Source organism: Solibacillus merdavium (assembly GCF_014836935.1).
Lineage (GTDB): Bacteria > Bacillota > Bacilli > Bacillales_A > Planococcaceae > Solibacillus > Solibacillus ferritrahens.
The window spans coordinates 115,344-173,014 of the sequence record NZ_JACSPW010000006.1; the positions used below are offsets into that span (position 1 = coordinate 115,344).

The following is a 57,671-nucleotide window of genomic DNA, read 5'->3' on the forward strand; positions in this document are numbered from 1 at the left end:
TCGTTATTCCCCTGATATTCTTCCAATAATTTTAAATCAGCACGGATAATTGGGAAGAAAACCTCAGTCACTTCTTCTAATTCGAGAAGATTTTTTGATACACCTCCCATTTGAAGCAACATTTCCTTTAGTTGAATTTCAGTAAGTTGACTTTGTTCTAATCGATATTCTGGTGAGGATTTGCTAGAAATAAACAAGTGATCAGTAACTATTTGATAACGTTCTTCCAAATGTTTTGATACTTCGTAGGCAACAGTGGCCCCCATACTGTGTCCAAAAAAAGAAAATGAGTGAGTAGATAATAGTTGATATTTATATATAAGCTCTTCTATAAGATAATCTATTAGTTGATCCATACTTTCACAAAAAGGCACACAGTACTTACTTCCATGTCCTGGATATTCTATTGGTACGATTTTAATCTTATCGTTTATAATCCAATTTTTAAAAAACGAAGCACTTCCCCCAGCATGAGGAAAACAGAATAAAACATGAGTCAATTATTTCACCGCTTTCTGAATTATCAAGATTTAATAGCTGATTTATTTAGGATTAATGATAAAAACAGCTCAATATATTGATAATCAATTTCAGGCATTTTTAGTGATATTTCTTCCATTTTTAACAAAGTAAGATCCTGTTTAATCTTTGTATCTTTTAATTGAGTTGATTCATCAATTAGTTGAGATAGTGCACTAAGTGAATGAATTTCATCTTTTTGAGTTTTAATTTTTAAAGTTTTTAACCATTCTTCAAATGACATATTAGTATAAGTTAAATTATTATTTTCCAAAAATTCAATAATAAAATTACTGGAAACTTTATTATCATTATAAATATGGTAAATTTCTCCTTGGCCTATTTTATTTTCTTTATGATGAATCGATAATTTGTAAATAAAATCACTCACAAAGTCTACAGGCATTAATTCAAAAAATATTTCCTCTTCAAAAGGTAAAATTCTTTGTTCTATAAATGTTTCAAAAACTTTATATAGCATATCATGATCATTCCAAATTCCATTAGATGCATTGGAAGAAATTCTACCTAAACGGAAAATATCGACTGTTAAACCAACATCTTTAGCTTGTAAAAGCATTTTTTCAGCTGCCCACTTTGATTGGCTATACCCAATAATTAAGTCATCTGTATATTCTAATTCTGTTTTCTCATCCCAAGTTTTTTCGCCAGTTAGGACAGACAGTGTTGAAGCATAATAAATATGCTTTTGTTTACTGGAAGACGCAAAACTAATAATTTCTTTTATTCCATGGAGATTAGCTTTTTTAGATTTAGAATAAGGTTCAAAGAAATTTGTCTCTGCTCCAATATGATAAATTGTTGAAATATCTTCACTTAACTTTTTATATGAATAAATATCTAACCCAAAATTCTCTTTACTTAAGTCGCCTTCAATTGTTATAATACGACTTTTAAATTCATCTTTCCAAAGTTGATATTTTTTCAATACGGTTTCTATACGACCTTTTGAAGGGAAGCGTACTAGACAATGAACTTTTTCATCTTGACTTTCAGATAGTAATTTATATAAAAGATGCGCGCCCAAAAAGCCTGTTGCCCCAGTTAATAAAATATTGCCATCATATATTCGTTGTTGCTTAATTTCTTTAATTTGCTTGATAAGCTGATTGGAGAGCTGAGCGTCATTTTCCAATACCGTTTGCATGACAAGGTCATTTTGACTTTCCATAGCATCTACAAAAGAGTTCACCGTACTATTCTCTAAGAATATTTGAAGCGATGCTTCTGGATAAAACCTTTCTTTTAATACATAAACTAATTTTGTTGCGAGTATAGAATGACCACCACATTCAAAAAAATTATCATCCATACTAAATTTTTCATTTCCTAAAATTTTTTGCCAAACAGATAGTATTTCTTTTTTCTGTTCATTTTCTTCAGATGCTTCGGATAAAGAATTATGTGATACATCGATTTTCAGTAACTCTTTTTTGTCTACTTTTCCATTCTGATTTAGTGGAAACTTTTCAATCTTTACAAAAAAGTGCGGAATCATAAAATGTGGAAGTTCATTTTTTAAATAAGTTCTTAGCTCTTCTTCAATATTTTCAGGATGAGTGTAATATACAACAATGTACTTTTCATTGTTGATTGTTTTAACTGTAACTACAGCCTGTTTAATTTGAGAATATTGATCTAATTTTTCTTGTATTTCATGTAATTCTATTCTAAAACCTCGAATTTTTACTTGGTTATCCTTTCTTCCTTTATAAAGAATAGCATTATTCTTTAAACGGATACCATAGTCGCCCGTTTTATAATACAGATTCCCATTTTCACTATTAACAACGAGCACTTCACTTGTTAAGGTAGGTTGATTTAGATATCCTCTCATTACACCTGAACCAGCAATATTAATTTCACCGACTTCACCAACGGATGCTTCATCTCCATTTTCCGTAATAATCTTCACTTCTACATTATCTAATGGAAATCCAATTGGAATGATTTCTTGATTTTTCTCAACGACTTCATAACAAAGTGAAAAGGTAGTACATTCAGTTGGACCGTAAGCGTGTATTAATGTAATGTCTTCATTATGTTCCTTGAAAATGTTCACATGATAATAAGAAATCGTTTCTCCTCCGATAATCATTTTCTGTAGTCCAGAGAAAATGGATGGGTCCTGATCAACGATGGCATTAAAGAGCCCTGTCGTAAAGAAAGCAATATCGACGCGCCCCTCCTTAATAGCTAATTTCCAATCATCAAACGATGTATATTCATTGGCCAGTATATATAAGCAAGCGCCATTTAATAATGATCCCCAAATTTCATAGGTTGCTGCATCAAAACATAGATTTGAGAATTGTGCAACGATATTATCATTGTTTATTTTAATCATTTTAGATGCAAGTGCTATATTTACAACACTTGAATGCTCAATCAAGACTCCTTTTGGGTTACCAGTTGAACCAGAAGTATATATAGCGTACGCTAAACTGCTCGGTGAAATATTTGCAAATCTTATTGGATTATCTTCCTTAACATCATCTATTGAAAATGCGATAGGAGAAATAGGCAAATAAGGAAAAACGCTTTTGTCTGATGAAAAATTTAAGTAATAATTCATTTCAGTATCGTTCACCATGAATTGAAGCCTTTTTTCTGGATAGTTTTGATCCATCGGTACATAGCTACATCCAGCTTTTAAAATAGCCAAAATTCCGACAACAAATTCGATAGATTTTTTATTTGGAATACCAATCATTTCTTCTTGTTTAACACCTAGTGCCAAGATTCTATTAGCCAATTGATTCGATAAAGAATCTAGTTCTTGATATGTCATTTTCCTTTCTTTTTCACAAAGGGCTACTTTTGTTGGATATTGCTCTGTTATTGTTTGAAAACCTTCTACTATTGTCATTAATTTCGTCATTATTACACCTCTACTTTAAAATTTTCTATTATAGTTTTTAAAGAATCGTTATCATCTTGTACAATACTTTGAGTAACTTGACATATTGCTTTTTGGTATTGTAAAATTTCAGTTTCTGACATGAAATGGTCTTTATATATAAATTTACAGTGTAACTTAGAATCAAATAGAGCAGCGGAGAATGTTAAGTCAAAGTTTGTTGATTCAATTCCTATTGAATTTTCAATGACGATTTCTTTGTCATTCGCCATTTCTCTTGAAGGATAATTTTCATATACATAAATTTGATTAAACAATTCCTGATTCCAAGGGACTTTTGCAAAGCGTTTAATATCTGCTAATGTAGAATACTCATATTCTCTTAACTCTAGTTGCTTTGTTTGGATCATTTGCAACAGTTCGGATAAATTCATTTCTTCATCTATTTCGATTAAAAACGGCAAAGTATTAATAAACAGCCCTACAACCGAATCGATATTTGGTATGCTTACATTCCTTCCAGAGCTTGTTACACCATAACAGATATACTTATTTCCCGTTAAAGCAGTCTGTGCTAAGCTCCAGATTGCTTGTACTACCGAATTCATTGTATTTCTATATTTTTTGGATAAGTCGATTAGTTGTTTAGTTAATTCTTCAGATAAAGAAAATTCCAATATATTATCCACTGCAGCGTGTCGTTCGACTTGTTGATTTTTAGAAGGAATAATTAATTGGTTAATATGTTGTAGTTGCTGAGACCAAAATTCAGATTCATTATTAGGTTTATTTGTTAATAAATGCTGCATAATTTCATGGTAGGCAACTCTTTCTTTTTCATCGTTGTCATTAGTCATAGGATTATGATAATTATTCATAAATTGATGCATCACAATTTGAAGGCTCCAGCCATCGAGAATAACATGATGATGCGTCCAAATAAATTGATATTGGCATTCAGATAGTTTGACAAGCATAATATTCATTATTGGACCATTTTCTAAATCTATTGAGTTTTCTCTAGCATTATTCGCCAAGTGCTTTAAATTAATCTCTTGTTCAAGTTTATTAGAAGCGCTTAAATCAATTTGATTAAATTGATAATAAACGTCATTTAGAACAATTTGAAATTGGTCTCCCCATATATTTCGTTTAAAAACAGATCTTAAAACGCCATATTTTTGGCAGACTTTATTCCAAGCAATTTCAAGCTTTTCAACATCTAAGTTACCTTTCAGATCAAAAACAAGTTGTGAAATATACTCTGTTCCTTTATTTTTCTCACTATGGAATAACATACCTTCTTGCAGTAGTGTAACAGGATATATTTCTTCGATATTATGATATTTATTTAAGAAATAGGTTACCGTTTCTTCATCTACTAATGCCGCTTCATTAAAATCCTCAACCCGAATAGATTTTTCTAATATACTATCATCTATAAATAAATTTTCTAAATTCGTATTGATTGCCTCGGCAACCTTTTGAATTTTGCTATTTTTAGCATCTGCAATAAGCATCATGTTCAACTCTCCGTTGATTATGCTTACTGTAAAATTCAATTTGTAAGGAAACACATATTGTGGGTCAATATTATTACTAGACGTCTGCATTGAATCGTTTTGTACATTAAATTGGCCTAAATTGTTATAACTAATATAACTTTTTATAATTGGCATAGATTGTTCAGATAAATATTTTAGAACCGAATAGTCGAACCCTTTATTTGGAACGGAACGAAGTCTTTGCTTAGTGTTTCGTAACACATTATCCATTGTTTCACTGCCATTTAAACGTACTGGATACATAGTTGTAAACCAACCTACAGTTCTCATAATATCCACATTATCCATTATGTCCTCACGCCCGTGTCCTTCAAGATCAATCCAAAGTTCTGAGACATCCCATTGTTTTGAGATAACATGTGCAATGATTGACAATAAAACTTCATCTACAGTTGTTTTATACTTTTTTGTAATATTCTTTATAAGATGTTCCGTACAAGTTTGATTGTATTTAAATTGATAGATGTCTGTTCCTTGAGTTATCTCGCTTAACTTTTGTGAGTATGTCGGGACAGGTTGTTTCAATTCTTTTTCCCAATAGTGCATGATTTCATTTGATATTTCCTTTTCAGCATATTGCTTTAATAATTCTCCCCATTTTTGATAGGAAGTTGTTTTTGTAGGGAAAGATAGTGGTTCATTTTGTAGTATTTGTTGTTTACCTTTTTCAAAATCCTCAAGAAGAATTCGCCATGAAACACCATCAACAAGTAAGTGGTGAATCACCCAGAAAATTCTAACTTGCTTTCCACTTCTAAATACAACAAATTTCATTAACGGACCTGTATAAATATTTAAACTTTGTTGTGCCTTTGCTTCTACTTTATCGATATGTTGCATAGTTTGTTCATTAGTAAAGTCCATGACCACGTGCTCTTCAAATGTACAAGCTGGATGCGTTGTTTGAACTTCACCAACAATATTATTTTTTATTTGTTTAAATACTGTTTTTAAACCATCATGATGGTCTACAAGTTGATTGATTAACATTTGGTATTGTGCTAAAGAAAATAAAGGTTCCTCTATTAATACAATTGACTGATTCCAATAATTAATATTGTGATGGTTTTCTTTGAAAAACCACTGTTGAATTGGTGTTAAAGAAACTTCCCCTTCCACTGTATTTTGTTCAGTAATGGTTGGGCTCAAATGTTTTACAATTTTAGCAAGCTCGCGAACAGTTTGATATTCGAATAAATCCTTTGGTGTAAAATAAATATTTTGTTCTTTCGCAGCTGAACATACTTGAATACTAATGATTGAATCTCCACCGAAATCGAAAAAGTTATCATCCGGTCCAATAGAAGAATCATTTAAACAATTACGCCAGATTGTTAATACAGCTAATTCAATTTGTGATAAAGGTTCTTCAGTGTGCTCTTTATTTTTGTTAGCTTCCATCTTTTCGAAATGCTCTAATAATATTTTTTTATCCACTTTTCCGTTTGTATTTAAAGGAAACTCATCTACTTCTACCAAATAAGATGGAACCATAAAATGAGGTAGTAATTCTTTTATTTTAGATCTTAGTTCTAGAGCTGATATTTTTTGATCCAATTTATAAAAAGCTATTATTTGTTTATGCCCTGATTGATTTTCGATAACACTTACAAAACAGCCTTGAACCTCATTTAACTTCCTAATAGCTCCTTCCACTTCAGAAAGCTCTACTCGATAACCTCTAATTTTAAATTGATCATCTTTACGACCAACATATATTAGTTCACCTCTATGATTAAATTTAACCATGTCACCGGTTTTATAAATTTTTTGAGCTACATTGTAAGGGTTTATAATAAATTTTTCTGCTGTTAAAGCAGGCATATTTAAGTATCCCCTAGCAATTCCTATGCCACCTACATGTAATTCTCCAGCCACTCCTATTGGTACTAACTTATTATTCTCATCCAAAATAAGTACTGAAGTATTGGTAATTGGTTTTCCTATAGGTACAGCAGATTCTTCTAGTAATTCTTCACCTTTTTCAAATGATTTATAGCTTGTACATACTGTATACTCAGAAGGACCATATCCATTAAAAAAGACAACGTCCCGATATTTAGATATAAGTTCTACTGGACACTCAGAACCCGCAGATCCAACTACCTCTAAACTTTTCAGTTCTTGGATAGGTAATTCTTTTAAAACAACTGGTGGTAGGATAATATGTGTTATATTTTCTTCTTTAATTTGAGCAATTAACTTTTCAAGGTCAAAATGGTTATCTTTATCCGTACTAATATGCAGTGCTGCTCCAAATAATAGGCTGCTAAAAATTTCAATTACAGATGAATCAAAATTAAATGTTGCAAATTGGAGTACTCTCGATAAAGAATTAAGTCGCATCATTTTTTTCTGATTAGCAACAAGATTAATTAACCCTCGATGTTCAAGTAATACGCCTTTTGGCATCCCAGTTGTTCCTGATGTATAAATCACATATGCTAAATTATTTGGTTCAGATCTATATAAATTTGAATCATCCATCGTTAAAGGCCAATCACTTGTACAAATTAAATTCAAATCTTGAATCCATTCATCTTCTTTAAGTTCAATTTGAGTTAAACAATAAGTAAGGGATGCATCTTGTGCAATGTAAACTAACCGATTGGTAGGGTAATTCGGATCAAGAGGAACATAGGCTCCTCCAGCCTTTATCACGGCTAGCATACTAATGACCATATCTATAGAGCGATTCATATAAATACCTACTTTTTCTTCACTCTGAAGCCCTTGGTTAATTAAATAGCGTGCAAGCTGATTACTTTTTTTGTTTAATTCTGAGAAGGTTATAAATTGTTCTTTATCTACAACAGCTTTGTTTCCTGGATACTGTTCGGCAATTTTATAGAATGCCTCAGCGATAGTGTCGTTCTCCCCTTCAAAATTTTCCGATTTCCCTTGCCATTCTTTTAGAAGTTTTTCTTGTTGTTGACTATTCAATATCGGAACCGAACATAGCTCTTGTTGTGGATTTGCAATATTTTTTCTTACCCAGTCGATAAAGTTTTCTGCTAAATGGCGTACGGTCTTTTCCTGAAATACACTCGTATTATATTCAAATGCTAAAAGCAATTCTTGTTCATGTTCTTCAGTTACTAAACTTAAATCAAACTTAGCGATATTTGATAGTAAAATTTCTGGCTTTACTTTCATAAACTGATTTGAAAACAAGGCTTGTTCATTATTTTGTAGCACAAATACCGTTTCAAATAGAGACGACCCCTTACTATTACGTTCAGGATTAATGGCATCCACAATTTTCTCAAGTGGCATTTGCTGTCGATCATAAATGTCAATGACATGTTTCGTATTTTTTTTCAAAATCTCTGTAAACGTTTCTTGTTTGTTAAGAGTTAAACGGAAAGGAAGTGTATTAATAAAATATCCAATCATTTGCTCTGTACCAGGAATCATTCGATTGGCTAATGAACTTCCTACAATAATGTCATGCTGCCCAGTATAATTCGCAAGAAAGCTTTGATACATTGTTAACAAAGAAATAAACAAGGTAGAATGATGATCCATAGCTACTGCTTTTAAACGTTCTAAGTTTTCTTTGTCAAGCTTGACAATAAAACTTCTTCCACCATTATTTTTAGTTTGCGGTGTCAATGTATCATATGGTAAGTTCAATTTCGGTAAATCCCCTGACAAATGATCTTTCCAAAATTGAATGTCTTTTTCATACGATTCTTCTAACCATTTTTGTTGCTTATATACAAAATCTTTATACTGTGGAACTTTCTCAGGTTTGAAAGACCTTTTCCCCATCATTTCATCTTCATAAAACGAAAGCCATTCATTAAAGAATATTTCTGTAGACCATCCATCAAAAATAAGGTGATGAATGTTTAAAAACAAAATATATTGAGTTTCACTGATGATTGCTAGTTTTACAGTAAGTAACGGGCCACTTTCCAAATCAAATGTTTCTGCCCTCATTTCATTTTCAATCTGTTGAAGCATACTTTTTTGTTCGTCATCTGAAAGATTGACAAGATCAACGGTCTTTATTGTATGGAGTAAGTTAGGCTGAATAGATTGATAGCCTACTCCTTTTTCTTCTTTAATTACACATTTCAAAATTTCATGCCGTTCACTTACTTTATTTAATGCACTTTCCAACTTTTCAATATTTAACTGACCATGTATATTATATTTTTGTGGAATATTATAGTCAGTAGATTTACCCGTAAGTTTTTCGTTAAACCATAATGATTCCTGATTACTAGATAATCGATATCGTTGTACTTCTTCCGATTCTATATATGGCATCTGTTGCTCTACCTTTAAGCTTTCAACATATCTACTTAATAATTCAATAGTTCGATGTTGATAAATCGCCTTTAATTCTATTTTGCCTGAAAATTCCTTATTCAATTTCCCTAATAATTTCATCGCTAATATTGAGTGACCACCTAACTCGAAAAAATCAGCGTCATACTTAATATATTCGAGCCCCAATACATCTTTATAAGCTTTTTCTATAATACTGTTTACGTGTGATAAAGAAATATCAGCCTTAGGAAATAAAAGTTCGTTCAACACTTGTAAATTTTTTGACTCAAATAAGTCCTTTAATGTTAATTCTTTCTCTAGTTTTTTATTAACTGTTGCGACAAATTTCATTGCAGTAATAGAGTGACCACCTAGTTCAAAAAAATTATCACTGCCCTGTGGCTCCCGCCCAGGGAAAAAATCTTTCCAAATCTCTTTTAAGGGCGAATGAAGTGAACGACTATTCCAGCTTATTTCTTTCAATTCGGCAATGTTTTTTTCGCTTTCTTGTGTAGGAAGAGTTAAATTATTTACGTTCACGTCAAGCTCATTAATGGAATGAATAGAAGGAATTTGAATAGCAATATTTGTAAACATGTTTTGAACAGATACAGCAAGAGACTTATGAATAAAATGTGGATCATAAACTAATTTACATCTTAATTCGCCCTCTATTTCCTGTACTTGTAGAGATATTGGGTAACTATGAGATTCAGTACCATTTGTCACATGCCATTCAATAGGTGAATGATTTTTTCCTTTTGCTTCCGGAAAATTCTCAAAAACGAATAATGTTTCAAACAACTTTTCATCACTTTGTAATTGCGTCTTTTTCTTTAACTCAACCAAAGGACAATGAGCGTAATCTAAAATCTCATTGAATGTGCTTTGGGTATTTTTTAAAGTATCGGATAGTGTATCGCCTTCTTTAAATTGAACTACCATAGGTATCGTATTGATAAGAAGTCCCACAATTTTTTCAGAATTAATTAGCTGGGGGGTTCTTCCCGAGCTGATTATGCCAAAAACGGATTGGTCTTTACCTGACCAAACTTTTAATAGCAATGCCCACGCTAATTGCAAAACATTATTTAACGTCGTTTGATGTTTTACTGCTAGCGATCTTAGTTCTTTGCTTTCATTATGGGAAAACTCCCAATAGAGAACACAATTGTCTTGACTCAGATTTGATTGTTTTTTATTAAATGAGAGTGTAGGCTGCTCTACATCTTTTAGTAATTTACTCCAAACTTTATTCATTTCTTCATCATTTGTTTTACGAATATAACGAATATAATCGCCAAACTGACATGTTGGTTTTTGCCACGAAAGCTCTACCCCCATTTTTATCGCATTATAACCTTCAAATATTTCATTAAGTACATTACTAGAGCTCCAACCATCTAATAAAATGTGATGATGTGTCCAAACAAAGTAATGTTCATCTTCCCTCATTTTAAATACTTGGACGTTCATAAGCTTTTCATTATGAATGCCGATATTCATGCTTTCTCTTTTCTTTTGATCTTTTACGTCATGCTGTTTTACTAAAGGTACACGAGTAAGATCAATGTAGGGTAATTCATAATCGATTTCTTTAAAGACAACCTGAACATTATTTTCTACACCTTTACAGAAAATCTTCGTCCGTAATGCATCATGTCGCTCAACGACTTTTTCCCAAACTTCCGATAGTACATCTATATCTAATAATCCATTTATTTTTACTTCAACTTGAGATATATACAAATTTTCTTGAGAAGAGTTCATTTGAATTTCATAAAGAACTCCTTCTTGTAGAGGGGTTAACGAGTAAATATTTTGCACTGATTTATTCAATTTATCTCTCTCCATTCTCATAACTTGCATTAATAATTAGCATTAAATCATCTTCTGTGATTTCTGCATCTGGAAAATCACTTTCAATATAGAGTGGACCTAAAGACTTGCTATTTATGACATACTCGATGATGTCATTTATAGAATGAAGTAATTGGAAACTTTTATCTTTTGGTAATTTAGAAACAATACGAACAGTCAATTGTTCATTATGAATAAATGTGAGGAAATGAATTTTTGGTTCTTGCTCTACTTCAACGAAATCTTGACTGTTAGAAGAAAGGGCAATATTGTCGATTTTACCTAAATAATTAAAGGTCATGAAGACATCTGGTGTAGTTATTTTTTCATCGCTCATATATCGCAATATGCCGTAGTCAAACCCTTTATTTGGCACTTCACGAATAGCTCTTTTACTATTTAACAACGTTTCGTTAAATTTAGTACTTGAACAAATAAATAGTGGATATATGCTCGTAAACCAACCAACTGTTCTTGTTACATCAATAAATTCATTTACGATTTCTCTACCGTGACCTTCGACATTAATCCATAAACGATCAATATTGAATACTTCATTTACACTTTGTTTAATAAGGGCCAATAGTATTTCTTCAACAGTAGATTTAGAATCATCCATTAATATCCTTAAAAATTGGTTCGTCAATTCTTTGGAGAACGATTTCTCTACTAACGTCTCACTATCTTCTGTTAAATGGGTTTTTAAAAGCGCTTCATTTCCCTTACTTTCAATTGCATTTTTCCAGTAATAAATAATGTCTTTTTCAATTTTTTTACTATAATTATTCAAGAAAATAGACCAGTCTTTATAACTTGAGGTTTGTGTTGGTAAAGCGATGGTGTGATTTTCAGTCATATGATCAAAAAGTGTGTGAAAATCTTCTAAAAGAATATGCCAGGATACCGTATCTATTAATAAATGATGAATCACCCAGAAAAAACGATATAGATTTGTTTTTTCTTTTATAATGACTAACTTCATAATTGGACCATCTAAAATATTTAAAGTCGTTTGAGCTTGTTCTTCAAGTCTATCAATTTCACGTTGTCGTACTGACTCTTCAAGATTATCGAGTTCTTTATACGTGACAGACCATGTTACATTTTGAGAGTCAATATTACCTACATATGTTAATGAATGTTTTTTAAAGAGCGTCATTAATCCGGAGTGATGCTGAACGAGCTTGGCTACTATATTTCTAATGGTCTCTATGTCGCCACATTTTTCTTTATAAAACACAATCGATTGGTTCCAATGATGAAGATGTGTATGATGATTTTCAAAAAACCAACTTTGAATTGGCGTAATAGCCACTTCGCCTCTCGTTTCAACAGGTCCTACCCTAACAACATTTTCAGTGTTTGCATGAGAGGCTAATTCTGCAATTGTTTGGTGTTCAAATATAGTTCTTGGCGTAATAAGTAACCCCATATTTCTTGCAAGAGAACATATTTGTATACTTTGAATAGAGTCACCACCCAATTCAAAAAAATTATCCGTGATGCCAATTTTAGTTGTCCCAATTACCTTTTGAAAAACAGTAAGAAGGATTTTTTCATTTTCTGTTCTGGGCTTCTCTATGTTCTTATCATCCCCTACAGTTGGTAAAGGCAGCTTTGAGGTATCAATTTTCCCATTTGCATTTAAAGGAAATTCATCAACCTGCATTAAATAAGAAGGTATCATATAACTTGGCAACTTTTCTCTTAATGTTTGATTGAGTAAACGTATATCCATTGGTTTTTCAGCTGTAAAATAAGCTACTAATTTCTTTACTAATGGTGTTACTTCATGAATTTTCAAATGTACACCTGTCATATACTGACAGCTTTCAATATGCTGCGCTACTTCACTTAACTCAATTCTAAAGCCTCTAATTTTAACTTGTTGATCTTGGCGCCCTAAAAACAACAAATCTCCATCGTCCGTAAATTTTACAAGGTCACCACTTTTGTATAGCATTTCACCTTCTAGAAATGGATTGGCCACAAATTTTTCAGCCGTCAGCTCTTCCATATTGCAATAACCAGTTGCAATACCCAATCCTCCTATGTAAAGCTCCCCTATTCCACCAATCGGTAATGGCTTTAAGTGATCATTTAATACATAGATATTCGTATTTAGTATTGGTCTTCCAATTGGCACTGGTTGCTGTTTTTCTTTTTCATACTGTAGAGTAGGAGGGAACATTTTAAATGTTGTCCATACTGAATACTCCGTAGGTCCATAAGCATTATAGAAATAAATATTACGATATTTTTCTACAAGTTCAGCCGAGCATTCCGAACCTGCTGAACCAACAAATTTGATGTTTGAGGATGACAAATCTAATTCCTGTAAAACAGCAGGTGGAAGCACAATATGTGTAATTTCTTGTTCACGTATTTGTCTTTCAAGGGTAAACATGTCGAACATTTCTTGTTTATTATTTCCAATGTGCAACTCTGCCCCATTTAAAAGGCTTCCGAATATTTCATATACTGATGCATCAAAGTTAAAAGTAGCAAATTGCAATACTTTCGATGTATCATTTATCTGTAAATATAATCGCTGACTCAAAACTAAATTTACAATTCCTTGGTGATTTAACATAACTCCTTTTGGTTTTCCAGTTGTCCCCGACGTATAAATAACGTACGCTGTTTGAGTTGGTTTAATTTTTTCAAGTGTTATAGCAGTATAATGGTTATCAAGTTGATCTAGATTGATTGTATGGGCAAAATCTGATTCCACTGCACTTAAATATTTTGACGTAGTAATACACATCGATAATGCTGATTTTTCTATAATATAAGATAGTCGTTCCCGTGGGAGTAATGGATCAAGTGGAACATACGCACAGCCGGCTTTCATAATACCCAACATACTAGCCACCATGTCGATGGATCGATCTATATGCAACCCAACTTTATCCACACTATCTGATTTAAGACCACGACCACGAATAGCATAGGCTATTAAATCACTTCTTTTCTCCAATTCCAAATATGTGATAGTTTTCTCCTCATCACGAACAGCAATATTATTTCCGTATTTTTTCACCATCTTTTGGAACAAAGAAATTATTGATTCATCTGATGGAATATGCATCTTTTCTCCGTGAAAACTATTTAAAACTTGATCTTTTTGATAGTTATCTAAATAGTCAAGCTCGTTGATAGCATTATTCGGATATAAACATATTTGGAATAACCACTCTGTAAAACTATGCATTAATCGTTCAATTGTCTTTTCTTTAAATAGCTCGTTCGAATATTCAAACTCTAAAATAAGATTGTCCTCAGTTTTCTTTACTTTTAAAGTTAGCTCATAATTAGAAAACGGTATATCTACCTTCTCGCTTTCCAGCGTAAAGAAAGAATTCATATACTTATCATTAAAATGATCTTCCATAGCCAATACAGTTTGGAATAACGGGGAAGAGCTTAGCTCCCGATTCGGGTTAATCATTTCAACAATTTTATCAAACGGATAATATTGGTTGTCTAATACATCTAATATAGTCTTACGATTCTTTATTAGAATATTTGCAAAAGAGTCCTCTTCACTAACTGATAATTTATAGGGAAGTGTATTTACAAAACAACCAATTGTATTTGCAAAAGCCTCCTCTGTTCTATTTGCTGCTGTACTTCCAATAACAACATCACTTTTTCCTGTGTAACGAGTTAAAAATACTTGATACGCTGTCATCATATAAATAAATAAAGTAGTTTTACTATTTTTTAATGCTTTGTTTATTAATTTTTGTAATGATTTAGGTAAAATTGTCTCTAACCTGCTGCCTGCAAATGTTGGGTAATTCGTTCTCCGAAAATCAAGAGGAAGAGCTAAAATCTCTTCTTCCTGATTTAAAAAACCTTTCCAAAAACTTTCTTGATAAGTATCGTTGGTTTCCATTAGCTCTTTTTGCCAATACGCAAAATCAACATATTGCATAGGGAAAGCAGAATCATCAGTTGGTATATCAAGTTGGTCACATTCATAACTTTTTAAGAGTTCTTTAAAGAACAAATCAAAAGATACGCCATCAAAGATAATATGATGAAAATTACAAATTAAAACAAATACACACTCTTCAATTTGGTATAATGCAACATTAAATAATGGACCATTGACTAATGAAAAATGCCTATCAACTTCATGCTGTAAACGATTTTCAATGTACTGCTCCGCTTCATACCTATTTAAATAACGTAAATCTTCATATATAAAAGGTACTTCAAAAACATCTTTAACCACTTGATGAACATATGGTTCTTCAACAAAGACGGTTCTCAAAATAGAATGCTTCTGTACCATTCCGGTCAAAGCATTTTTTAATACTTCCTGATCAACTTTACCTTTTACATTAAATTTAAATGGCATATTATATAGTTGCTGATTTCCTAGACGATGCGCTAAATACATTCGATCTTGATTATGCGATAGTACTTCTGTACTTTTGTTTGTCTTAATTGGTTTAACATTATTGTCATTATTCAAACTTTTCAATAAATCTAAGAAATCGGCTAAACCGACCAAATCTTTTTGCGCATAAATAGTTTCGATTGATAGTGGAACAGAAAATTCTTGGTGAATAAAACTAATTAACTTGTCTAATTCATCCTTTGTCATTAAGTCAAAACTCTTTAAGACTGGAAACTGTAATAGCTTCTCCTCTGTCATACTAATAGCACCTGTCATTTTCTAATCACTCCAATCAGCTACTTTGATTCATTAACTTTAATTGACTAATTAATATTGATAACTCGTGTATTGTTGGCTTTTCGAAAATTACTTTTACAGGTAGTTTAATCCCCATATTATTCTTTATCATTTGAATAAATTGCATTGCTAACAAAGAATTTCCACCTGATTCAAAAAAATTATGATTAATATTGATATCTTCTTTCCCTAAAATATTTCTTAAATATTCCAATAATTCACTGTCGATTACTGTCGTTGTTCTCATTTTTATCCCTCATTTATCGTTTTTTCATAAATCCCTGCTAAAACTGTTTCCATCGTGTTTTCATAAACTGAAATAATAGATTTCCTTAATTCTTCATCTACTAATGCATCGTTAAATTTAATCTCTATTGAACTTCCAGGTATTACAGTTACTACAATTGGATAATGGGAAATTTCTTTGCTTTCTTGTAGTGTTACTTGCAAATGATCCATACTAGGTAAAGACATTGGATAGTTTTCAAATGCATATAGAGAATCAAAAAGTGGATGGGCGATCCCCGTTACTTCTTGAATAACTGATAATGGTGAATTACTATACTCCATTAGTTCAAAAGTCGATTGTTGAATTTTTTTCATGCTTTCGTGAGGTGATTCATCCTCCAAAGAATAGACAAATGGGACTGTATTGATAAAAGGCCCTACCATCTTCTCGATTTTTGGTATTGACACTCCTCTACCAGATGTCACGATCCCGCAACTTACATAATCCGACTGTTTCACTTTTTTTAATGTCATTAACCAAATAGTTAAGAAGAATGTATTGAGCGTCAATTTATGTTCTATACAAATTTGGTTTATGTCTTGCTTTCGACTCTCTTCCAACGTCATAGTAAAGATTGTTTCACTATATGTTTCACTTGAATTGCTGAAAAATGGTGTCGAAATGAGTTGTGCATTTTTTAAATAATCATTCCAAAACGCTTTGATCTTAGGCTGTTTTATATAATGTTTCATATATTCGACATAAGATTTAAACGGAGTTGGTGCTTCAGTTAATGCATTTTGACCATCATAATATAAGGAAATATCTTGAATGACCGTTGAATAACTCCATCCATCCATCAGAATATGATGGAATGTCCAAATTAGTTTATAGGCTTCTTTACTTTTCACAATGAGGAAACGATTAAGCTCATTATTTTCTATATTGATTTGTTGATATTCATAGGCTTTCAAGCGTTTTAGTTGTTCTTGGGAATTAACTTCCTTTAGGTCTTCAACGTTAATTGGCGTAAGAATATATCGCATAATATTTTGATGAAATAAACCATTTTTATCAGAAATAAAGAAAGTTCTTAATATTTCATGTTTTTCAACGGTTTTTAAAATAGCTTGTTTCATCTTATCAACATCTAAATCTCCCTGAATATTAAAAGTAAGTTGCACTTTATATTGATCACTATCTTCATCAACTAAACTATGATATAACATTCCTTTTTGTACTTCTGTTAATTCATAGGTATCTACGATTGTGCCAAGACCTTCTGCTTCACCATTTGTTACGTATACAATCTCATCAAATAATTGATAGAGTCGCTTTGTAAAATATGATTCAAACTCCTTACCTGTAAATTGGGTATTAAAGTGAACAGTGATTTTTTGTTTATTGTTTACTGTTATCAATTCTATATTTATCTCATGATCTGTATAAATGTTTTGCGGTATATCATTTTGACTAAAGAAGGTAATCTCAGATTGCTCATCATTGGAAGAATAGTATTTCCCCAGATTATTAAAGCTAATGACTGGTATATTTCCCCTCAATGCCTCCATGCCTTCTAAATCCTTTAATAGCCCATATTCTAGTCCTTTGTTAGGAATGTCTTTAGTTTGTTTTTTAGTGAAACTAATAGTATTTTCTAAAGAAGATTCATTTCTTAAATATATTGGATACATAGATGTAAACCAACCAATTGTTCTGGACAAATCCACATCACTAAACAATTCTTCTCGGCCGTGACCTTCAAGATTAAAGTGAATATCCTTTTTCCCAAAAAACTCACCTATTATTTTTGTGAAGATGGAGATATATAATTCATCTGTTGTTATCTGTCTTCTAGTTAATTCTTTAGTTATGTTTTGAGTAATCTCACTAGTAAGAGTAATTTCAAATGCGGATTCATCATATTTATTACTGTTATTAGATTTCTTTAATTTGTCCTTATAAGATTTACTACAAACATCTAGCCAAAAGTTTTGAATATCTTTATCGATACAATTTTGGTAAGTTGCTAATTTTTCTGCCCATGTTTTAAAGGATGATGTTTTATTGCCCAAGCGCAATGGGCTATCTTTGATACTTTGACTATATAACTTTTCAAAGTCTTCAATTAAGATTCTCCAAGAGACACCATCTACGTTTAAATGATGTATAATCCAAATGATTTTATGAACATGTTCATTTATTTTGATACAAAGAATTTGAGAAAGAGGACCATTGTATATATTGAGTGATTGCTGCGCCTCTAGCTCAAGTCGATCAATCTCCACCTGTTGCTTATCTACATTCTCATGAGACAAATCGATATATTTAGCATCCCAAAGTTTTCTTACTTGTTTCGTTGGTTGAATAATTGCCCTTCTATGTTCCATATCATAGATTGTTCTTAAAGCATCATGATGTTCAACTAGTCGATTCACCAATTGCTCTAAACGCTGCTTATTCAACAATGGATATCCTGTCATCACAATAGATTGGTTCCAGTGATGATATTGTTCTATATCTTGTTGGAAGAACCATTTCTGAATAGGAGTTAAAGGCATTTCTCCAGTAACTTCTGCTTGTGTATGATGAGTTTCCTTCGTCACTTTTGCTACTTTCGAAATTCTTTGAATTGTTTGTTTTTCAAAGATGTCTCTAGATGTAATGAAAAGACCATATGTTTTTGCCTTGGAACAAATTTGTATACTTAAAATTGAATCCCCACCACATTCAAAATAATTATCAAGTATGGTGATATTCTCGTTCTTCAAAACACTCTTCCAAATCATAAGGAGCGTTTGCTCAATGTCATTTGTCTCAACTGTTTGAGTTTCCTTTTGGATATGGTTCATTGGATTAGGCATTTTTTTCAGCTCAATTTTTCCATTTTGAGTAAGTGGAAAATAATCCATGTGAATAAAGTAGGATGGAATCATATACGCTGGGAGACGACTCTCTAAAAATTCCTCTAAATCTGATTGTTTAATTGCTTGATCAGATAAATAATAAGCAGTGATAAATTTCCGCTCATTTGATTCATCATTTACTGCTATTACACAATCCTTAATACCGTCGTATTGTTTTAATACAGCATTGATTTCTCCTAACTCTACTCTATATCCTCTAATCTTCACTTGGTCATCTTGTCTACCAGAGAAGATAAGTTCATTGTTTTCGTTATATTTCACCAAATCTCCCGTTTTATATAATTTCCGCTCCGCATCAAATGGATGAGGAATAAAGTTTTCTGAGTTTTTGTGAGTTTGCCCTATATATCCACGTGCTAGGCCTTTTCCACCAATAAATAGTTCACCTATTTGCCCCTTCGGCACAAGCTTATAATTAGAATTAAGAACTAAAGCTTCTACATTCGTAATGGGCATTCCAATGGGAATAATTCGTTCTTCTATGTTTTCAATCTTATAAACTGTTGATACAACTGTTCCTTCTGTCGGACCATAATTATTAAATAAATCAAATGATAGTTTTTCTGGCAGTTTCTTTAACTGATCTCCACCTGTTAAGATAGCTCTAATCGATGATGGGAACATCATTTCATTAATAAATAATTGTTCCAAAAGCCCAGTTGAAAAGAATGCCATTGTCACCTGTTCTTCTTCCAACTTCTCTGCAAGTAAGTCAACGTCTAACAAAGTAAAGTAATCAACGACGACTATCTTATTACCATTTGTAATGTAAGGGAATAGCTCCCACACTGATGCATCAAATGAGATACTTGATACAAGCAATGCTGCATCACTATCTTTCACTTGATAGTAGTCAATATGCCAATCACATAAATTAGATAAACTTGCGTGTTCAATCATGACCCCTTTAGGATTTCCTGTAGTTCCAGAGGTATAAATAATATAAGCCAATTGATTTTCTGTAATCTTTTCACATTCAAATTGTACAGAAATAAAACTATTCTTTTGCACAATATCATTGACTATTATAAGGTTATCTTGCTTGGCAGGGTACTTCGACAATGAAGCCGTATCAATCAAACAAAATGAGAGCGATGCATCTTCGACCATATATTCTAAACGTGATGTTGGTTGAGTAGGGTCAATAGGTACATAAACAGCTCCGAGCTTCATAATACTTAGTACAGATGCAATCATTTCAATAGAACGATCCATAAACACACCTATTTTTTGCTGAGAACGGACACCTTTCTCCCTTAAAAATTGGGCAATCTGATTAGATTTACTATCCAATTCGCTATAAGTAATTTTGTTTTCATTATGCACAGCGGCAATTTTAGTTGGCATCTTTTTAACAGATTTTTTAAATTTCGTTATAACATCTTCAAAAACTTTATTAAATTCCTCATCCCCTTGATGAGTGCTAATCTTTAGTAATTCTTCTTGTTGACTAGGTTCAATATAATCTAGGTCAAGTAGTTTTTGCGTGCTTTCACTAAAGATTTGATTTAACCAGTATATAAAGTTATGTGCCATTCGTTGCATCTTTTCTTCTTTAAAGAGGGATTTATTATACTCAAATGCTATCGCCAATTTTCCATCCCACACTTCTGCCTGGACAACTAAATCAAATTTTGCCTTAGAGGTATTAACTCTTTTTGGTTTTAATTTAATCGAATTATAATTTGTATGAACCTGATCATTGTTTTGAAGTACAAAAACTGAATCAAAGAATATGGCAGAATCCATTATACGATCCAGTTTTACTTGTTTTAAGATTTGTTCTGTAGGGACATGTTGATGAGCTAATACGTCTGAAACTGCTTTAATATTTCTATTCACGAAGGATATAAAGGATTCGTTTTTTTCTACAGCCGCTTTAAAAGGCAGTGTATTCACAAAATAGCCTATTGTTTTTTCGATATTTGGATGATTCCTTTTTGCTACTGGACTACCAATTACAATTTTTTCTTCATCGTAATATACTGACAAAAACGTCTGAAAAGCGCTTAATAAACTAATAAATAATGTTGAATTTGTTTGTTTATTAAATTGTTTTATTTTTTCAAAAAGCTCATCTGTTAGCGTAATATGAATTACTTGAGAGTCCAATGGAAGGTCATTAACTTTTGGATAATCATATTGTAGAAGTGGTTTAAACTCGGTTTCTATTTCATTTTGCCAAAATAAAAGATCCTTTTTCTCAATAAAATACTCAGACTTTCTTTGCCAAATAGCATAATCACTATATTGCACAACCTGAATATCAGTTTCTTTATTTTTGTCGGAAATCAATGTTTCATATAAAGAGAACCAGGCATTTATTAATAGTGGCAGGGACCATCCATCAAAAATAATATGATGAATATTTCCAATTAAAAGATATTTATTTTCAGTCAATTTTTGTAAATGGATTTTGAGAAGTGCATCTTTTTCAAGATTAAATACACGATTACATTCTTTTTCAATTAAATGTTCCATTTCCTTTTGTTGTTCTAAAGCACCCAACTTTGTAAGATCAGTGTAATGGATAGAATGGTAAATGGCGTCATGATATGTTAAATAACCCTTCCCATCTTTTTCTTGAATAATAGAATTCAAAACTTTTTGTTGCTTAGCTAATTGATTGAAAGCAACTTCAAGTTTATCTAATTGAAGATTACCTATAATCTCGTATGAAAAAATTAAATTATATAGTGATTTATCACTACATGTTTGATCAATAAACCATAAGTTTTCTTGCTCAAATGATAAAGGTGAAATATTTTGCTGATGTAATTTAATCGGTTCTAAAGTAGAAACATTATTTTTTTTAGGAGCTTCTAAACCTTGGATTACTTTAGACAAACGGCAAATTGAATCGTTCATTAGAATAGTTGCTGGAGATAGTTCAACTTGAAATTGCTGGCTAATACGCAAAATCAATCTCATTATCGATAATGAGTTCATTCCATTCTCAAGAAGCGATTCCTCATCATTTATCAAGCCATTACCTAATACTTCTTCAATTATGTCTTGTAATGATGTCACAATTAATGGAACATTTACATTTTTTTGTGGCTTTAGGTTCTGTATACTTGGTAATCTACTTTTATCTAATTTCCCATTCTCTGTCATAGGTATTGCTTCAACAGATACAAAGTAACTTGGCATCATGTAACTAGGTAATTTATCAATTACTGCCTTTTTTAATCTATCTACTTCTGTTTTTTCTTTTTCAACATAGTACAGAATGATATGAATATCATCATTAAATATTTTATCTGCAACTGCCACAACATTTTTTATTGTATCTACTTCATTAAAAGCACTTTCAATCTCTCCTAATTCTATTCTAAATCCACGTACTTGAACTTGATGGTCATTACGAGAAATATATTGAAATTCTCTATTTGGAAGAACTTTTACAATGTCTCCTGTTTTATAATATCTCACCCCTGAAATATGAATAAACCTCTGATCGTTCATTACATTATTCTTGTAATAGCCTAGTGATAGGCCTTTCCCACTAATGTACAGTTCACCTTCCTCCCCTACTTTAGCAGAGGAACCATTCTCTTTGATCACCATACTGTCTAGATGAGGAAGCACTTGACCAATGTTCGTTATACCTGTTTCAACATCTTTATAACTGATTTCTTTAAAAGTTACGTGAATTGTTGTTTCAGTAATACCATACATATTTATTAGTTTTGGAAGATCTTCATCAACCTCTTCAAACCATGATTGTAATTTTCTAAAGTTTAGTGCTTCTCCGCCAAAAATAATATAGCGCAATTGAAGTTCATTTTGGCGTTTTATGAGTTCTTCTTTCACTTCAAAAAATGCACTTGGCGTACAATTAAAGACGGTCGTCTTAGTCTGTACCATTAATTCCACTAAGGCCAGAGGATTCCGACTTTCTTCAAATTTTACAACAGTGACTTGTCCTCCATATAACCAAGCTCCCCAGATTTCCCACACTGAAAAGTCAAATGCGTGAGAATGGAAAAATGTCCATTTATCTTGATGTGAGAACTCAAATAAGTCATGGCAGCCATCAAATAAACTAATTACATTGCCATGTGTCACACATACACCTTTTGGTTCCCCTGTAGAACCGGAAGTAAAAATAATATATGCTGGATCATCTGATTGAACATTTTCTAGAATCTCAGGTTTTGTTTCCTTTGAATTTTCCATCACATCGAATATGTTTAAATACATGCATGGTAATGATGTCACAACCTCATCATCACTACTTTTATCCCCCAACAATAGAACTATATTCGATTTAAGAATAATGTGAGTTGTTCTTTCTTTGGGACTATTGGGGTCGATAGGTACATAAGGAACCCCCATTTTAATCAAAGCTAAAATATAAAATAAAGTAAACTCGGATTTTTCAGTATAGATACCGACATGTTGCCCCTTTTTTACACCATATTGCGTTAAATATGAAGCGATATTGTTCGAAATATCATGCATATCTTGATATGTAAAAACTTTTAATCCACTTCGAACAGCTACTCTATCTTTATATTTTAAAAAAGATTGTTCAAATAAATTACCTAAAGAATTCATATCAATTTTATCCTCCCCCATTTATTTTAAATAAGTCCCCGAAGAAACAGTGATTATATGGAAAATAAGTGAAAATAACGCAATAATAACTGTGATTAAAATAGATTTTTTATGACCAATATTCGAATATTTTTTCAAAGATATTGAAAAAGTAAATAAACTAATAATATAAAATAGTTCTAGTTCAGCCAACAAGGTATGAACAAGAGATTGCTTGTTTTCTATAAAAATTGCTAAACTCGTAAAAGTTGTTTCAGGTGTATTAACTAAAATAGCAATAATTGCATTAACACCAGAACCAATTACTAACCAAGCACCCATGTTTAAAACAGCACGCCATATTCCATGAATTGGGACAGGTCGTTTTTTAAATAATACAAACAAAAGTCCTGTAAGAATAATTTGTATTAAAAATGTTACCAATAACCCTACCAAGCCCATTAAAGATGTTTGAATGATAAAGTTCGTTAAGCCTAGTTGTGAGAGTGATAAATTATTCATAACTTCCATATTTTTTAAATCAGCTGAGTATAATAATAAGGTTGTTTCAAAACCTGCGATTGTACATAGTAAAAAAGTAACAATTAATAGTTTCTTTGAATTTTTATATTCCTTCGATTTAACTTGCTGCATTGTATTTGTAGTCATTTAATACACTCCTTTAGCTTTTTTGAATTAATAGGAAACGTAATACTTCTAAACTCATATTCATTATTAGTTACTTCAGTATGATACTGAGTGAAGTTTTTAAAATACAAGAAAATGCTAGTATCTGTTACTTTGAAATTAGAAATCTCATAGATACAAAGTGGAGATGTGAGTCCTGTTTTTAGTATTTTCGATAAACTTTCTTTAGCACTAAAAAACATTTCTTTTGTCAAAATATCTTTGTTCATTTGAATTAGTTTCAATTCATCCTCCGTAAAGAAATCTCTTAAAAAAGGAGCATCCTCCACAGTCTTTAATTCAATATCCAACCCCATAGGATGTCGTAGGTCAAATAATAATATACCGATTGTATTATTTGTATAAGATAATGAAACCCCTAAGTTACTTATGAATGATCGATTACTAGATAAAAGAGGTTGTCCAAATACACCTTTCACCATGGTAATGTCTTGTAATTCATGTGTATCTAATAAACAAAAATCCTTAATCGTTAATTTTGTACATATTAGACTCTTTTTTGAACGAATTAAAGATTTTTCTGTTTTTTTCTTTTGTAATGTTTCTTTTTCTTCTTCACTCAACAAGCCTTCTTCTAAGCTAACTTCAATCGAATCCATATCGAAGAATCGAATACACGATCTAAATAATTGACCATCATTTATATAACTTTCAATCATAAAATCACCCCCTTTAATTCATTATCATTAATGATAACAATTTAACACAGGTAAAATTATACGTCAATTACATTTTTATTTATTATTTCTAAAAAAAGGAATTTTTCTCGTTAATTCATTATGTAATATTTACATATAATGTAAATTATTGTACTTAAATAATCATAAAAAAACATATAAAATAATATATTTACAGTTTATTTATTTAATATTCCTCATTTGTTATTCTAAAAATAATAAAAAAAGCCAGTTTATCATTAAAAAATGATAAACTGACTTTTTTATTATTTAATTTTTTATTAGCTTAACGATTGTCATTTTATGCTGAAATACAATTTAGTAAACCATGTGTATACACAAAAAGTTATGAGAACTGTTATGAGAAAGATTGTTATCGTTGACACACCTATCGAAAAACCTGCCCATAATAAGATAAAATGCGTTAATATCACGACAACTAATATGGGTAATCCAAAGAGCAAACTAACTAATACATTTGGATTCGATTTTACAGCTACTGATGGGTTTTCCCATTCTGTGCTTGGATTTAACATATCAAAAACTGGAGTAAGTAGATTATAACAGTAAACAAGCATTAGAATTATAATCATCATTAAGAATGCACCCATATTCATATAACCAAACAACATAAATATTATAAAGCTTACTATAACAGCAATGCCACTTGGAATAGATGCCAAGAAAACTTTAGAGAAATAGATTTTCTTTTTATTTAATGGCAGACTGTTGATTAGATAATAGTATTTACCTTCCCTTGAAAATGGCGTTCCACTTGTGTTATTAATACAGCTCATTATTAAAACAGCATAAGCAAAGTAAATTTCAAAATAGCCAGGTTTTGTAATATTAATAATCTCTGATATCCACCCCGCTTGAAAACTAAATAGCAAAATCAAGGTAAGGATTGGACTTAAAACAGTTCCAAGTACGAGTTGCATTTTGAAATACGCTTCAGTATTAATTACCCATAATTCTCTTTGAAAATAGTTAGCCCATACACTTTCCACATGGTAGACTTTAGTTTTTTTACTGCTTGATTGGTTTACTTCAATTGTGCCATTTTTAAAGTAATGAATGGAATTGATTTTCACAATGAGAATGAATAATAGCGCGCTTAACCCGATCATCCCAAGTAAATCGATTACAAAAAGGTACGAAAAGTCTCCTGAAGTAAAAGTAGTCAATACATTACCAATAAATGGTGTTTTCAGTACGAGTTCATATATTTGATTAATCACATTGCTTAATGAATTCTTTAAAGTAATTAATGTTGTAAAATCTAATTTTAAATTATTGAAAGTTAGATGTTTCCCTACATAGTGTAGAACAGAATAACAAACCATTGCTGTAATTAAAAAGGTTATGGTAATATTCACCACCAAGTACGCCGTCTTATTAACAAAATAATGTCTAAAACTATTTATCAGCGATAGGATAAATAATATAAGTAGTATTGTTAATATGTTTGATATTGGAACTAATAGGACTAACTTTATTAATTCCGTAAATTTAGTCTTAAAACCTAATAACAATATCGATGGAATTTGTATAACTGCAGATACTACTGTCAGTACAAAAATAATACTCAAAATTTTTGATATAATAATTTTTCTCGGCGCAATTGGTAAGTGAGTTAAAATACCGTATTCATAGTAATGAAAAACTAATGAAATGGAAAAATAAATTACAAGTAAATATACTAACAGATTTGAAATTAGGTAATTGTAAAAAATAAATTCTTTAGTATCTCCCAAATAAAAAATGGCAATATTTATAGTCATTAGTTGCAAAAATAAATAGAAGAAGGCTATTATTAATACCACTTTTAGCATTGGTTGTTTAGGCTTTGAATAAAAAGATGAAATAAAAAACTTTGTTAATTGAAATCCATTATTAAACATTTTGTTTCTCCATAAAAATGGTTTCTAATGTATTTTCTCCAACTACCTTATCAATTTCTTCATGGAGAATGATTTTACCATCTTTTAAAATCGCAACCGTGTTACAAATTTTTTCAGCTATATCTAGTAGGTGGGTAGAAAAAAATACTGTACCCCCTTCTTCAATATATAACTTAATCGCTTTTTTAAATGTTAGAACGGACTTAGGATCTAAACCATTTAGTGGCTCATCCATAATAATGATTGGCGGGTTTATTGTAAATCCAACAATGAGCATCATTTTATGTAACATACCATAAGAATAGGTACCCATTGGTTTATACATTGCCTCTTCCATATCAAACTGCGTAATAAAGTGCTTCATTCGCTCAGTTTGATCATTATCATATAGTTTCATCACAAACCGTATCCAATCAAAGCCAGAGATATTTTTAAAAACATGGATAGTATCTGGGATAAAAAAGAATTGCTTTTTATATTTAGTTGATCCTGATTTGATAATACCGTTAATAGTGATAGTTCCTTCGTCAGGTTCTAAAATGCCAGTAATACTATTTAAAGTTGTAGTTTTACCTGCACCATTTGAACCCACAAACCCTAATATCTCACCTTTTTTAACGTGTAATTCTACTCCGTTTAAAATTTGTTTACTACCATAACCTTTTTTTAAATTAGTTATTTTTAACATCTTTCCCCCTCCGTCCATACTTATTAATTTTTATGATATTTCTTTTCAGAAATCCAATAATGCGAAAAAGTTACAGTTAAAGTGATCCAGACAAGTGTAATAAACATATTTCCGTATAAATGCGAATCGATTGAACCAGTTATTAATACCATCATTGCATGCTGACTCATTCCTGCAGGATTTAATAAGTCAATTATAGGATGTAAACCACTAAAAATCTTAAAAATAAGCAAGCACACGATACTGATTAAAGCTATAACGCCCTGACCATTAAATATCGTACTAATCATAAAAGTAAAACAAAGAATAAATAATACCCATATTAAGTAGAATACAATTGCTAGAATCATTTCAAGAAATGGAATATTATTAAATAAGAAATTTACATATACGTAAGATACAAAATATCCCAACATTACACTAATAGCAATAAATGAAAAGTTAGATAGTAGTTTCCCACCAATGTAAGCCCCTACTTTTACGGGTCTTGTTAAAATAAAATCCAGCATACCATTCGCTTTATCTGACTGAATAATACCCATCATCGAAATTACAATAATCATAATACCTAACTGGTCGAATTGTGACCCAAGTGTTGCAGCTATTACTTGTGCTCCATCCTGTTGTGTCATACTTGGATCAATTGTAATCCCCTGATTTCCACCAAGTGCTGCTAAAATTGATGGTAAGTAATATGTGACAACAGGTTGTGTTGCTCCTAAAAACATAAAAACAAGAGGTAACCAAATAATTTTAAACTCACGGAACATCTGTACATATTCCTTTTTAGTTAAAATATATAAAGGAGTCATACACTCACCACCATTTTTAAAAATATTTCTTCTAACGTATCACTGCTTCCAACTTCAAATTTAACTATATCTATATTGCTTTCGAGGGCATCTCTGAGTAGCCTATTTTTATTTAACTGAACATTATCTAGTCTAACTTTTGCTCTTTTTCCAATTAATTCAACATTTTTTACATATGGAAGCTTTTCAATTAATTCAACCCATTTCAAATCACTCGATGCAATTTCAAGATGTACTACTGATTCTTGATTATTAGTTATTAATTTATTAATTGTTGTATCTTCAATTTTTTTTCCTTGTTTCATAATGACAAATCGTTCACATATTTCTTCTGCATCGCCTAAAATATGAGTAGATAATAGGATAGTTGTGTCATGTTTAATTTCTTGGATTAAATTTAACACTTCTCTCCTACCTATTGGGTCTAGCGCTGATACCGGTTCATCCATGACGATAAAAGATGGCTTGTGCAAAAGAGTTTGAGCAATACCTAATCTCTGCTTCATTCCTCCAGAAAAAGTCTGCACCTTTTCATTCTGTTCATTAATTAGTCCCACTTTTGTTAAAATGGCTGGTACTTCATCAATAAGCTTTTCTTTTGATATTCCTGATAGCTGGCCCATAAAAAAGAGTGTTTCTTTGGCAGTCATCCAATGAAAGAAATCAGGGTATTGTGGGAGATAACCAATCTCTCTTTTCATATTTGAAATTTTCTTCCCATCTAGAAGAACTTCCCCTTTATCCGCATATAAAATGTCTGAAATGATTTTTATTAATGTAGATTTTCCAGCACCATTTGGTCCAATAAGCCCAACACATTGCCCATGTTCAACTACCATAGAGAAATTATTGACAGCTGTCTTAGATTTAAATTTTTTTGTAACATTTTTAATTTCTAACTTCATTAGGCTTTTCTCCTTTTCTTCCAATTGTGAAATACAGAATTGGACCAATTGTATTAAAAAATAGAATTACTATTGTCCATAAAAGTACATTTGACCTCTCATTTCGATGTCTATACAAATCAAACAAAGCAATAAGAATAAGAATGAGACCAACAACGATAAACGGCGCGGCAATCTGTAATACAGCTAACCAATCAATATCCTTGAAATCATTTAACCCATAGTGAAGTTTCATTTATAACACTCCCATCATTTATTATCATTACCGATAACGATAATATAACATACGTTTTTTTGAATTGCACTTGTTTTTTTAATAAAGATAATAATCTTTTTATTTTTGTGATAATATTATCATTATAAATAATGTACTTTGCATCTAAATAAGGTACAATACTATTTAAAAAAGGAGATAATGCGGTGAATAAAGCAGAAATTTTAATGCATCCGGTAAGAATTAAAATTAGCCAAGCACTTATGCGCCACAATGAAAGTGGTCTAACGCCTCTAGAAATGGTAAAAATCATACAAGATGTTCCGCAGGCTACTCTTTATCGGCATATTCAAATCTTGCTAGATGCAGGGGTTATCAAAGTTATTAAAGAAAAAAAGGTAAGGTCTGTCACGGAAAAATACTATGCTCTTAATGAAGATGCTGCGCGTCTTGATTCAAACGATTGGAAAACAACAAAAATGGACGAGAAGCTTAGTTATATATCCTATTATCAATTATCCTTATTATCCCAATATCAAAGTTACCTTTCTTCAATAGAGAATAAGAGCGATTCAGAGGATCGTGCGACATTCTCACTTTTAGAATTGACCATTGATGAAGAAGAATTTGAAAGCTTTCAACATGATTTAAATGCTCTAATGCATAAGTACTACCAAAAAAATAATAATAGTAGTAGTGCTCGTACTCGTACAATAGCTGTGACGATTATCCCTGATAGCAATTCTCAGCACTGAATCTTCCCCTCTAAATTTACCCAATATCAAATCTTGGGTAAATGATGCTTGCGGTTACAGTTATAACGGAAAACAAAAAAGAGTAATACAGACCACCTGATTACTCTTTTGTCTGCAATTTATTTGTCCGCATAATTATAATTATTTTTTGTTCTGATTTTATTTAACAGGATTGATTTAGCATGTCCCAATAACCAACTTAATCGAATTTAATTAAACTCTGTTTATTTATCCGGATTGACAAGGTGTGGGTAGCCGATTTGAGAACAATCGGGACTATAATTCCGAAAGCCTTTATTTATAAGGGTTTCGGTTTTTTTATTTATTAAATTACAGTTAAAAACAATTTATTTTCACAGTTGCGTGAAGAAATAAATATATGATTGATTACATTGTAGATTAATTCACCAAATAGTTTTCAATTTGTTTATGAGGCTCTTTTACGTCATTTCCATGACAAATGCTTACAATATCTGGCTTCATTTCTTCAATAACGTGTCGGCCACTTTTGATAGCCTCCTCCATATCAGATGTAAACATAGCCATAGGTTTTTGCAGTTGACCATTTTTCGAGGTAAATAAATCTCCACCAATCAACACACGGTCCTCTTTATGATAGTACACCACATGACCTGGGGAATGACCCGGTGTGTGAATAGGTATTAACGCTTCCATATTATCTAAATTTCCATTCGTCATTTTTAACGGCTGTACAAGACCTGGCTTCACAAGAAATTCTACCTTTTTCCTACCAGGGAAAGGCTCTTTACCTTCCATGTATGGAATATCAGCTTCATGGGCAAATACGGGCACTTTTTTTATTTCAAGAATTTTTTTCAATCCCCCCACATGATCAGAATGGCCATGTGTTAACAGAATTCCTTTTAATGTACCCAGCTTTTCTGCTTCATTTAAAATTCTTTTCCCCATAAAGGACATACCGGTATCAATTATGTATACACCATCATCGACCGTTACAATCCATGCACTTATTTTCATAAATAACCAAGCTTCAACTTTATGAATATGAGGCGATATCTTAAGGATTTTCATTCCCTTTCCCCCTTTTCTCTTTTTTGATTCTTTTACATAATTAATATAGCTCCCTGTTCCTTCTATTATAGAAACGGCAATAATAGCCCATTCAAGTGGAGAAACATCGCTAAACTTTTCCTTCCGCGTATTCACTGTTTAGACAAGTAAGTTAATCTTGAGTAATACGATTAGAAATCATATCTTAAATGTTTGAATTAAACACTGCTCATCATCAATTAATTCTTGTCTTTCATTAAACTCAATATTTAATTCAAGATATAGCTTTCTCCAAAATGAAACAGCACGTTTATTATCAATAACTTGTATCACAAAATATTGCCCTTGTTTCGCTTCAAATAATTTTACTACGGCTTTTGCTGCTAAACCTTTACCCTTGTACTTATTAATTATAAAAAAATCATTTATTCCTAAATCATTTTCCTCCTTCAAAAATGGCCGTTCCAATAGTAATATAAAACCTATAATACTACCATCCAATTTAATAAAGTACGGTGAAAGCCCCTCTATGCACCAGAATTTATCCAGGCTTTCATAATAAAAAGAACCGTCTGCTCCAAGGTCAATCATTGAAGTGAACTTTGAAAGGTCGTGCAGATACAAAGAGTAAAGGTTTCTTAAAATAGATTTTTCTGATTCTAAAACTGCCGTTAGAGTAATTGACATTTTGCAATAAACTCCTTCCCAACTAATTTTATTATTTTTGTACGCATGAAAGTAAACCAATAAATACATTACCAATAATATACAATACATCTTAATTTTGACTCTTTTATAATTTCGATAGAAATACCCATTATCCTTCGAAAATAGAATAAGTCTCTGTCAATATTACAAAGCACTACTCCATCATAGTCTTGTTTGCTCCCTATAAGGACATATACACGTATATATCTTTTTAACACTCAAATAATTTCACTTCATCCATCTATATTTACTCTAAATTTGAGTATAGAAAAAGGAGCACCGACATTCCGTGCTCCTCGATAACTCTTTTAACAAAATTTCCAAAAACCATCAATCTTCTTCATCTAACTGATTCATTTTATCTTTCATCTGAAATAAAAAATGAAGTTGCATTTGTTTAGCTAATTTTTCTGCCAATCCAACCGAATTAAGATTATTTTGTTCCTCCATTATCTGTTGTTCAATGTATGATCTTAACTTCTCATATTTTTCTAATTCAATCACTCCGTTTACCTCTCTAAGCAAATGTTTTATTACCTAGTATGCTCATATTATGGAGTAATTAAATCTTGAATTTAACTCAATTTTTCATAATTATCTTCAAATTCACGGCTAAACATTTCATTATAATCCAATTGCCTGAAAGACGGAACATCCTTGCAACTTTTTTCCAACGCTTTATGAATAGCTAATAGCACTTCATCATGCGATACAATCCCAAATAAGCTCTCTCGCTTAATCTCACCTGTCGTATATATTGATAGGTCATCGTAAACCACGAAATCGATGTAGCGAACAACATTGAGGAAGCTGCCCCCATGTGTCATACCAATTCGTAATGGATCCTTTAGAGAAATGATCTTATTTTTAAATCCAAACTGGATGCCACCAGCTGGAATATATATAACTTTACCTTTATCTGTTTCTACGATTTTTTCTACTTTTAAAAATTCAAGTTTCATCTTTACTCCCCCTAGTATTACATCTAACATATACCCTGTTTTAGCAATTACTAATATGGTTGTCGTAAAGTTTTTAAACCTGTGTACAGATAAACAAAAAAGAGTAACACAAACCACTTGTTTACTCTTTTGTCCGCAGAATTTTTTTTTTGCTTATTTTATTGAAATGAAATAATCTTACTTGTCTCAATTCGGTGATATTCGACAACGTAGGGGTGCTGGTTAGAGTCCGGTTAGGCCCATTATTTAAAAAGCCAGTAAATGTTTTTATATCAACTATTTTTTTAACTACTCCCCCTTTTTAATTATCATGCATATGCTGCCAAATGTAATAATAACAATAAAGAAACAAGGGCAAGAGTACACTTACAACAGAAGTCATTGCTAGTTCAATATAGAAGAAATTGATGGAAAACGATGGTTTTTTCGCTTCAATAATATCGAGAATTGGATTAACACCAAACGCAGCTAAAATTAATATGAAAGCTAAGTCCATACCTGTGTCTCTTACTATTTTTAAAGCTTTTGGTAGTTGAATTTCACTTTCCTTATATATAAACTTAAATTCTAAAACAAAAAAATGGTATACTCTTTTTTGAATTAAAAAACCCAATACACCAATTAAAGTGAACAAGAATAACTTAATAATGGATGTTGTAGTAAGGAAATCTAGCAGAAAATAAAAAGATACAATTGTACTAAGTGATAAGAAAATAAATAGTATATGACGCAACACAAATTCCTCCTATAAAGCCTCAATCAAATGTGTATTAAGGTTTAAACTACCGTTTCTTTTTATATTTTAATAAAATATTCTACAATACCTTAAAAATTCCTCCAAATTTTGTATAGACATGTCTTATTTTGGTTACTTCAGTTGAGCCAGTGCACTGATAATAAATAATAAAAAGTGAGCTAGATGATAACACCTAGCTCACTTTTTCACTATATTATTCCTGCACATCAATGGATGGTGAGGAGCAGCTTGTAATTTTTCTTCTGGTGTATAAATCAACTTAAAAGACTGAACCTTGATCTGTCTAACAATCGAAGGTGCTGTTCACTCTAACTCTAGGTGCAGCACATCAAAGCAGACTCTTCCTTTTTTTTAGCTGTGGGCCCGCTCCAATCTTTCATTGAGGGCAACCGCAAGTTCTTTAAAGCGTTTCTCCTCTTCCGTGCTCAGCGGATCACCCGAATTCCCCCTATCCAGCCAATAATCTCCATCTAACAATTCATACATGTCAAGAAGTGTAATTTTTAGAGTGACTGGATTTTGAAAAACAGACAACATCGGTTCCGGGCCATCATCCCAGTTGTATTCGTTCACAATCGCATGTAATAGTTCCGGCGAATTTATTCGTTCAATCTTATCGCACATCTTGCACTGAGACTCCTCATACAAAACCTCATCAACAAACCTTTGCTCTTCAAGTGTTAGAGAAAGGCGAACGGCTCCTTTAGTTTCGAGCAGAAGGTCAGCAATCTTTTTATCTTTACGTGCTTCATTCCAAGCTGTAGCTAATATGCCCAATGGGGAGTCCAGTTTAGCCCCAGCTTCGATGAGCTTTAACAGGGCTTCAATTTGGTTGAACTTTACAGCTTTTTTTAGTGGCGTATCACCAAGTTTATCCTGTGCCTCGAGGTCTGCTCCATGTTCGATTAATATTTCTATCGCTTGAACTGGCATTCGATTGGTCAAAAAAAGCATCAGCGGTGTTCTCCCTCGCTCGTCCCGTTCATTCACATCCAGTTCCGTTACTGCCTTCTGTACAAGTGAAAGATCCTCTATCTTGCTAACTTCCTTCCAATTCAAGCGTACTCCCCCCTTTGACACAGTACTATTATAAACATGAATGACATTCAGCTTTGCTGATAGATCGTTGCTGTAATATAGTCTTTAGGACAAATAAACATATAATAGATGCCTTCAGCATATTCGTCATAATCAGCATAATCGATCTGCCCTATAAACCGCATTCTTCGTTCACAACAAGGACAAACCGGATACTCCGGATCCTGGACCCAGCTTGGATGACCGCCAATCTGAGAATTCAATTGTGACATGGTCCAAACTGCAGCATAATACGGTGATTGCGGCTCTTGTGAAAGAACTAAATTAGGTGAGGTTTCAATACTGCTGTTTACGTCATCCATATCCGAGAGATAAACAGGTTCTTGATTATAGCGGCTCCAGACAGGCATGCCATCATTGTCCAGCTCCATGTATATCGTGCTAAAGCTCCCACATAATTCACAGGTTATCACCTGTAGGTTCTCAATTTGCAGGTCGAGATATTGTAAAGCCGGATGAGAGGTAGCTGCGACCATCAACTTCGTTAACTTCCTATTGCACCATGGGCATGTTGAATGGCTCGTCTCAAGAAAATGGGCAGGATCTTCTTTAAGTACAACTTCATCATCATCTTGTTGGTCAGTTTGCCTAATAGCGTAACATAATGGATTTACCAGATTACGCCTTTCCCCATTCGAAGTAAGCTCCCATCCTCCATCAACAGCATAAGTTTCAGGCGTTACATATAACTGTTCCGCCCATTTTGGTTGATGCATTTGCCATTCGCGGTACTGGTTTATGACCTTAGCATCACCAATCCAGCCGAGTGCAAGGAGAAGATGATTTCGGTTGTCCTCATCCCATAACACCCGCACTATTAGCTGATTTCGAATGTCTTGTGGTGCATCTTTAAAAAGAATCGGATCCTGAAACAATCCGCGCTGTATAAGCTCAGGTAAAGCAACGGATATATTATCATCTCGGTAGCACACCAAAGATAATAGAATATCTTGTGCTTCACTTTCATTGTTAACAGCGAGTAATTCCATTGCATATTTCAGCATACGCTGCGCATCTTGGTATGATAAAGATACGTAGATTTGCTCCTTTCTTATCGGAAAAGGTACGTATTGAATAAGCGGATCATACTTTCTCGGTGCATGCATAACCTTGAGAATGTCCACTTGATCTGCTAATCCCTCATAGAGATTCACCGTTTTGCGGTTTTTCTCAATATAAGCTACCCGTTTTTTTCGTTCCTGCTCCTGATGACAAGGCATGCAAATACCGTTTGTTTTGGCTGCTGTACTCGGTAGAATAGTTGCGCTGCATCCTTCCATCATGCATGGTATTCGTTCCGTCAATTCCATTCACCTCCAAAATTATAAACCAATATACAGTTTATTTTCTGAGAAGACTGCTGAGTATCCATGTCTGTACAGCTCAAAATAGGCTACGAACGGGTCACCATTTAATCTATAACGGGGCCACTGAAGATAATATGAAATCCAGTAATCACAAGCAATCGAGTAATATGCCTCGTCCAAAACTTCAATCGGTTCATCGTATTCAATCTGTTCGCTGATGATATCAAAAATCGTCTCATATATTTCAGGATCATATTGCTGACGAATTCCATCTATCGATCCAGGAGGTACAATTCTAACCTCTTCGATTCCATGTAGGTACTCGGCAGAATCTTTCGTATCGAACTTCTCAGAAGATCCCAACAATAAATCCTTTAAGCCTAGAATAAACTGCCTGCCATAATCTACTAGTATCTCAATGGGTAAATTACTATCTTTACTAATAAAATAGGCTGACACTGTAGGCCCACTATAATCCACAGGATTTAGCATTTCATAGATTTGTAATATCCTCTCTAAATAAACATGCCCATCTTCAAGAGGTTCAAAAGTAGCCTCTACACCTTTTCCATCTGGCATAAACATTTGAAAGTAACCATAGAATCGTGCTTCATCAATATCTGCTTCCCCGGAATTCATATCTTCATCCATCAATTGAAGTAAATATCTTGCATAAGATTGTTTATCCATATAAACTTTAAACCTCTCTTTCGCTTATCAGTGGCGGCTTTATTATAAGCTTTAGACAGATTTGGTATCTCACTAGCAACATTGCCATTCATACACGACTTTAGAAAAATCCCTATTTTTCAAAGCGTCTTTTGGAATAGAGAAAACACAATTCCCAGAATCCCCAAACATAATGCCGCATTCGTCATCAATATCCAGTTGCAATAAAAGAAAATCGTCATCACCAAATCCAATATAATCATTCTGAACAAAATAAGGATAACCGCCAATTCTGCTCTCGCTACTATAGCAATCATCGCTCAGTTTCTCATATTCTTCTTCTGATAACTTATTCATAAAAGTTTCTTGAAATAGATCTAATGAGGAAGACATAGGCATTTCCCTTGATTTAAAATACATTTTACCACTATGTGAAAATGGGAGATTCATGTTATATTCTTCATTTTCATAAGGATGTTCCTTTACTAAACGTTCTTCATTTTCTTCATAACTTTCAATGTATCTTACTAGAATGGGGTCTTCCAAACCGTACAAGTCTTCGTTTGTAACAAAAAATTGCAGTAATCCCTTTTCTGGTAATTCAACAATATTTTCAATGTCTGCCAGATTGATTTGTGCTAAAAACAACATAGGTTTTCCATTTTCATCTATCGGATAATCTTTACTATTTTCCAAATAGGGGCATCCCCCTAATTTACTATCATAAGGTTTTGTTTCTTCACGCTTAAAACTTATCTCATTACTATATCTAAAAGTACCTTTAATTAGGTTTTCATGTTCTTTCAAAAGTTTAGGAATTTCGTATTTCATCAATGTCCCTCCTATTTTAGAATTACTCTGCAAACCGAATTCTAGCCAATTTCCAAAATTGATTAAAAAAATAGATTTCAACATATCTTAAAGATATTCTTTCTCAATAGAACGATCTTCCCAATCATGCCAAAAGTATAATACTTGCCCTACTGCCCCAGCTTCATACAGATTATTATCAATGCAAAGGTAATCACCGCCACCATTATTTGCAATTGGTATCCATTTTGAATTCCAAAGAAATTTAAATGGCTTAAGTTCTGGATCAAATTCCTCTTGTAAGAAACACCAGTTATTAATAATTTCAGAAGTAGGTAGTAGAGTCAGGTTCCTTACAAATGGATTTACCTCAAGATTCCATTATTGCACCCAACTGGAGATTTAACGATTCTTTAAAGACTCTCTAAGAACTATCGCGTTTATTCTTCCTCATCTAGAAAATTAAAACCATTGTCAATAAGATTCTGTAAATATTCGTCAAAGCTATTTGCAATCACTTCATATTGGTCAGGGTCGTGCAAAAAGCGAACAATTTGACCGCATACTCCTTCATCAGATGGATTAAAATCAATAAAAAGTCTTGATGTTCCACCATTATTCATACAGTCTGAAAAATGAAGATACTTCCCCGGAAAAAGTCCCTCTGGATTAATCCTAGGGTCAACAGCATCCTCGTCATCTTCGTATTCTAAAAGATAAGAGACGTCTTCCTCTTCTTTTGAACTTTCGAGCATCTGCTGGGTAGACAGTAAATAATATGGGTATTCTTCAATATCTGATCCAAGAATACAAACCGCAATTTCTTTTTCTCCATATTTCCGCCAATAAGTACCATCAATATTTTCTAATAAAGAGATTAATGATGCTGGACAATTTGGATATTCTGACCTTAATACTTCAATATCTTTTTTTGTGGCACCGTACGCAGTATTTAATTCCTCAAGTTCATCTGTTGTTAATGCTGATCTCAAGCCATTTAAAAATTTGTTTACTAAATCCATGATTTCCCCTCCAAATATAAAATGCAAAAGCGAGTGTACTTGTGGTTAGTAGTAATCCTCCACTTACAAAATCTATTATTCTCTTATCTATTTAATCTGTTTTCCGATTTAATCATTGAAGCTGCTAGACCAAATGTTTTCTTCTTCTGTCGTCATTTCACCTACAATTTCAGAAAAATCAACATCTTGAGACATCAGTTTTTTTAACTTATAAAATTGATTAAAACTTCCTGTAAAAGATTTCAATGAAGTGGACTCCGCAATTACTTCAATATTTTCAACAGGTGTGTAATTACATTCTAAATGAGTGAGTGCCGTCATTTTCTTAATAGAGGAAGCATCTCGAATAGATGAATCTATGAATGTTAAGTTTTTCAGCTTTTGATTTTGGGTTAGAAAATCTAAGTCGTTGAAAATAAATTTTTCAATCGTTAAGGCTTCTAACTTATTCAATTTTGCGAGTAACATTAAGTCGGCTTCTGCTACACCCTCCAATAGATGAATGTGCAGCTCCTTCAAATGGCTAATATCTGAAATTGAGACAAGCTGTTCAAAATTTAAAATGGAGACAGATAATTTATTTAGCTTTACATCCTTTAAAGGGCGATAGTTATTGATTTGTGTGTGCTCAATAGAAAGTTCCTTTAAATTAATTAAAGATTCGAGTGCTCTTATGTCCTTCACTTGAGTTCTACTTAAATTTAAATATTGAAGTTTATTTAATCGAGATAAAGGTACGATGTCCGTAATCGGATTTCCGCCTAAATATAATTTTTTAAGTGCTAATAATGATTGTAAAGGCCTAATATCTGTAATATGATTCCCACTAAGTACGAGCTCTCTAACATCCGTACAGACAGTAAGCGGTGTAATATCAAAAATCTGTTTTCCCATAAGGTACAATATCTTACTTTTCACTAACTGTTTTGGATGTTCTGATAAGCTTTGAATTATTTCTTTCCATTTATCACTTAGCTGTTCAAACCATTCTTCTCCTATAACCTGTTGCTGGTTAGACGCCTCTACTTGAAAAACAGGCAATTCCATATTCTTTAGTTCATCAAAAAAATGAGCTTCCTCCCTATAACCGTAGCTCCAAAAAGTTTCTTCATCGATCGTATATGCTCCGTTTTTAAGTGTTTGTGCAATAAATGTTATAAAATCTGTGATGTTGTACGCAATTACATGTTTAACCGTTTCATCTCGTCCAAAATTTATTAGCTGTCCATAAATTCCATTTGAATCAGGTTCTAAATCGATTCCTAAGAAGTTACCTCCATGATCATGCGCAATGGGAATCCAATAGCGATTGAGATACTGCTCTTTAATCGCGCCTTCGGGAACGGAGTACGATTCAATCTGTTGCAGCTCCTCGTCGTCACTTAGCTCAAAACAGTTTTTCCATTCAGCAAGCATACTTTCTAATGACAGAAACGAAAGTCCGAAAAAAAGCCCTGGTCCCTCATCATTTTCACCATCATGTGTAAGATAAAGTGTTTTTACATCGTCTGGAAACGTAATTCCCATCTTTTGCTCGACTTCTTCAATTTTTTGCACAGTAGCGGGAGGGTTTAAAAACGGTTCGAAATGCTGACTAAATTGTTGCTGAATCTCATTAATAATTGTCTGAATCACATTATCAACTCCAAATAAAATTATTCAATTAACATATACTCACTTAATAATACCAATTATTTCAAATTATTAGTTTTGGTTCAATAGCTCTCTATGAAAAAAATATGCTTTTCTTGTTTTGAAGTGACTCCAAAAAAGTAGAATTTGTATTTAATGCGACTTGTCGTGACTATAAAATGAAAAGCCCGTAAACGTTTATATACCAACGTTTACGAGCTTTTCATTTTCATAAGATTCCCTACCCTATACTCAGATTTTAAGTTTTTATCAATTATTTAGTGTCAATGCCATTATCTGCATTCGGCAATAGATGACCATAAAAATCGGTTGGCGTGACCTAACCCCCTAGGCAATCAAAGATACGAATTTACAGCAGGCTATCTATTAAGCCACCCCTCTTCTCAGAGTGAACTAGCTTTTGCATACACCTGATTGGACGATATAAACTGGTGAATCGCTTCATTTGACTCCGCGCTTTTTTCAATGACGCATACATGCCCGCAGTCATCGAGGATTTGTAATGATGCGTATGGATTATTCTCTACTGCACGCTTCGCTTCATCTATGAATAAATGATCTTCCTTGCCAATTAGATAAAACTTCGGAATTGTACACTCACTTTGCTTTAGCTGCTCATAGGGCTTCTTCGCATTTTTCAATAAATACGTCCATTTCACAAACTCTTTACGCCCTAACTTCGCTGCCTCCTGCACAAAATAAAAACGTGATTTAGCATGCGATTGTTTCGGCATAATTAAGTATGCAAATGTTTTATAAAAGAGCATATATGGTGCGAAATGGCGGAATATCCATGCGCTCTGAATTAACAGTGACGACCATCTATTAAACTTGAGCACGGGACCAGCTAGCGTCATCGTTTTAATGTACTGCTTCGCACGATACATAAGCTCATTGCCGATAATTGTCCCAACCGAAAATGTTAAAAAGTGTGCGTGTTTAATCTTTAATTTTTCGAGCACCTCCGTAATCTTCGGTACTACATCTGCTGCGACATAATAATTTACATCTAACCCATTCGAATCGCCATGACCCGGTAAATCGATTAATAGTAAATTATAATGTTGCGATAAATAATCAGCTTGTTTATAAAAAAGGGTGCTCTTGCCTCCTAGACCATGTAGCAGCACGAGCCATTCCTTTTGATGACATGAAAATAGTTTTGTGTAATGTAGCATATAGGTCTCCTATTAGTATATTTTTACGTTATCAGTAATCCAATCGAAAAAATATTATTCCAAGAAAAATAATATTTAGTTGTAATCTGACTATAACGTGACGGTTTAAGCACGTCAATTATTGCATACTAATTCACAAAATGCTCATATTTATTTAACAATTTCTATGTTTTAATGTAATTTTTGGTCCCTCACCAATATTTGTAAATTGAATTAAGTAACGAGATAAATAGAGGAAGGAATTTCCGTTATTTTTAAAATAACTTAAAAAATGTTGAAAATAAGGGAAGAAATTTCCGTTATTGACCAAAAAAACATGAATTTTCATGATTTTATTTAAAATAACGGTAAAACGTTCCCTTATTTATCCTAAAAATGAACTACATCATTCAAATAACGGTAAAATCTCCCCTTATTTTAGATGGGCACTGATGGCGAATTAGTTTAAGAATATTGGTAGACCTCGCTAGTTGTTCCGCACAGGCTTTTCATTAAATTAAACTATAAATTACATCTCCACTTTCCGCATTAACTCCTCTTATAAAAGCACCGTCCGTCATCCGAATACGGTAAATTAAACGCATTTCGTCCGCATCCTGCTCTGTTTTCCCGTACACCCTGTCCCACTCCAGTTGTACTTTTAAGTCTTTTAGTGGCAATAATTCTTTAATCGTCTTAATCTCTTTTCGTTCAAACTTTTCAATATCTTCAACCGATATATTCGGTGTTAAAAACATCAAAATGCCACCCGTTTTTTTACTAATATTCATATGGAAAAATTCATTTTCAATATAATAACCATCCTTGTGCACTACAAATCGGAAGAATGCGCGGTTTTCCTCTATGTCCTCTGCATCCTTCATTTCAACACGTAAATATGGTGTATACTCCGGATAGTACGTTTGAATAAACTGTGCGGCAATATGTAAACATTCCTCTTCAGAAAGCTTCGCCTCACCTTCGATTTCAACGAACCATATGAAACGATTCAAGCGCTTTGTATGTTTGTCCACTTTTGCCTTTACCCTATTCTCAAACGTACGCTGCATGTAATGATCATATGATTTCCCATCAGAATCTCTCCAGACTTTAGGACGCCAGTGGAGCTCTTCATACGCATCATCCATGCTTTCTTCTTCATATTGCTCCCATTCCTCATTGATGCCAACGATTTCTTCAATTTTGTCCTTTTTAGGCAACGCTTCTACGTTTGGAAACGGAACATAACTTTGCTTTCTCTCATCACTAGAATCAAATAACGGTTTGCCTGTTACCGCATCATAAGCCTGCCTTAAAAGCTTTGATTCATAGATCGTATATATACCTGACTCTGGAACGGAATCATATTGTTCATTAAAGCTTTCAGCACAAATTGACCAGTCACCTTCATACAATGCATTTATGATACGTTCCGTAGGGTAAAGCTCCTTTGGCATTTCAGGAGGATTTTCCATATAACCTGTATAGGTGAAATGAATGACTTCACCTGGATCGGTTACTTCTATAAGACAATAAAAACCGTCTAATGGAAACCCGCCAACAACTTGTCCATACTTAAAGCTTGTACTCGATTCCTTTTTATTTTGTTCTATTAGTTTATAATACGAAAGTGCTTCAGGGTATTGTTCACGTAGCAGTCGCTCGGCTATTTCAAGCTTCATCTCTTCAGTAATCGGTGTACCTTCTTTTGTAGGGGTTTTCGCAAAATCATCAAGTCGGCCTTTATCATCTAATCGAATAAAAACTCCTTCATCTTTACTTTGCCCTTTCCACATGAACGAAGCAATTCCTTCCTCATGATAATCTTCAAGTTCTAGCTCATAATGTGCAGGCACATTTGCATATTGCTGTGCTAAATTTAATAATTGTTCTTTTAACATGCGCTTTATCTCCTTTTGTTGTAATGGCTTGTGCATTGTCTCCTCTAGCTTTTGACGTATTGCTTTTCTGCCGCGGTGTAGATGCATTTTAATCGTGTTGTTTGGCTTCCCTAACATTTCTGCAATTTCAAACACTTTAAAATCATAAAAATAATGCATTACAATCGCTATTTGATAGTCTTTTTTAAGGCTTTCAATTGCGTTATGCAACTCGCTGTAATCCTCGCTGTTTTCCTGGTCTAGTAACTGAAGCTGTTCCATAATTTCTAGCTCTAACAGCTCCGTACGCTTCTTCTTTTTCAATGCAAAAAAGCTTTCACGAATCAATATTTTGTATAGCCATGTCGCAAAATATTTCGGCTCCTTTAGCTGAGCCAGTGCACCGAACGCTTTTATGAACGTTTCTTGCACAATATCTTCCGCATCCTGCTTATTTTTCATATATGTATATGCTTTAACTAGTAATCTAGGCTTATGCATCGATGTTATATGCCGGATTGCATTTTCATCCCCAGCAAGTGCTTGTTGTAAGTACTGATCCATCTTATTCCCTCCTACTAACTTAGAGTACGGATTTAGTTTAAAGGTTTCATTTTGTAAAACATTTTTAAAACTCATCACAAAACATAGTTTGTTTATCTAAGTTTATAATATTACGTGCTTTATCGGCTCAAAAAAAAGACTTCCCTATAGAGAGAAGTCTGTTAAAAATATAATTCACATATTTATAAAGCATGGAGAGGCTTTGATCTAACAAATCATATTTGCACCCTAACCCTAAATTCATCGTACCCATCCTATACAGGGAGCTTTTGCATTACCATTTTCATATGCGCTTCTTTATACTCTTCCTCAAACCGATTAATTAGCTCTCTCGTTGGCACTACTTCTTTAATTGCACCAATACCTTGTCCACTTCCCCAGACATCCTTCCAAGCTTTTTTATCTCCCTCTTTAAAATTCATAGTTGAAAGGTCACCTTGCTCTAGGTTATCTGGATCAAGCCCTACATTTTTAATAGAACCTTTCAAATAATTACCATGCACACCTGTAAATAAATTACTATAAATAATATCGTCTGCCGTACTGTCTACAATCATTTGCTTGTATTCTTCACTAGCATTTGCTTCCGTTGTTGCAATAAATGGTGATCCAATATAGGCGAAGTCAGCACCCATCGCCTGTGCCGCTAAAATAGCTCTACCATTTGCAATCGAACCTGACAAGGCTAATGGTCCATGAAACCATTCCCGAATTTCCTGTATAAGAGCAAATGGACTTTGTCTTCCAGCATGTCCACCCGCACCAGCAGCAACGGCAACTAATCCATCTGCCCCTTTACTAATCGCCTTCTTAGCAAAATTATTTGTTATTACATCATGAAAAACTATACCTCCATAGCTATGAGCCATTTCGAATATCTCTTCACGTGCTCCTAGCGAAGAAATAATAATTGGCACTTTATATTTCATACAAAGCTCCATGTCTTGCTCTAATCTAGTATTAGTTTTATGCACAATTTGATTAATTGCGAACGGGGCAGCAGGTTTTTCAGGGTTATTTTTGTTATACGTATTTAATTCCTCAGTTATTTCTGCTAACCATTCATCAAGCAAACTAGTTTGTCGTGCATTCAGAGCTGGAATAGATCCTACAATCCCTGCTTTACATTGCTCAATCACAAGTTTCGGATTACTAATAATAAACAATGGGGAACCGATAACTGGTAGTCTTAAATTTTCTAAACTATTTGGTAAATGCTCCATAAAATCCACCTTTCCACTTTTATAAAAATTCAACATACATATATTCAGTCGACTATAATTGGTTGAAAACAGGTTTTCGCTTTTCAAAAAAGGCTTCGACACCTTCTTTAAAGTTTGCTGATTCAAAACACATTGCTTGTGCAAACCCTTCTAATTCCAAAGACTGGGACAGATCATCAAGAATGCTTCTATTTACTAGTTTCTTCATTAACCCCAAAGCCATTTGCGGACCTTCTGTAAGCTGATTTGCTAGTTTATACACTTCGTCTGTAAACAAATCATCTTCAAATACTCGATTAACAATTCCAAGTTCATGAGCCTGCTCGCTAGAAATTTTTTCTCCCAAGAACATCATTTCTAGTGCACGATGCCTTCCTATAAGTCTTGGTAAAAAATATATGGAGCCTAAATCAGGAATTAACCCAACTTTTGAAAAACTTTGAATGAATACGGCAGATTGATTCGCAATAATTATGTCGCAAGCTAATGCTAGGCTAAATCCTGCTCCGGCTGCAGCTCCATTAACAGCCGCAATAACCGGTTTCTCAAGATCTACAATGGAAGAAATCATTTCATGTCCCGATTGCAATCTCTTGCGACCCGAAGCCGCTTCTACATCTTTTAAAGCACTTAAATCACCGCCTGCAGAAAACGCATTTCCTTCACCTGTCAACACAATCACTTTTACGTCATCATTGTTTTGAACTTCAGTAAAGAAATCTTTTAATTCCTCGCGCATTTGAAGGCCAAGTGCATTTCTCACCTGAGGGCGATTTAATTTGACGGTACAAACACCATTTTCTGCTAATGTCACTTGTATACTTTGGTAGGTCATTACGTATGATCTTCCCTTCTTTTCGGATTACAATTTCATAATATTGACTATTTTAAATTTTTAGATATTTAAAGACAATTTTTGACCAATAACTCCATTTTTTCTAAATTGTTCAATATGGTCATTTGAATAATTTAATTTGGAAAGAATTTCTTCCGTATGTTCCCCGAGAATAGGAGCATGAGAGTAAATTTCCCCTTGTGTTTCAGAAAATTTAATCGGGAAACCAATTTGCTTAATGGTACCAGCAAGTGGATGGTTCATTTCTTTAAACAATTCACGCTCTATGACTTGAGGATCTTTAAATATTTGGTCAATATCATTAACAGGACTTACACATGTTTCTTCAGAAGCTAATAATTCTATCCAATATGCTTGATTTTCTTGCTTGAATAATTGTGTTAATTTCTGTTTTAATTTCTCTTGAACTTCCTCTGATCCCTCATGTAATGATATCCACTCAGGTTTTTCAATTAGTTCGCAAATCCTTTTCCAAAATTTGAATTCGGACGCTCCGACTGTAAGATATTTCTTATCCTTAGTTTTGTATACGTTATAAAATGCAAATTGACCATCCAAACGATTACTGCCTCTTTCAGGAACTTTACCTGAGGCAAAATAATCAGATGCCGCCGCATATAGCCATGTCACCGCACCATCCATCATAGAAACATCAATATACTGCCCCTTTCCTGTGCGTTCTTTATGGAAAAGAGCCATACAAATACCAGATAACGCCATTAGTGCTCCTCCCCAATATCAGCTATTTGCACGCCCGGTACAATAGGTTTTCCATCTTTTTCACCTATAAGGCCAAGGATACCACTGTACCCTATGTAATTAATATCATGCCCAGGCAAGTATCGGTATGGTCCTGTTTGTCCATACCCAGTCAATGAGCAGTAGACAATTCCTTCATTAATCTTCGAGATTTCTTCATAACCTAACCCTAAGCGATTCATTACACCCGGACGAAAACTTTCCAAAATCACATCGGCATCAGCAGCCATTTTTTTAAATATTTCTTTACCTTCATCGGTTTTTAGATTTATTTCGATACTCTTTTTATTGCGGTTAATTGTTAAATGTCTTGCTCCAATACCTTCAATTGCCGGCTTTCTCCATCGGATGTAATCTCCTTGTCCTGGTTCCTCAATTTTAATGACTTCTGCTCCATAATCTGCCATCATTAATGTACAATATGGACCGGGCAGTAACCTTGATAAATCCAAAACCTTAACCCCTTTAAGTACTCCCATGCCTCATGCTCCTCTCTCTTATTCTAGTAGACGTGATATTCGATAGCATGTTGCTGGACTCAATGGTAAGCTCCCGTACGCAAAACCATTTTAAGTACCTTTCCCGCAGCATTTCTAGGCAACGACTCCATAAATTCAATAGTCCGCGGTTTTTTATATGAAGCAATACTACTTTGACAAAATTGTATTACCTGTTCTTCCGTCATCTGTCTACCTGACTTTAAGACAATATAAGCTTTCACAGTCTCACCCCATTTAGGATCCGGAATTCCCACTACTGCAGCTTCTAAAATATCGGGATGAGAATATAAAACATCTTCCAATTCTTTTGGGAAAATATTTTCACCGCCACTAATAATCATGTCCTTTTTTCGGTCTACCACATAAATATAGCCCTCTTCATCCATTCGTACTAGATCGCCACTATGAAACCAGCCCCCTTTGAATGCTTCTTCTGTTGCCGCCTCATTTTTATAATATTCCTTCATTGTAGTTGGTCCCTGATAGACAATTTCCCCCACTTCTCCAACAGGCACATCATTCATTTCATTATCCACAATTCGTACCCTTACATTAATAGAAGGTTTTCCAACAGATTCAGTCTTCCTAAGTGCATCTTCACCGGCTAAATACGTTGTGGAGGGACTCATTTCTGTTTGCCCAAAAGCTTCTAATATAGTTGCATTTTTAAACACTTCTAAAATTCTTTTTTTAATTTCAATAGGACAGATTGCTCCCCCTAAAGAACAATTCGTCATTGAACTTAAATCATAATCAGATATATTCGGCACTTGGAATAGAAAGTTCCACATAGCCGGAACCATAAACATTGTTTCAATTTTCTCATCTTGAACTGTCTTCAGAACGACATCTGGTTGGAATTCACGGTGGATAATAATCGTCCCTTCTATTAGACAATTCTGTAAAAGAGAGGACAGAGCAGCAACATGGAAAAGTGGAGAAATAATCAATTGCCTAGAGCCCTTTCTAGGTTGAGAGTGATAAAGTTTATTCATTGCATTCATATAAAAATTTTTATGGGTTAAGACTGCCCCTTTTGGTTTTCCTGTTGTACCTGATGTATATATAATGGCATGTGCATCATCGTCAGTGAGGTTTACAGGCTTGTATTCATTAGTTGTACTAAATAATGCTTCATATGGGATTGTGTTTGTCTCAAATTCTAAATTCTCGGCTTTAATTGGCACGATGATTTTAACTTGTGATAGGTTAATAGAACGAACGCTATCTATAAATTCTTCTTCAACAAATAATATCTTTACATCAGATTGGTTCAGGATATATTCCATTTCCTTTGAAGCTAAACGGAAATTGACAGGAACAAAAACACCACCACTTAAAGAAACCCCAAAATATAACTCGACAAAAGGCAGGCCATTCTTCAACAAGCAGCCTACCTTGTCATCTATCCCAACCCCTTGAGCCTGTAGCCATCCCGCTAAATGTAGTGAACGCGTCAAAAGTTCCCGATACGTTATTCGATGATTTCCATCAATAAATGCTTCCCGATCAGGAACATTATGTGCAGCATATTTAAGTGCTTCCCCAATTAGCAGCTGTTGGGACATCGATAATACTTTCTGAACCATACCCATCACCTTTCTATTAAAAAATAATAATGATCTTAAATGTTACTATCGTTTTAGCATCTCATTTAAATTATATTCATCTAGCTTCTCTTAATATGCAGAAAAAACTTCTTTATATTTTGAATCTGATTCATGCTCTTTCAACCATTTTCCAGTAAATTCTTTTGTCTCTTTTTCCCATTCTATGTACTAAGGGCCCGACAGCCGACAGTTCAAGATAATTAAATCAATTTCTACTTTAATTTCGGTTATATAGGCAGTATAAAATAAGTACACTTTGGTAAACGCTTATCTAAAGATGAAGAGATTGAAAAAAATCAAAAAGCAGAAAAAATATATCTATGGAAAAATTATAAAAGGAGAGATTGCGATTCAGCGAAGAGTGATATATTATGAGACGTTTGTTTGATATTAAACGGATGTTGTTGGTCATTTTGGTGTTAAACCTTATTGATGGCATTTTTACGGCCTGGGGACTCAGCAACGAATGGATTGAAGAAGCGAACCCCCTGTTGAGCTCGCTTTCACCTTTAATGATCCTCGGAATAAAATTTATCTTATCTGGTCTAGTTTGGTTTTTATGGAAATCAGATTTCCCTACAAGGTTAACGAATGTTTGGCGTGTGGTTCTTTCTTTCGTCGTGTTCTTATATACGGGGGTATTCTTTCTACACATGACATGGATTACAATGTTGTAAAAAAGCAGTTCATAGGTTTCTCAACTAAAACACAAAAATATAGGCTGACGAGAAAGTATTATTTTCTCGTCAGCCCTCTTTTTTATAACATATTAAATAAATTTTACACCATACATAACCAAAGTAACTATTAATAATACAGGCATAGCTTCCTGTGGTAATAGCAGCTCAATTTTACGTCTAATGACAAAAGCTACAACAATGATAATGATTACTAAATACAACAAATAGCCGCCCTCTGCGAAAATAGGCATTCCAGGAGATAAAAATAAAACGGTAAAAGCCATTAAGAAAAATACAAGGCGCGCTACAATTTGTGTTGCACGAAGGGATTTCTTTGCCGCAATTATTAAAAATGGCATTGAAATGAAGATGCCACCAAGTACCCCTCCTGGAATAATAGTATGTTCAATTCGCATCGCAATGTATAGTATCAACAAAAGTATAGCGGCTGTTAAAACATCTACTATCGTGCCATTTGCTCGATAAACATAAAGGCATCCAAGTATAAAAAGTAGCATCCCAAGCATAATCAATACACTTGGCGTTTTCTGAAGAAATAGAATATCTCCAATCGTTAATAAGGTATACCAAGTAATTAAAACAAAAAGCCATTTATGAAATGCGTTAAATTTTGTTTGCTGCACAAGTCTTACCCATGCAATTGTAAAGACAATATAAATAAGACCCGTTAAAGCCGCCATATAGGCATCCTGAATTATGTATTCTTCTGGATTAAATGGTGTCAACGTCACTAAAGTAATTGTAACTACATATGTAAGTATCAATATTAATTCGTTCTTCATACTGAGTCCTCCTATCCCCTTCATTATGGCACAATAATTTTAGGAAAAATATATTTTTTTCATTTTCTTCAAATTTTACACCACCTAGATCTAAGCGAAATTTCGACATTTTTAAAAAGAACATTATTAAGAAAGAACGAAAGTTAAATAAAAAATTGCGAACTAGTTAAATATACACAGTAATTTTACATGCCTTTTTACCCCTCTAATTTATTGATAAATTTAGTTGAAAATAACATTATGAATACTTAATTGTTTATTTGCAAAAACACTAATTCTCTAACTCGCTGTTATTACTGAATTTACCGTCTAATTATGTCACAAGGGCACTTACCATTTTTCTATATTGAGAATAATAATTACATATTACAAAGGTGAATAAAAAGACTCACTTACAACCTCAAAAAATAAATTGACCTTTAGACCTATTGCCCTTTTTATAGGTTAAAATATTCTTTTTTTGACTTGGATGATAAGTTCAATATATTTGCGAAATCTAAAATATCAGCTAAACCCTAGTATTACTGAGTTCCACCATTGACGCACTATGTCTCATTACTCTCTTTACCCTCAAAAAAATAGTTAATTAATTCCAAATGTGTTTTTCATATAATATATTCGACATAACACGACAAACAAATGATTTTCCATAATCTAACATAGTACTTACATCTAGAGAATTTAAATTCACAATTTAGTAATTTCCACCCAAAAAATCGAAGGAAGGAGGAAAGGTTGATCTTTAAGCACAACCTACATGCTTCAACTCTACATTTAAAAGTACAAAGTGAATTAAAAATCGAGGGAGGAATGAAATTGAAGAAGAAAAAAAATTCTAGAAAAGCACTTAGTATCTTCGCTACGGCTGCGATGACGTTTTCTTTATTGACACCAAGTGTTGCTAGCGCACAAACAACTTCCAGTCAACTCTATGAATCTTTTAGAGATTCCAATTCTATTAGTACTTTTAGTTCTGCACGCGAAAAATTGAATGCGCGCTTACTGGAAAATTTCAAAGAAGATAACAAAGTAACATTTTTAGTGAAATTTAAAGAGAAAGCGAATTCTGCTCAAGTTGCTACGGCTGCTCGTCAAAAAGCGGAAGATTCAAACTTATCCGCTCATAACGCAAAGTTGATGCAACGTTCTGCTGTTGTTTCTGAATTAAAGGCAACTTCTATTGAATCTCAAGAATCTGTAATGCAATTCCTTGATAAAGAAGCAGCACTTGGCAATGCAACAGATATTACATCCTTTTATATCGTAAATGCAATTGCTGTCACAGCAACCCAAGAAGTTGCGGAAAAAATCGCCACATTCGAAGAAGTAGAGAAAGTTTTACCAAATGAAACACGTCAACTCTTTACAACCAAAACTGAAAATGCCGTAACACCAAATGCGGAAGTTGCAAACGTTGAATGGAATATCGAACGCGTTAATGCACCAGAAGTATGGGACATGGGCATTGATGGTTCAGGTACAGTAGTTGCAAGTATCGACACGGGCGTTCAATGGGATCACCCAGCATTAAAAGAAAAATACCGTGGCTATAACGCAGCAACTGGTGAAGTTTCTCATGATTATAGTTGGTATGATTCAACTTCTGCTGGACGAGCTACTCCATATGATGACCAAGACCACGGAACACACGTTACAGGTACTATGGTTGGTAGTGAACCAAATGGCTCAAATCAAATAGGTGTTGCACCTGGAGCAAAGTATATTGCAGTAAAAGCATTCACTGCTAGCGGCGGATCAGATGCGGACCTATTAGAGGCAGCTCAGTGGATTTTAGCACCAACAGATGCTAACGGAAACCCACGTGTTGATATGGCACCAGATGTCGTGAATAACTCTTGGGGCGGTGGTCCTGGATTAGACGAGTGGTACCGTGATGTTGTTATTAACTGGCGTGCAGCAGAAATCTTCCCTGAATTCTCTGCAGGTAATACAACTTTCACTAACCCAGGGGGTGCTGGATCTGTTGCTGCACCAGCAAACTATCCGGAGTCGTTTGCAACAGGCGCAACAGACATCAATAACTTAGTAGGAAATTTCTCTCTACGTGGCCCATCACCTTACTCTGAAATTAAACCAGATATTTCTGCACCAGGTGTGAACATTCGTTCATCTGTCCCTGGAGGAGGTTATGAAGGTGGTTGGAATGGTACATCGATGGCTGGTCCTGCTGTATCAGGCGTAGCTGCTCTCCTTCGCCAAGTAAATGCAAATTTAACAGTAGATGAAATGGAACAGATTCTTCTAGACACTGCAAATCCACTAACTGACAGTCAATACCCTACTACACCTAACCAAGCTTATGGTTATGGATTAGTGGATGCTTATGAAGCTGTTTCCTCTATTATTACTGGACTTGGTACACTAGAGGGCCAAGTTACACAAGAAGGAACGGATAATGAAGCACCTAATTTCGATCATACTGCACCACATGAAACATATGCCGGAATGGATCTAAAATTAACCGTTTCAGTTAATGATAACATTAGTGTTTCATCAGTTGTACTTAACTACAAAGATGCAAATAATGCATGGCAACAAATCCCGGCTGGTCGTAAATCAGGAGATCATAAAGCTGGTGAATTCGCTGTAGTTATTCCGGGTGAATTAATCTCTGGTAATTCATTTACGTATAAATGGACAATTAATGACTTTGGTAACAATGAAGTAATCAGTGACGAGTACGTTGTAGAAGTAAAACCAGGCATCACTGTTGGTTATTTCGAAAACTTTGAAACACAACCAATTGGTTGGTACTCATTTGGTACTAATGATAGCTGGGATTGGGGTGTACCAACATCTGGCCCAGGAAATGCAGCCTCAGGTGAAAAGGTTTATGCAACAAACTTATCTGGCACATATGCAAACAGTATGAATGCTACACTTGTTGCACCTCCAATTGATCTACCTGAAGGAAACTCTTACCTACAATTTAAACATTGGCATAACTTCGAACAAGCTAGTACTGGTAGAGCATATGATTATGGACATGTATTTGTTTCAACAGACCAAGAAAACTGGACACAATTATTAATGGTTCAAGGTCTATCAAATAGTTGGGTAGATGCAGAGGTTGATTTATCAGACTATGCTGGACAACGTATCTATATCGGCTTCAATGCATTCTCAGATTCTAGTGTACAACGAGATGGCTGGTATATTGATGATGTGGCGTTAGCTAGCGTATCTCAAACTGGTAAAGTCTCTAAAGGTAAAAACAATAATAATGGAAACGGTAAAGGAAATGAAAATGGAAATAAAGGAAATAACAATGGGAACAATGGAAACAATGGGAATAAAGGAAACGGAAAAGATAAAGAGGCACTAAAAGAAGCTGTAGATCCAAAGACAATTAAACCTGAAGTACTAAAAAAAGATGAGGCACCTGAGATTGAAGTAATCAACAATCCAACACTTCTACCATTAGGAGCTCAAGTAAGTGTTCTAGAATCAGGACGTTCAGTTTATTCAAGCCCAGCAGATGGATCATACAAACTGACACATGGTACGGGAACATTTAATGTAAAAGCAGAGGCTTACGGTTTCACATCTGAAGTACAATCAGTCACTATTGAGGCGGATGGCACTTCTACTGCGAATTTCACATTAGATGAAATTGAACAAAATACAATAAGCGGTTCAATTACTGATGAATCAACAGGAGAAGCGATCGAAGGTGCAACAGTTATTCTAGTTGAAGACGCAAATATCACACCTGTTGAAACAGATGCTAACGGTAACTTTGCCCTTACAGCATATGTAGGAACGTACACACTTAAAGTAATTGCTCGTGGATACCATGGAAAGGAAATTCCTGTATCTCTTACAGGTGAATTATCACCTCTAAGCATTTCTCTTGAACCTTTCTACACATATCCAGGTGGAGAAATCGGCTATGATGATGGCACTGCGGAAAATGCGCGTGCATTCAATGCTGCCGGAAATGCATGGGCAGTAAAAATGTCTCTTCCTGAAGGAAAAGAAAACGGAATTGTAACAGATGGTGTATTCCGCTTCTGGACAAATGAATGGCCAAACCCAGGTGGAACTGCATTTGCAGTGGAAGTTTGGGATGCTACCGGAGCAGACGGTACACCAGGTAAACAATTAGCTGGCCCAGTTAATGCAACAGCTCTTCGAAATGGTCAATGGACAATCGTAGATTTAACAGAACACAATATCGTTGTAAATGGTGACTTCTATATGGTTTACCGTCAAACAGTTGCAAACCCGAATACGCCAGGTCTAGCAACGGATGAAGATGGCAAAAATGCAGCAAGAAGCTATCAGCATGTATCAGGTGCTTGGTCTACAGCCCCTGCCGCTGAAGGAAACTATATGATTCGCGCACGCGTTAGCTATGAGGTAGTCGGTCCAGTAATCACTTCCCCAGCTACAAACTCAATTACAAATGAAGCTGTAACAACAATTACTGGAACAGCATCTCCAACAACAACAATTGAGTTAAAACAAAATGGTGAAGTGGTAACTACAGCAGTAGTTGGAAACGATGGCAAATTTTCAATTGAAGCAAACTTAGTTGAAGGGGCTAATGAATTTTCTGTTCTTTCGAAGTTAGATGGTCGAGTAACAGGTGAATCGACTCCTATTTTAGTAACTTTAGACACTATGTCTCCTGAACTAACGATCGACAAACCAACTAATGGTGAAAAAATTAATCGCGAAACAGTAACTGTAGAAGGTTTAATTACTGATGAAAACATTGACACAGTAACTGTGAATGGCTTTAACGCAAAGATTAGCGATGGAAAATATTCACACCGAGTTATTCTTGATAATGGAACGAATGAAATCACTGTAGTAGCTACAGACAAAGCTGGCAACAGTACTTCTAAAACAGTTACTGTTACTGCAGATTTCGATGCACCAATCATTTCAAACTTAAAACCAGCTACAGACATTACAATCACAACTGGTAGAACAGTTAAAATTGAGTTTGATAGTGAGCCAGGATTAAAGCCTACTTTTGTAATCCATATGCCTTTAACAAACTTAGTTCAAAATGCAACTGAATTACCAATGATGGAACAAGGAAATGGTCATTACGTTGGTTATTGGACAGTTCCTGCTGATACTGTTGCAAACGGTGCAGTAATTGAAGTAATCGCAATCGATGGCTTCAATAACGAAACTCGTCAAAAAGCTGCCGGTAAATTATTTATTAATGTATCAGCACCTACTGCAGCTCCTAGCATTGCTCCTTCTGTAGAACCAACTAAAGAAGAGCCAAAAGAAGAATCTAAAGAAGAATCTAAAGAAGAATCTTTTAATGGTGATGATTTCACAGTAACACCGTAATAAACATAATTAGCACCTAATTTTGAGTTTCCCCTTTAAGTGATATAGGGTTCACCCAATTTAGCAAAATAAAACTGAGTTCGGTATTATACCGGACTCAGTTTTAAATTTGCCGTTATTCATTTTGCAATGTAATACGTGATATTGATCTTAATCAATTCCTAAAGAATTACCTTGATGGTCCTGTGCAATGGAGATCCGATAGCTCTTTAATTGAAGCTTCGTGGACCGAGAATGATTCAATTTGTTACTTAGCTCATAACTACCCAGAACTTTTAAGCCCATGATGTGAAAATAGCAATTAGCTGAGAGGAAAATAAGCGGAGGATTTACCCTTATTTGCAGAATTGTGCTCATTTTGATGAAAATAAGGGGAGTATTTCCGCTTATTTACGTTAAAAGCTTTAAATTTTATGTTTTTTTAATAAATAGCCGGAATTTCTTCCTTTATTTTGACCATTATTCACTTTATTTTTTAAATAACGGAAATTTGTTCCTCTATTTTGGACTCACCTTTACCCTAAGGTCCCCTCCTTTAGAGGTTATTGCTGTTATGGAAATAGGTCTTGTTTTAACCCTCTAACATTGCATTCATCAGATGCGTTTGCTTAATTTCGTTTATTGATAAGTATAATTCGTAGTTACCAAATTCTAAAATTTTATCTAATAATGCATTTAATGATTCTTGAAGATTTACTTTTACTTTTAGAGAGAATACAAAATTAGTGAAAGTGTTCCTACTCCCCTACCAAACCATCCTTATCAGCATCGTGCATATAAGGATATAACCAATGATCACTCGTTATTGGCATACTGAACCCAGCTGCTTTGGCTTCTTTAATTGTCACCTGTCCGTTACCATTTGTATCAACACTAGAAATATCACCTTTAGTGTTTGAATTAGTCGATTTGGGAGGTTCACTATTAGTTAAACCGAGTGATTCGTTTACTTCATCAGGGTTCACGTTGTCAAATGTATCAACGATCTTTTTACCCTTTAAAGTATACGTATACTGATAACTTGAAGGAATCTGCGTTTTTGTATTCGGATATTTGATAATGGCTTCAAACATAGTGGCACCATCAGCTTTACGGATTGCGTCTTCCATATAAGCTTGATCACCATGTCGGTTGAGCGTACTATTTTGTGGGGTAATATTGTATGCGTTCGATACCCCTCCGAGTGAATCAGCAATGACATGTCCTTCATCTAAAACGGAACTTTCGACACCAGGAACCTTTGCTTCATCAGCGTAGTATCTACCAGACGATAATACCGGTTCGTTATCGTCATCTTGTAGTATAATTTTGTCCGCAATGACACGTACTAATTGCCCGTATTCATTTGTAAATGCCCAATAATCACGGTCCCCGAAACCAATGTTAACTACCACGTTAGGTTCACGATGACCAGATAAATTACCGCCATCCACTTCTATAAGTTTATATCCTGAAAACTGGTCTTTATTTGATTGAGCTGGAGTTTCCTCTACTATAGGTTCATCAACAACCGTAGTGGCAGTTTCTTCACCTTCACTATTTTCATTTGTATCAACTGTTGTTACTTCTTGTGTATCTGTTTCTCCATCTGTAATGGATGCATTTTCTACTTCAGTACAACCAACCATAAAGATAGCTGTTAAAAGTAAGAATAACACGTTCATTTTATTCTTCATTTTTTAGGACTCTCCTATAATCATTACATATTGTTCACTCAAAAAGAATGCTAACATAGTTTAACATTGTTAACCTCTCGATAATAGTAGAAATATATTGCGATAATATTCAGAGATATTTTTTACTGGAATCAGATTTATTCGTAAAATGAAATGATATTAAACAAGATTCCGCCCTCCCAAACTCTTATTTAGTAATATGCAGAAAGAAAAAAGGCGCTAATTCTTATTATAGAATCGCGCCTTAAAACTAATATTACACATGCAAATTATCCTGTAGTAGTTTCTCTGCAAGTTTAATGTTTTCTTTTAAAAATATAGGTAATTCTGTATGAGTAAGAATCTCTGAAGTAGTCATCCAAACAACATCATCCACTTCATCCGTACTTTTAGCGTAAGGTTCCCCAGATTTATGCTGACATAGAAAAACGAT

Annotated in this window: 37 protein-coding genes and 1 pseudogene (2 of these 38 cut by a window edge); 3 read left to right on the forward strand and 35 right to left on the reverse strand. The window is 33.6% G+C overall.

The genetic code is table 11. The annotated features are described in order from the left end of the window. The 13 genes from H9632_RS08190 to H9632_RS08250 all read right to left on the reverse strand — a co-directional run. A protein-coding gene (locus tag H9632_RS08190) for a thioesterase II family protein (protein ID WP_191703624.1) crosses the window boundary here: on the reverse strand, window positions 1–500 show its 5' portion. 217 nt of this gene lie to the left of the window's left edge; the window shows 500 of its 717 coding nt (coding positions 1–500); the start codon lies at window positions 498–500; its stop codon lies beyond the left edge, outside the window. Window positions 501–523: 23 nt separating this feature from the next. Then, window positions 524–3,421: a non-ribosomal peptide synthetase gene (locus tag H9632_RS08195; protein ID WP_191703625.1), complete on the reverse strand. Its 2,898-nt coding sequence runs from the start codon at window positions 3,419–3,421 to the stop codon at window positions 524–526. A 2-nt stretch (window positions 3,422–3,423) separates the two neighbouring features. Beyond that, complete coding sequence (locus tag H9632_RS08200) at window positions 3,424–11,085, reverse strand: non-ribosomal peptide synthetase (RefSeq protein WP_191703626.1); 7,662 nt, start codon at window positions 11,083–11,085, stop codon at window positions 3,424–3,426. A 1-nt stretch (window position 11,086) separates the two neighbouring features. Further along, window positions 11,087–15,793, reverse strand: a complete 4,707-nt coding sequence (locus H9632_RS08205; protein WP_191703627.1) for a non-ribosomal peptide synthetase — start codon at window positions 15,791–15,793, stop codon at window positions 11,087–11,089. 16 nt (window positions 15,794–15,809) lie between these two features. Continuing rightward, window positions 15,810–16,061, reverse strand: a complete 252-nt coding sequence (locus H9632_RS08210) for a phosphopantetheine-binding protein (RefSeq protein WP_191703628.1) — start codon at window positions 16,059–16,061, stop codon at window positions 15,810–15,812. 2 nt (window positions 16,062–16,063) lie between these two features. Continuing rightward, complete coding sequence (locus H9632_RS08215) at window positions 16,064–23,533, reverse strand: non-ribosomal peptide synthetase (RefSeq protein WP_191703629.1); 7,470 nt, start codon at window positions 23,531–23,533, stop codon at window positions 16,064–16,066. Window positions 23,534–23,554: 21 nt separating this feature from the next. After that, window positions 23,555–24,181: a hypothetical protein gene (locus H9632_RS08220; protein WP_191703630.1), complete on the reverse strand. Its 627-nt coding sequence runs from the start codon at window positions 24,179–24,181 to the stop codon at window positions 23,555–23,557. Further along, complete coding sequence (locus H9632_RS08225; RefSeq protein WP_191703631.1) at window positions 24,178–24,879, reverse strand: 4'-phosphopantetheinyl transferase family protein; 702 nt, start codon at window positions 24,877–24,879, stop codon at window positions 24,178–24,180. The genes H9632_RS08220 and H9632_RS08225 overlap by 4 nt, the downstream gene beginning before the upstream one ends. Before the next feature lie 314 nt (window positions 24,880–25,193). Beyond that, window positions 25,194–26,801 carry a hypothetical protein gene (locus H9632_RS08230; protein ID WP_191703632.1) on the reverse strand — a complete coding sequence of 536 codons (1,608 nt, stop codon included), beginning with the start codon at window positions 26,799–26,801 and terminating at the stop codon, window positions 25,194–25,196. Beyond that, window positions 26,794–27,489: an ABC transporter ATP-binding protein gene (locus H9632_RS08235; RefSeq protein WP_191703633.1), complete on the reverse strand. Its 696-nt coding sequence runs from the start codon at window positions 27,487–27,489 to the stop codon at window positions 26,794–26,796. The genes H9632_RS08230 and H9632_RS08235 overlap by 8 nt, the downstream gene beginning before the upstream one ends. A gap of 23 nt (window positions 27,490–27,512) precedes the next feature. After that, entirely contained in the window at window positions 27,513–28,301 is a 789-nt protein-coding gene (locus H9632_RS08240) for an ABC transporter permease (RefSeq protein ID WP_191703634.1), read from the reverse strand. Then, window positions 28,298–29,206, reverse strand: coding sequence for an ABC transporter ATP-binding protein (locus H9632_RS08245; protein ID WP_191703635.1), 909 nt, complete (start codon window positions 29,204–29,206; stop codon window positions 28,298–28,300). Before H9632_RS08245 ends, H9632_RS08240 begins: the two co-directional genes overlap by 4 nt. Next, window positions 29,190–29,441 carry a PLD nuclease N-terminal domain-containing protein gene (locus H9632_RS08250; protein ID WP_191703636.1) on the reverse strand — a complete coding sequence of 84 codons (252 nt, stop codon included), beginning with the start codon at window positions 29,439–29,441 and terminating at the stop codon, window positions 29,190–29,192. The genes H9632_RS08245 and H9632_RS08250 overlap by 17 nt, the downstream gene beginning before the upstream one ends. Window positions 29,442–29,626: 185 nt before the next feature. Here H9632_RS08250 and H9632_RS08255 point away from each other — a divergent pair, with 185 nt between their 5' ends. Beyond that, window positions 29,627–30,175 (forward strand): helix-turn-helix domain-containing protein, encoded by a 549-nt coding sequence (locus tag H9632_RS08255; protein WP_318247686.1) that lies wholly within the window; start codon window positions 29,627–29,629, stop codon window positions 30,173–30,175. 399 nt (window positions 30,176–30,574) lie between these two features. Here the strand turns inward: H9632_RS08255 and H9632_RS08260 are convergent, their stop codons facing one another. The 19 genes and pseudogenes from H9632_RS08260 to H9632_RS08345 form a co-directional block, all read right to left on the reverse strand. Beyond that, window positions 30,575–31,228 (reverse strand): MBL fold metallo-hydrolase, encoded by a 654-nt coding sequence (locus H9632_RS08260; RefSeq protein ID WP_191703637.1) that lies wholly within the window; start codon window positions 31,226–31,228, stop codon window positions 30,575–30,577. Between the two features lie 177 nt (window positions 31,229–31,405). Continuing rightward, window positions 31,406–31,894 carry a GNAT family N-acetyltransferase gene (locus H9632_RS08265; protein ID WP_191703638.1) on the reverse strand — a complete coding sequence of 163 codons (489 nt, stop codon included), beginning with the start codon at window positions 31,892–31,894 and terminating at the stop codon, window positions 31,406–31,408. A 351-nt stretch (window positions 31,895–32,245) separates the two neighbouring features. Beyond that, window positions 32,246–32,419: a hypothetical protein gene (locus tag H9632_RS08270; RefSeq protein WP_191703639.1), complete on the reverse strand. Its 174-nt coding sequence runs from the start codon at window positions 32,417–32,419 to the stop codon at window positions 32,246–32,248. Window positions 32,420–32,490: 71 nt separating this feature from the next. Then, entirely contained in the window at window positions 32,491–32,877 is a 387-nt protein-coding gene (locus tag H9632_RS08275; RefSeq protein ID WP_191703640.1) for a molecular chaperone, read from the reverse strand. Window positions 32,878–33,178: 301 nt separating this feature from the next. Beyond that, window positions 33,179–33,610: a hypothetical protein gene (locus tag H9632_RS08280; protein ID WP_191703641.1), complete on the reverse strand. Its 432-nt coding sequence runs from the start codon at window positions 33,608–33,610 to the stop codon at window positions 33,179–33,181. 375 nt (window positions 33,611–33,985) lie between these two features. After that, the gene (locus tag H9632_RS08285) at window positions 33,986–34,693 is read right to left on the reverse strand and encodes a DUF4274 domain-containing protein (RefSeq protein WP_191703642.1); all 708 of its coding nucleotides are present in this window, start codon (window positions 34,691–34,693) and stop codon (window positions 33,986–33,988) included. Between the two features lie 47 nt (window positions 34,694–34,740). Continuing rightward, window positions 34,741–36,036, reverse strand: a complete 1,296-nt coding sequence (locus tag H9632_RS08290; RefSeq protein ID WP_225223741.1) for a DUF1963 domain-containing protein — start codon at window positions 36,034–36,036, stop codon at window positions 34,741–34,743. Window positions 36,037–36,054: 18 nt separating this feature from the next. Then, a complete protein-coding gene (locus H9632_RS08295; protein WP_191703643.1) occupies window positions 36,055–36,729 on the reverse strand; it encodes a hypothetical protein in 675 nt (224 codons plus the stop codon). Window positions 36,730–36,801: 72 nt separating this feature from the next. Next, window positions 36,802–37,539 carry a YwqG family protein gene (locus H9632_RS08300; protein WP_191703644.1) on the reverse strand — a complete coding sequence of 246 codons (738 nt, stop codon included), beginning with the start codon at window positions 37,537–37,539 and terminating at the stop codon, window positions 36,802–36,804. An 87-nt stretch (window positions 37,540–37,626) separates the two neighbouring features. After that, window positions 37,627–37,899 (reverse strand): annotated as a pseudogene (locus H9632_RS08305) (SMI1/KNR4 family protein); the annotation flags it as partial. 59 nt (window positions 37,900–37,958) lie between these two features. After that, window positions 37,959–38,540: an SMI1/KNR4 family protein gene (locus H9632_RS08310; RefSeq protein ID WP_191703645.1), complete on the reverse strand. Its 582-nt coding sequence runs from the start codon at window positions 38,538–38,540 to the stop codon at window positions 37,959–37,961. A 108-nt stretch (window positions 38,541–38,648) separates the two neighbouring features. Beyond that, window positions 38,649–40,175, reverse strand: a complete 1,527-nt coding sequence (locus tag H9632_RS19065; protein ID WP_191703646.1) for an SMI1/KNR4 family protein — start codon at window positions 40,173–40,175, stop codon at window positions 38,649–38,651. A gap of 401 nt (window positions 40,176–40,576) precedes the next feature. Next, window positions 40,577–41,371, reverse strand: a complete 795-nt coding sequence (locus tag H9632_RS08320; RefSeq protein WP_191703647.1) for an alpha/beta fold hydrolase — start codon at window positions 41,369–41,371, stop codon at window positions 40,577–40,579. A 491-nt stretch (window positions 41,372–41,862) separates the two neighbouring features. Next, on the reverse strand, window positions 41,863–43,794 hold the full coding sequence (locus tag H9632_RS08325) for a sigma-70 family RNA polymerase sigma factor (protein ID WP_191703648.1): 1,932 nt from the start codon (window positions 43,792–43,794) through the stop codon (window positions 41,863–41,865). A 254-nt stretch (window positions 43,795–44,048) separates the two neighbouring features. Next, entirely contained in the window at window positions 44,049–45,017 is a 969-nt protein-coding gene (locus H9632_RS08330; protein WP_191703649.1) for an NAD(P)H-dependent flavin oxidoreductase, read from the reverse strand. Window positions 45,018–45,069: 52 nt separating this feature from the next. Further along, window positions 45,070–45,852: an enoyl-CoA hydratase/isomerase family protein gene (locus H9632_RS08335; RefSeq protein WP_191703650.1), complete on the reverse strand. Its 783-nt coding sequence runs from the start codon at window positions 45,850–45,852 to the stop codon at window positions 45,070–45,072. A gap of 60 nt (window positions 45,853–45,912) precedes the next feature. Then, window positions 45,913–46,593, reverse strand: a complete 681-nt coding sequence (locus H9632_RS18975; RefSeq protein ID WP_263618317.1) for a CaiB/BaiF CoA transferase family protein — start codon at window positions 46,591–46,593, stop codon at window positions 45,913–45,915. After that, on the reverse strand, window positions 46,593–47,111 hold the full coding sequence (locus H9632_RS18980; protein WP_263618318.1) for a CaiB/BaiF CoA transferase family protein: 519 nt from the start codon (window positions 47,109–47,111) through the stop codon (window positions 46,593–46,595). Before H9632_RS18980 ends, H9632_RS18975 begins: the two co-directional genes overlap by 1 nt. Window positions 47,112–47,170: 59 nt before the next feature. Further along, on the reverse strand, window positions 47,171–48,721 hold the full coding sequence (locus H9632_RS08345; protein ID WP_191703651.1) for a class I adenylate-forming enzyme family protein: 1,551 nt from the start codon (window positions 48,719–48,721) through the stop codon (window positions 47,171–47,173). Window positions 48,722–49,113: 392 nt separating this feature from the next. On the opposite strand from H9632_RS08345, the gene H9632_RS08350 reads away from it, so the two are divergent. Continuing rightward, window positions 49,114–49,419, forward strand: a complete 306-nt coding sequence (locus tag H9632_RS08350) for a DUF5658 family protein (protein ID WP_191703652.1) — start codon at window positions 49,114–49,116, stop codon at window positions 49,417–49,419. 92 nt (window positions 49,420–49,511) lie between these two features. Here H9632_RS08350 and H9632_RS08355 read toward each other — a convergent pair whose 3' ends face one another. Further along, window positions 49,512–50,225, reverse strand: coding sequence for a hypothetical protein (locus tag H9632_RS08355; RefSeq protein WP_191703653.1), 714 nt, complete (start codon window positions 50,223–50,225; stop codon window positions 49,512–49,514). Window positions 50,226–51,035: 810 nt separating this feature from the next. Here H9632_RS08355 and H9632_RS08360 point away from each other — a divergent pair. Further along, window positions 51,036–55,562 carry a S8 family serine peptidase gene (locus H9632_RS08360; protein WP_318247688.1) on the forward strand — a complete coding sequence of 1,509 codons (4,527 nt, stop codon included), beginning with the start codon at window positions 51,036–51,038 and terminating at the stop codon, window positions 55,560–55,562. A 737-nt stretch (window positions 55,563–56,299) separates the two neighbouring features. Here the strand turns inward: H9632_RS08360 and H9632_RS08365 are convergent. Both H9632_RS08365 and H9632_RS08370 read right to left on the reverse strand, forming a co-directional pair. Further along, entirely contained in the window at window positions 56,300–57,238 is a 939-nt protein-coding gene (locus H9632_RS08365; protein WP_191703654.1) for a DNA/RNA non-specific endonuclease, read from the reverse strand. Between the two features lie 256 nt (window positions 57,239–57,494). Next, window positions 57,495–57,671, reverse strand: the 3' end of a protein-coding gene (locus tag H9632_RS08370) for an NUDIX hydrolase (RefSeq protein ID WP_191703655.1). It continues 258 nt past the right edge of the window; only the last 177 of its 435 coding nucleotides appear in the window; the start codon falls outside the window, past its right edge — the gene reads right to left on this strand; the stop codon is at window positions 57,495–57,497.

What these genes read in the sequence shown, in the direction of transcription:
- H9632_RS08330 (WP_191703649.1), bottom strand. Translation starts at nt 45,017, where the DNA reads ATGGAGCATTTACCAAATAGTTTAGAAAATTTAAGACTACCAGTTATC.
- H9632_RS08235 (WP_191703633.1), bottom strand. Translation starts at nt 27,489, where the DNA reads ATGTTAAAAATAACTAATTTAAAAAAAGGTTATGGTAGTAAACAAATT.
- H9632_RS08325 (WP_191703648.1), bottom strand. Translation starts at nt 43,794, where the DNA reads ATGGATCAGTACTTACAACAAGCACTTGCTGGGGATGAAAATGCAATC.
- H9632_RS08250 (WP_191703636.1), bottom strand. Translation starts at nt 29,441, where the DNA reads ATGAAACTTCACTATGGGTTAAATGATTTCAAGGATATTGATTGGTTA.
- H9632_RS08345 (WP_191703651.1), bottom strand. Translation starts at nt 48,721, where the DNA reads ATGGTTCAGAAAGTATTATCGATGTCCCAACAGCTGCTAATTGGGGAA.
- H9632_RS08310 (WP_191703645.1), bottom strand. Translation starts at nt 38,540, where the DNA reads ATGGATTTAGTAAACAAATTTTTAAATGGCTTGAGATCAGCATTAACA.
- H9632_RS08245 (WP_191703635.1), bottom strand. Translation starts at nt 29,206, where the DNA reads ATGAAGTTAGAAATTAAAAATGTTACAAAAAAATTTAAATCTAAGACA.
- H9632_RS08265 (WP_191703638.1), bottom strand. Translation starts at nt 31,894, where the DNA reads ATGTCAATTACTCTAACGGCAGTTTTAGAATCAGAAAAATCTATTTTA.
- H9632_RS08225 (WP_191703631.1), bottom strand. Translation starts at nt 24,879, where the DNA reads ATGATTGAAAGTTATATAAATGATGGTCAATTATTTAGATCGTGTATT.
- H9632_RS08360 (WP_318247688.1), top strand. Translation starts at nt 51,036, where the DNA reads ATGAAATTGAAGAAGAAAAAAAATTCTAGAAAAGCACTTAGTATCTTC.
- H9632_RS08205 (WP_191703627.1), bottom strand. Translation starts at nt 15,793, where the DNA reads ATGACAGGTGCTATTAGTATGACAGAGGAGAAGCTATTACAGTTTCCA.
- H9632_RS08355 (WP_191703653.1), bottom strand. Translation starts at nt 50,225, where the DNA reads ATGAAGAACGAATTAATATTGATACTTACATATGTAGTTACAATTACT.
- H9632_RS08210 (WP_191703628.1), bottom strand. Translation starts at nt 16,061, where the DNA reads ATGAGAACAACGACAGTAATCGACAGTGAATTATTGGAATATTTAAGA.
- H9632_RS08275 (WP_191703640.1), bottom strand. Translation starts at nt 32,877, where the DNA reads ATGAAACTTGAATTTTTAAAAGTAGAAAAAATCGTAGAAACAGATAAA.
- H9632_RS08215 (WP_191703629.1), bottom strand. Translation starts at nt 23,533, where the DNA reads ATGAATTCTTTAGGTAATTTATTTGAACAATCTTTTTTAAAATATAAA.
- H9632_RS08295 (WP_191703643.1), bottom strand. Translation starts at nt 36,729, where the DNA reads ATGGATAAACAATCTTATGCAAGATATTTACTTCAATTGATGGATGAA.
- H9632_RS08350 (WP_191703652.1), top strand. Translation starts at nt 49,114, where the DNA reads ATGAGACGTTTGTTTGATATTAAACGGATGTTGTTGGTCATTTTGGTG.
- H9632_RS08195 (WP_191703625.1), bottom strand. Translation starts at nt 3,421, where the DNA reads ATGACGAAATTAATGACAATAGTAGAAGGTTTTCAAACAATAACAGAG.
- H9632_RS08260 (WP_191703637.1), bottom strand. Translation starts at nt 31,228, where the DNA reads ATGAAAATCCTTAAGATATCGCCTCATATTCATAAAGTTGAAGCTTGG.
- H9632_RS08365 (WP_191703654.1), bottom strand. Translation starts at nt 57,238, where the DNA reads ATGAAGAATAAAATGAACGTGTTATTCTTACTTTTAACAGCTATCTTT.
- H9632_RS18975 (WP_263618317.1), bottom strand. Translation starts at nt 46,593, where the DNA reads ATGGCGTTATCTGGTATTTGTATGGCTCTTTTCCATAAAGAACGCACA.
- H9632_RS08335 (WP_191703650.1), bottom strand. Translation starts at nt 45,852, where the DNA reads ATGACCTACCAAAGTATACAAGTGACATTAGCAGAAAATGGTGTTTGT.
- H9632_RS08300 (WP_191703644.1), bottom strand. Translation starts at nt 37,539, where the DNA reads ATGAAATACGAAATTCCTAAACTTTTGAAAGAACATGAAAACCTAATT.
- H9632_RS08220 (WP_191703630.1), bottom strand. Translation starts at nt 24,181, where the DNA reads ATGACTACAAATACAATGCAGCAAGTTAAATCGAAGGAATATAAAAAT.
- H9632_RS08230 (WP_191703632.1), bottom strand. Translation starts at nt 26,801, where the DNA reads ATGTTTAATAATGGATTTCAATTAACAAAGTTTTTTATTTCATCTTTT.
- H9632_RS18980 (WP_263618318.1), bottom strand. Translation starts at nt 47,111, where the DNA reads ATGGGAGTACTTAAAGGGGTTAAGGTTTTGGATTTATCAAGGTTACTG.
- H9632_RS08320 (WP_191703647.1), bottom strand. Translation starts at nt 41,371, where the DNA reads ATGCTACATTACACAAAACTATTTTCATGTCATCAAAAGGAATGGCTC.
- H9632_RS08240 (WP_191703634.1), bottom strand. Translation starts at nt 28,301, where the DNA reads ATGACTCCTTTATATATTTTAACTAAAAAGGAATATGTACAGATGTTC.